Origin of the sequence: Collinsella sp. SGI.095, assembly GCF_050314535.1 — a bacterium.
In the GTDB taxonomy this organism is placed as follows: domain Bacteria; phylum Actinomycetota; class Coriobacteriia; order Coriobacteriales; family Coriobacteriaceae; genus Collinsella.
Map to the genome: position 1 here is coordinate 115,344 of NZ_JBNPNG010000003.1, position 57,671 is coordinate 173,014.

Genomic DNA, 57,671 nt, shown 5'->3' on the forward strand with positions numbered 1-57,671 from the left:
ATGCACTGCAGGGCGTGCTCATTGCCAACGTGCCCATGATTATCCTGACCATCGACCCCTGCATTAGTTGCACGGAAAGGTAGGCGCGGCATGAGTTTGCTGACATTTGCCAAGACGGCCTTGGGCTCTATGGTCAAGCAACCGGTCACGGTGTGCTATCCGCAGGAGGAGCTGACGGTGCCCGAGCGCCTGCGCGGGCATATCGTCAACGATATGGACGTGTGCATCTGCTGCGGTATGTGCGCGCGTCGCTGCCCGGCGGGCGCGCTTGCGGTCGATCGCAAGGGTGGTACCTGGTCGATCGACCCGTACGCCTGCGTGGTGTGTGGCGAGTGCATCGAGAGCTGCCCCAAGCACTGCCTGACTATGGACACCGCGCGCACTCCAGTCGCGGCGGACAAGACTCCCACGGTAGAAACCAAGCCGGAATAGCGCTGGAATAGAGCTGGAATAGGGGCCGGTGGGGCAAAAATGCCCCGCCGGCCCCGCGCGTGAACGCGCGGCTAAGCCTCTGCGAACAAAAACTATGCCGGATTACGGGGCTGAATTGCGAATCCCCAACCATATCGAAAACCACGAAGATAAAACCGCAGGTAGACAGCTCGCTTTTTTCAAAAATAGAGGGTATGGATGAGGGCCCCGACTTTAGCTCCGTAATCTGGCATAGTTTTGAAATGCCACCATATCAGTAACAGCGCTTGATCTCCCGCGGACGAAGGAAAACGGATCATTTTGGCCTTGCGAGGGCTGCCGCGCGACCCGTCTGCCACGAAATGGGCCCATCTACTACGTTTAAGCCGCTACCCTCAACCATGCCAAAAAGCGCGAAAACGAAACCGCAGGTAGAACGCCTGCGGTTTTTCATGAAACGCGGTTGTGGTCAGGGGCATCGGGTTAAACATAGTAGATAGGCCAGTTTCGTGGCGAGCACCACCAATTGATCCCCCGGGGACGGAGGAAAACGGGTTCTTTTGCCCCGTCCATCTTGAGTCGCACCCGTTTTCCTGCGAAAACGCTCGTGTCTCAACTATGGTGAGACATTTGTCTCACGCTCAAAACCGAATCTGGAACGTGTGTCACCTGCTCAAATTGTGTCTCATTCCGTAACTTGAGGCTGATGCAAGGCCTGAGTCTGCGAGAAGGGAGACGCGATGGGTAAGTACACGAGGGGTCTCTTGGCGGTGATGCTGGCCGTAGTGCTGGTATTGCCGGCTGCGGCATTTGCCATGCTGCCCGAGGCCAACGCCAGGTCCAGCACCGGAATGGATGGACCGACAATGACCGGAAAGGTCGTCGATCCCGATACCAGCGGCCGCTGGGAAATCTGGGCGGCTGGCCATAGCGGCAATAAAGTATCGACCCAACACGTCGGCCGAATCTGGACCGACAAGACGGTCAAGGCAACCGAGAAAAACGAGGAGTCGGATTTTCTGACTACGCTTTCGGCCATGTCCTCGACGTCCAATTCAACCGTGACGGTTACTACGCCGCTCGACATCGTGATGGTGCTGGATGCCTCTGGCTCGATGGATGGTGAGATGGGCGGTGGAGATTTCACCAAGCGTATCGATGCACTGGAGAGCGCTGCCAGCAGCTTCATCGACACCATTGCCAAACAAAACGAGGGTATCGAGGGCGTGGATAGGCAGCATAAGGTTGCAATCGTTAAGTTCGCGGGCAAGAAGTCCGACAATATCGGCAACGGGACGTATCGTGACGGAGAACACACCTACAATTACACGCAGGTAATGAAAGGCCTGACCGATTGCTCCGGCGGCAACGTGAAAGCTCTTAAGGATGGGATTGCCCAGATTACACCCGCTGGTGCAACGCGCGCCGACAATGGCCTGCAGCTGGCAGAGGGCATCACTTCTGGTCGCGCGGACGCTAAAAAGATCGTTGTGTTCTTTACCGACGGCACGCCAACGAGCTACAGCGAGTTTGATTCTTCGGTCGCCAACGCTGCCGTAACGGCCGCCAAGAGCATGAAGGACAGCAAGGCTACCGTTTATACTATCGGCATCTTTGATGGCGCGGACCCCAAAGCCAGCGTCCAAGATTCGAAGACAAGCCAAGAGAACAAGTTCATGCAGGCCGTTTCGAGCAACTACCCCAATGCCACGAAATGGAATACTCACGGAACGCGTGCGGAAAACTCCGACTACTACAAGTCGGCGACCAATGCCGAAGAGCTCAAGAAGGTCTTCGACGACATCTCGCAGGCCATCACATCGGAGGCGCCTTATCCGACCGAAATCCATAAGGGCTACGACGAGACCAAGTCCGGCTACATCACGTTTACCGACGAGCTGGGCGACTTTATGCAGGTTGATGGATTTACCGAAGTCGTCATTAACGGCACGCCGTTTACCAAGGCGAGCAAGACGGTCAATAAAGAAACCAATACCGACACCTACGAGTTCACCGGCAAGGCAAAAGACCTGCTCATTACCGTGCAGCGTGCCGGCGATGACAATCCCCAGAAGGGCGATATCGTAACGGTCAATATTCCTGCGTCGTTGATTCCGCTGAGTCACTTTAAGACCGTAGACGGCAAGCTTTCGGTCGACAACGTTAAGCCCATCCAGGTGAAGTATGCTTCGAGCGTGAAGAGTGTTGCGCTCGACAACCTATTTACGCCTGAGGAGGTCACGGGGCTCAAGGCTTACATCGAAAAGAATACGACCGTTGCCGACGATGGCACCAAGACCGTGAACTTCTACGCGAACAAGTGGGAGACCGGCGCGTTGGGTAATACGGTTGCGACCTTTGAGCCGGCCGACACCAACCGCTACTACTACTTCCAGAAACAGACCCCAATTTACACGGACAAGGACTGCACGCAGCCTGCAAAGAATTCGCTGGCAGATACCGGCACCTATTACTACAAGGATGAGTTTGAGGAGCAGGGCGAAAACGATGAGGCCAAGCCCGCCTCTGCCGTCATCGAGTTTATCGGCGGCGACGCTGCGAAGTTTGACGGCGCTATTGTTGCTGACGAGGACGGCAGCCTTTCGTTTAGCGTGGGAACCGCGCGCCTAGCCTTTATCGACGAGCTCCACACCACCAAGGAGAGTGTGGGCGGCAACAACACTGGTACCGCGACCGACGTTCTTAACCCCAAGTGGAACAACGTGTCCGCCAAGGCGACCGCGACGCATGTCAATTCCTACCTGGGCAACAACGGCAAGATCAGCTTTAACGTGACGCCGACAACGGTGGATACCAAGGCCAGCTTTGGCCTGACCAAGGTGCTCGAGGGCCGCGATTGGACGGATGCGGACGAGTTTAAGTTTGAACTCTCCGCAACGTCCGAGAATGACGCCCCGATGCCTGCACACGCGACCGCGACCGTGACCAATGACGACCTGGACGACAATGGCAAGGCAGCTATCGACTTCGGCGAGATCACCTGCAACAAGCCGGGCGAGTACACCTATGAGGTCCGCGAGGTCAAGGGCGGCGCCGGTGGCATCACCTACAGCGAGAACGTTGCCACGTTCAAGGTGACCGTGGCGGTTGAGGCCACGGGTGGGCTTAAGGCTGACGTTGAAAAGATCTCGGGCGAGACCGAGTTCAAGAACACCTATAGCGCCAAGACGGAAACCCCGCTGACTCTTGAGGCAACCAAGACGCTCACGGGGCGCCCGATGGCCGATGACGAATTTAAGTTTGCGCTGAGCTATGCGGGGCACGACGAGGTTCTGCTGGATGCAACCAACAAGAGTGGCAAGGTTGAGTTCGGGCCGCTGACGTACACGACCGAGTCGCTTGCCAAGCTGGTCGAGGAGGGCAAGGCGTCGGTTGATGCTAGCTCCGACAAGCCCACGTGGACCATTCGCTACATTGCTGCCGAGCAGACCGGAAAGCTGCCTGCGGGCGTGAGCGCCACCGTGTCGGCAATTGACGCATGTGTAACCGTTGTCGACAACGGTGATGGTACCCTGACGGCGACGGCTGTCTACGGCGATGCCGGCAACGAGTTTGTGAACACCTACACTGCCGCGCCTGTCGAGGCATCGCTTGTGGGCAAGAAGAATCTGCAGGTTCCTGATGGCTTGACCCCGGCTGACATTGCCGGCAAGTTCACCTTTGCCGTGACCGGTGAAGAGGGCGCACCCATGCCCGCGAACGCGAGCGTGACCAATGATGCCAAGGGCAAGGTCGACTTTGGCAAGATCACCTTTACGCTCGACGACCTTAACAAGGCTCTGGGCGAGAAGCCCGAGAAGCGCGAGCACACCTTTACCTACACCGTGACCGAGTCCGGTGAGGTCGCTGGCGTGACCAACGACGCCGAGACTTCGCGTACGGTTTCCTTCACCGTGACTGATGACGGCGAGGGTACTCTGAGGGTGTCCCGCAAGCCGGACGGCGATGCGGCATTTACGTTCACCAATACCTATAGCGTGACGCCCGTCGAGACGCGCGTCACCGACCAGATCACCGCGACCAAGGTCCTGGACGGCCGCGGCCTCAAGGCTGGCGAGTTCAGATTCGAGCTCGTCGAGGGCGAGGGCGAGGACGCCAAGGTCGTCGCCACCGGCACCAACAATGCCGAAGGCAAGATCACGATGAACGCCGTGAAGTACGACAAGCCCGGCAAGCATACCTACACACTGCGCGAGGTCAACGGCGGAACCACCAGCAAGGGCGTCACTTACAGCAACGCCAAGTACACCGTTGAGACTACCATCACCGACAACGGCGACGGTACCCTCAAGGCCGAGCATGTCCTGAAGGACGACGTCAAGGCTGCAACTTTCGAGAACGCTTACAGCGTGACCCCGCTCGACACAGAGCTCGACTTTGGCCTGAGCAAGGCCCTCGACGGTCGCGACTGGACGGATGCAGACAAGTTCAGCTTTACCATCACGGCCCCCGAAGGCGCCCCGCTTCCTGATTCCGCAACCGTAACCGTGAGCAAGAAGGACGCGGAGGATGGCATCGCCGCCATCAAGTTCGGCAAGATCCACTACACGGCTGCCGGAACCTACAAGTACGAGATCCGCGAGAACGCGGACAGCGCGGCCGGTATGACGTATGACGCGCATGTCGCAACCGCCGAAGTGACCGTGACCGAGAACGGCGACGGCACCCTGACCGCCAACGTCACCAAGAAGGAAAGCGGCCGCTTCACCAACACGTACCGCTCTGAGCTCGATTACGCCGCGGCCGGCGGTCTCAAGCTCAGCAAGACCCTCTCCGGACGTCCCATGACCGAGGGTCAGTTCACCCTTACCGTGACGCCTGCCGACGAGGCTTCGGCCATCGCGCTCGGCCTGCACGAGGGCGCCAACGTGTACAAGTCCCCTGCAACGGCAGAGGCAACGGTTGGCCTGATCGACATCCTGGCTGGCCATGAGGTCAAGTTTACGCAGGCTGACGCGGGCAAGACCTTTACATACACCGTTGCCGAGAAGAACGATGGCCAGCCCGGTTACACCTACGACGAGGCCGTGCGCACCGTGACGATCGCTATCGCCGACGATGGCGCTGGTACGCTCACCGCTACGACGACCGTTTCCGGCGGACCCGAGGGCACGCATGCGACGGTCTACAAGAGTGGCGAGAACAAGGTCGAGAGCGCCGTGGTCCCGTTCGCCAACAGCTACCACGCATCGACCGATAACCCGGGCGGCGAGCTTGCGCAGATTGTCGCCACCAAGACCCTGACCGGTCGTCCGATGGCCGACGGCGAGTTCTGCTTCGGTATTGCCTATGCAGGTGAGACGGAAGCCATCAACGGCACTACGGCGTGGAACGTTAACGGCCAGGTGAGCTTTGGCACGCTGCATTACACGACTGAGATGCTCGCCGATTTGGTGAGCGCCGGACGCGCCATCCGTACCGACACGGACGCCAAGCTTGCGTGGACTATCAACTACACGGCGTTTGAGTACACGTCCCCGCTCGCAGCAAAGGGTATTACTGCCGCGAAGTCGAGCTTTAGCTTTAAGGTCATCGTCGTCGACAACGGCGACGGCACTCTGACGGCGAAGCCTGACTACGGTGGCGTCGAGCCCGTGTTCGAGAACGTCTACGGCGCCGATGCCGTTGACGCCGCGCTCGCCGGCGCCAAGAAGCTCCAGGCTGCCGAGGGCCTGACCCCGGCCGATATCACGGGTAAGTTCACCTTTACCGTGACCGCCGATGAGGCGGGCGCCCCGATGCCCGAGCGCACGACCGCAACCAACGACGCGGCCGGCAACGTGGACTTTGGCAAGATCCACTTTACGCTCGAGGACCTCAACCGCGCCTTGGGCGTGACGGATGATGCGACCGATAAGGCCGAGGCAGACGAAGCTGACGAAGCCGAGGCCGACGAGGCAGAGGCTGAAGAGGCCGACGTCGACGCTGATGCCAATGCCGACGAGTCCGGCGGCGAGTCCGTGCCCGCAGCCCCCACCGCCCCGCGCTCGCACACCTTTACCTACACGGTGACCGAGTCCGGTAGCGCCCCTGGCGTGACTAACGACGCCAATGCCACGCGTAAGGTTTCCTACACCGTGACTGACGACGGTGCCGGACATCTGAAGGTCGTGCGCGAGGGTGACGACGGCGCTGCCTTCACGTTCACCAACACCTACAGCGTGACGCCTACCGATTCTGTGGTGACCGATCAGGTCAAGACGGTCAAGCGTCTGACCGGACGCGACCTTGCAGCAGGCGAGTTCACGTTTGAGCTGCTCGAGGACGGCGTGGTTGTCGCGACCGGCACCAACGACGCCAATGGCACCGTCGCGCTGAGCCCGATCCGCTACGAGGCGCCTGGCGCGCACACGTACATGCTGCGCGAGGCTTGCCCCAACGCGCTCGGCCTGTACAAGGGCGTCACCTATGACGGCACGACCTACACCGTCGTGACCACCGTCTCCGACAACGGCGACGGCACGCTGACCGCGACGCACAAGCTCGAGGGAACTACTGAGTCGGCTGGCTTTACCAACAAGTATCATGCCATGCCCACGCAGGTCTCCATCGGTGCCATCAAGGTGCTCGAGGGACGCGAGCTCAAGAAGGACGAGTTTAGCTTTAAGCTCTTTGGCGAGGACATTGAGTCTACGGTCACCAACGATGCCGATGGCAAGATCAACTTCGACAAGTTCGAGTACGACGAGCCCGGTACGTACGTCTACACCATCAGCGAGGTCAAGGGCGACGAGGCCGGTATGACCTATGACAAGTCCGTCTTTACCGCGACCGTCAACGTGGCCGATGACGGCGAGGGCAACCTCAAGGCGAATGTCGCCTTTACCAAGGGCGACAAGAGCGTCGAGGGCATCGTGTTCAACAACACGTACAAGAAGCCCGAGACGCCCGTGCCGACGCCCGATCCCGGCACGCCCAAGACCGTGACGAACATCGTCAAGATGGTCAAGGGTTTCCTGCCCACCACGGGTGACCAGCAGACCGCCGCACTGCTCATGGCATTTGTTATCGCCATGGCCGGCGTCGGAGCCCTGGTCTGGGGTATCCGTAAACGCTAGGCACGCTGGCGGCGCCCGGGGCCAAAAGGCCCCGGGCGGCCGGCGGGGAGCCAGAACATAGCCCCACCCCCCCACCCCCAGCCGCCACGGAGGTATCTCCCTCCTCCGTGGCGGCGCTTTTGTGCGTAGGCGAGGAGGGCTCGCCACGAAACCGGCCCATCTACTACGTTTAGTCCCTTACCCCCAACCATGTCAAAAAACGCGAAAACAAAACCGCAGGTAGAACGCCTGCGGTTTTGCTCAAAACGAAGGTGTGGTCAGGGGTATCGAGTTAAACGTAGTAGATGGGCCGATTTCGTGGAGCGGTTCCGGCTGATCCCTTGGGGACGGAGGAAAACGGATCATTTTTGGCTTGAAGCGGCTTGCGGAGACACTTGACGTGGCCGCTCGGACAAAACTAGGCCGGTTTACGGGGGTGAGTCACGAGTCCTCAACCATGCTGATATTCGTGAAAATAAAACCGCAGGTAGACGAGCCGTCATTTTACAGAAAACGCGGGTATGGATGGGGGTCCTGAGTTTGGCCCCGTAAACCGGCATAGTTTTGAAATGGCATTAAACCGGTAGCAGACATTTTGTTATGTCGGGGCGATCGGTCTTCGGGCAACTACCCTCGCAGGTAGGCGATGGCGATTTGGGTGCGGTTGCGAAGGCCCATTTTGGCCAGGATTGAGCTGATGTGGTTTCGCACGGTGCCTTCGCCCATATAGGCGGTGGCGGCAATCTCCTTGTTATCGAGGCCGCGGGCGATGAGCTCGGCGACTTCGAACTCGCGGTCAGTCAGGCTGACAAAGGCCGCGGGCCGGCGGGTTGCGCCGGCCTCGACGCCCGCCCCATCAAAGTTGATATCCTCGATCGCCTTACCCTCGAGCATGCGTTTACCATCTATGACCTGGGCCAACGCCGGCGGGATGGCAGCGACATCGGTTTTGATCAGGTAGCCGCGGGCACCCAGTTTGAGCGCCGACACAATGTACTCGTCATCCGAGAATGTCGTCAGAAACACCACGCGCGCCGCAGGGTCGCGCTCAAGGATCTCGCGGGCCGCCGAAAGCCCGTCGCGCCCCGGCATCTGAATGTCGAGCAGCGCAATATCGGGTGCGTGTTCGGCATAAAGAGCCACTGCGTCGTTGCCGTCGGCGCCGGTACCCACCACCTCGATCTGCGGCTGGGCGCCCAGGATTATCTTGAGCGAATCGACCACCAAGCGGTCGTCGTCGACAACGATGAGCCTCATCGGCCCTCATCTCCTTGCTGTTTGGGAACGGTGGCAAACACACGCCAGCCGCCGGCGCCGGCGCGCGGGCCGGCGGTGAAGGTGCCGCCAAGCGCCTCGACGCGCTCGCGCATGGAGCCGAGCCCCATGCCTCCTGTGACGTTGCGGCCGCTTGCTTGAGCCCCGCCTGCGCCATCGTCGGTAACGATGAGCTGGTAAAACGACGGATGCTCCATGCATCGTACGGTGACAGCATGGGCGCAAGCATGGCGTATGGCGTTGGAAAGCGCCTCGCGCAGGACCGCCGCAAAGCAGCTGGCGACATTTGCGGGCGCATGCTCGGCCAAAACCTCAAGTTCAATCTGCGGCCCGCCATCTGAGCGCGCGCCCTCCACGATGCGCTCGAGCTGTACGGAGAGATTCGCCGCGTTGTCGTTGAGCGCGTGGACGCTCGAGCGCACGAGCTGAAGCGCTTCGTCCACGGTGCGCTTGACGTCAGCGAAGTCGGCGGCGACGCCGGGCTCGTTGGCGTGGACCACGCGTAGGGCCTCGGTTTGCAGCGAGGCGCGCGTGAGCTGGTGTCCCACGTTATCGTGGATCTCGCGTGCGATGCGGGCGCGCTCGGCGAGCGTTGCGAGTTCGACCTCGTAGTCCTGGCGGTCGGCAAGGTCGCGGTTGCGCGCCTCGAGCGCGAGGGCTCGCTCCTGCAGCTCGTCGCGGGTGCGACGCATGCGCTCCTGCTCGCGCTCCAGCTGAGCGGTGCGCAGAGACAGCAAGGTGGCGGCGACTGAAAGGATGGCGGTCAACAGCAGCGCACGGGTGGGAAGCGCGCCGGCGTGGGCATATGCGACGAGTGCGCAGACAAAGATGGCGCCGGCGCCCAGCGCGACCCAGGCGTGCTCACGGCGCACGTATCGCGCGATGTCATAGAGGGCGAGGGGCGCAAACGGCACAAACGACGGCACAAAGACGGTCACCATAATGTAAGCGTAGCTCGCGGCCTCACCGGCGCGGCGGGCACGTTCGCCTTGCGCAATTTCCGTAAGCGAGGCGACTGCGACGCCAAGACAAAACGCCGCGACCAAGCAAGCATCCACAGCAAGGCCCAGAGCGGCCGCGATACAGCACGCCAGCATGATCGATTTGTCGAATAGCCTGTTCATACGGGTATTGTACGCGATGGTGCGCGCGACGATTGCTCAGGTGCCGCAACCGTGACATTCCTCCCGCCCGCCCCCGCCGCACTCGTGACAAAGCTCACTGGTGCGCGCCGCCCGCACCTGCGATGATGCAATCGTACCGGGCCGAAATCAACAGAAGGGCCGCCTCATGACAGACATCGTCCACGTCGAAAACCTCGTCAAGCGCTACGACGATCTTATTGCGCTCGACCACTTTAACCTGAGCATCGCCCCCGGCGAGATCTTTGGCCTGCTGGGCCCCAACGGCTCGGGCAAGACCACGTCCATCAACTGCATCCTGCAGCTGCTCGCCTACGATAAAGGCACCATCGAGTTGTTCGGCGAGCCCATGACGCCCACGCGTTACGACCTCAAGCGCCGCATCGGCGTGGTCCCGCAGCAAGTTGCGGTGTTTGACGAGCTTACCGTCCGCGAGAACATCGACTATTTCTGCAGCCTCTACGTCAACGACCGCAAGCGCCGTCGCGCGCTGGTCGACGAGGCCATCGACTTTGTCGGGCTGGGCGACTTTGCCAAGTTTCGCCCCGGCAAGCTCTCGGGCGGCCTGGCGCGTCGCCTCAACATCGCCTGCGGCATCGCGCACAAGCCCGAGCTCATCTTCTTCGACGAACCCACGGTGGCCGTCGACCCGCAGAGCCGCAATGCCATCCTGGAGGGCATCTGCCGCCTGCGCGACGAAGGCGCCACGGTGGTGTATACCAGCCATTACATGGAGGAAGTCGAGCAGATCTGCAGCCGCATCATGATCATGGACAGCGGGCGCGTGCTGGCGCAGGGCACCAACGACGAGCTCAAGCGCATGATTCAGATGGGCGAGCGCGTGACCGTCGAGGTCGGCGCCGTCGAGCTCGCCACGGTCGAGCGACTGCGCGCCCTCGAGCATGTGCTTTCGGTTGAGCTTTCCGGCGGCGAGCTCATCTGCACCTGCGAAGCGAGCCCGCACAACCTGGTTGACATCCTCGACACGCTGCGCACTGCCGATGTGGCGCTCGGCCGCGTGTGGAGCGAGCCGCCGACCCTCAACGACGTGTTCCTCGAGATCACCGGCCGCAAGCTGCGCGACTAGGGGGCGGCCATGTTCAACACCATTATCATTACGGTCAAGACGCTGTTGCGCCGGCCGAGCACGTGGGTTTGGGGCGCGATCTTTCCCGTCGCGCTTTCCACGATGTTCATGTTTATGTTTGCGAATCTGAGCTCCGACGGCACGGTCGACCCGGTGCCGGTGGCCGTCGTAGCGGATGAGGCCTGGGGCGCCTCGACCTTTAAGGACGTGGCGGCCTCGCTTGCCAAGGCAGGTGACGACCAACTGCTCGAGATCCACGAGTGCGACGACGCAGTCGATGCGAACCGTGCTCTTAAGGCCGGCGAGGTCGCGGGCATCTATACGGTCGATGCTGCGGGCACGCCCAAACTCACATTGCTTTCGAGCTATGACAGCTCACGTGCGTCGTCGGTGCTCACCGACCGCAGCATCCTGGAGACGGTGGCAAGCTCGTATACGCAAAATGCCGAGCTCATGCGCCAGATTGCCCAGGACAACCCGGCGGCGCTCGCCGACCCGGAGGCGGTTGCGCGCGCCCTGTCGCTCGAGGGCGGCACTCGCCGTGTGAGCCTGACGCGTGCCACGCCCGATGGCACGGTCATCTACTACTACGCGCTCTTTGGCCTGGTTGCGATGATGTCTGCCGAGTTTGCCGCCTTGAGCGTCGTCGACCTGCAGCCCAATCTGTCTGGCCTTGGTGCGCGTCGCTGCGTGGGTGGCCTTTCCAAGACGGCGTCGCTGGCCGGCATCTTTGTGGGCTCGTGGTTGGTTTCCTTTGCCTCGATGACGATCGCGATCGGCTACGTGCGCCTGGTCGTGGGCGTCGGCTTTGGCGGGCGCGAGGGGCTCTGCCTGGTGGGTGGCGCTGCCTCCGCGCTTGCCGCGACGGGTCTGGGCCTTTTTGTGGGCACGCTTCCCGTTAAGGGCGGCAAGGCGTCCAAGTCGGGCATCCTCACGGGCTTTGCCACCACGTGTGCCCTGTTCGCCGGGCTTTATGGCGAGCCGGCGATGGCGCTTGCCGACGACGTCGCCCGCGCCTGCCCGGCCGAGAGTTGGCTTAATCCCGTCAAGCTTATCTGCGACATGTTCAACCGCTTGTATTTCTTTGAGGACCTGGGCCCCTTTGCCGTTCGCGCTGGCGCGCTGGCCCTTATGGCGTTGCTGTTCGTTGCCGCCGCCACGCTGATCTTTGGAAGGAGCCGCTATGAGCACCTTTAAGACCGCGCTTCGCATGGCGCTGGCGCACCCGTTCTACCTGCTCATCTATACGGTGTTCATCTCACTCATGGGCGTATTCATCGCGGCATCGGTGAGCTGGAACTCGTCGCAGCTCACCGAGTACGAGCCCTACGACACCAACGTGATCGTGGTCGACCGCGACGACAGCGACCTTTCGCGTGCGCTTACCAAGCACCTGGGCTCGCGCTTTGATCTGGTCACGGGTATCGGCGAGGACACCTACGACCTTGCGGACGCGCTCTCCAAGAGCAACAGCGCCAAGGGCAGCGCCGACTGCGTGTTCTTTATCCCGGAGGGGTTTGAGGACGACCTCGTTGCAGCCGCCCGAGCGGGGGAGTCCCTGCCCAAGCTCGATGTGACCTACGGTGCCGGCACCATGGCGGCGGCGCTTTCGTCTGCCGAGGCCTCGCGCTGGATCTCGCTCGCGGGCGCTGCGGCCGCACTTGATCCTACTGTCTCCGACGGTGACGTCGCCAAGGCCGCCGAGCATGCCGCCGTCAAGCGCGCGGAGGTCGAGATTGAGCAGGTCAAGGTCGACTCGACAGCCGCCGCCACGCTTGAGTCGTACTTCAACTTTGGCACGTACGCGATTATCTCGTCGGTCATCGTATCGGTGGGGCTGGTGTTCTCGGGCATGAACGAGCCCGAGCGCGTGCGCCGCATGGAGGCCAGTCCGGTCTCCGAGCGTCAGCGCTCGCTTGCCGTGTTTGCGGCCGCCGCCGTGCTCGCCGTCTGCATCTGGTTTGTGTCGAGCATGATGGGCGTCGTGGGCTTTGCCGGCGCGGTCGCCGAGGTCGGCGTGGGTCGTGTATGCCTGGCACTGGCGGCAACGTTTGCCCTGGCGTGCACGCCGCTGGCCGTTGGCTTTGCGTTGTCGAGTCTGGGCGCGCGCGAGGAGCTGCTCAACGGTGTGGGCAACCTGCTTGGCATGCTCATGACGTTTTTGGGCGGCGCCTGGATGCCGCTGTCGCTGATGGGCCCGGCCGTGCAGACCGTAGCGCACTTTGTGCCGACGTATTGGGTGAACGACGCAATCGGCAAGGCGCTCTCGTCGGACCTGACGTCCACCGTGCTGGGCGACATCGTCTGCGATCTGGGCGTCACGGTGCTCTTTGCCATGGCCATCGCCGCCGTAGGCCTAGCCCTCACTCACGCCAAATCCCACGCCTAGCCACCTAGTCATTGGGTGCTCATTGGGGACAGACTTAAACGACCAAGGGTGGTCATTGGGGACAGACTTAAACGACTAGTCATCGGGGACAGTCTTTGCCGATTCGCCGGCTCGCCGGCAGGGTTGCCAAGGACTGTCCCCAGCTGCCGGCAGGAAAGGAACGTCCCTAACTGCCGGGTGGCGAGGCACTCATTTAAGTCCGTCCCCAATGAGTGGTTTCAGTCATTTAAGTCTGTCCCCAATAAGTCTGTCCCCAATGACTAGGCGCCGTACTTGACTTTGACCCCGCTTTAACGGGTACCATCCTCTATGCCTGTAACGCCATATAGACCGAGGGGATAGATCTATGACCGCAACTTCACCCGCAGCACCCGCTAAGGTGTACTTCACCAACTTGCGTACGCATGCTCGCGAGAGCCAGCTCGACAAGCTCAAGCGCCTCATCCGCCGCGCCGGTATTGAGCAGATCGACTTTGAGAACAAGTTCGTCGCTATCAAGATTCACTTTGGCGAGCTGGGCAACCTGAGCTTTTTGCGCCCCAACTACGCCCGCGCCGTCGCGGATGTCGTGAAGGAGCTGGGCGGCAAGCCCTTCCTCACCGACTGCAACACGCTCTATGTCGGTAGCCGCAAAAACGCGCTCGAGCACATCGATACCGCCTATCAGAACGGCTTTACCCCGTATGCCACGGGCTGCCAGGTCATCATCGCCGACGGCCTCAAGGGCACCGACGAGGCGCTCGTCCCGGTCGAGGGCGGAGAGTACGTGCGCGAGGCCAAGATCGGCCAGGCGCTCATGGATGCCGATATCGTGATTAGCCTCACCCACTTTAAGGGCCATGAGCAGGCCGGTTTTGGCGGTGCCATGAAGAACCTGGGCATGGGAGGCGGCAGCCGTGCCGGCAAGATGGAGCAGCATGCCGCCGGCAAGCCGAACGTCACGACCGAGCACTGCATTGGCTGCCGTGCCTGTGAAAAGATCTGCGCGCACAACGCTATCTCGTTCGATGACACCCGCGAGCGCGAGCTTGCCAGCGGCGCTACTCGCACGGTGCACGTGGCTGCCATCGACCACGATCGCTGCGTGGGCTGCGGACGCTGCATCGGCGTGTGCAACCAGGACGCCATCAAGCCCGTCTATGACGCCGCGGCCGACGTGCTCAACTGCAAGATCGCCGAGTACACCAAGGCCGTCGTCGACGGCCGCCCGAGCTTCCACATCTCGCTTGCCATGGATATCAGCCCCAACTGTGATTGCCATCCCGAAAACGATACGCCTATCGTCAACGATATCGGCATGTTCGCGAGCTTCGACCCGGTCGCCATCGACCAGGCCTGTGCCGATGCCGTCATGGCGTCCGAGCCGCTGCCCAACACCGAGCTCACCGATAGCGCGGCCAAGATGGAGCATAACCACGAGCATCTGGAGGGCGAGCAGGCGCGTGACCCCTTCTGCATCACGCATCCCGACACCGACTGGCGCGCGTGCATCGCGCACGCCGAGAAGATCGGCCTGGGCACGAGCAAGTACGAGCTTATCGAGGTCAAATAGCGCCTAGCTATTGGACAATATAAGCGCCTTTGTGGCGTAATTCGAGCAAAAGCCGCTCGCGAGCACAGCGCTCACGGGCGGCTTTTCGGAAGTGCGGGGAAAAGTCGAATACCGCCGACCACAAGGCGTTTTTGGCAACAAAACCCAGACGTTGCTTGTTGCCTAAAAATACTCGTCGAGGAAGTTGTTGACTGTGTTCCAGTAGAGCTCGGGGTTAACTTGCGCACTCTTGGCGTGGGCGGCGCCGTGGATAAACAACATGGAAGCCGTCGCGTGTTTGAGTTGCTCCACACTGCTTGCCTTATGAAAGTCGTAGCCTGCGCGCACGTTGCACACCAAGTTTGCTACATCGAGCAAGGGAAAGCTGGGCAGGCGCGAGCACGTTCATGCCGCGGTCATGGAATCGTTTGACGTATCGGGCCATACCGATGGGCTCATTGGTGTATCCGTGTAGGCAGATGGCGTAATTGTGAGTGGTCTCTGGGGCGGCAAAACACCAAGCGGCAAGCTCGGTTCCGTCATCTGCGGTGAGACTGCTGCTCTCGCGACTCTTTTTAAACCACGCCCGCGCCTCGGTTTCCTCGGCATCCGGTTGCTCACCTTTTTTGTCGTCTTTGCCATCCTGCATCATCTTCATGGTGTACGGCGCTTGGGGGTTCAGGGCAAAGTCAAACAAAAAGTTGGCGGCAAATCCGAGCAACGTGACAACGAGCGCCAGCGCAACAACGACGGTCATCTTAAGCTTTCGATGGGGGTGTGCGCTTTGAGACATTTACGGTTCTTCTTAAAGATGTTGATACGTCAACACTTAAAACAAGCGCATTATGGATGTTCGCCGTTGATGCGTCAACAAGAAAAGAATGGGTAAACAAGGGGTCACGTATGGTGCAAATTTCGCACGTACCCAGACGCTTTGATATAGTGTTGAGAACTCTTTACGTTGGAGGATGTAACCGGCATGTCCGATTCGAGCGACAGTTCCAAGCCGCGACCCAAGACCGCGGCCGTTCCACACTACACGGTGGGTGAGGAGATCATGAACTCCGTCACCCATGGTGTCGGTTGCCTGCTGGGCATCGCGGGCCTGGTGCTCCTGATCGTATTTGCCGCTCTTCGCGGCGGAGGCCCGGCTCACATGGCCGCGGCGATTGTCTATGGCGTCAGCATTATCCTCGAATACCTAGCCTCTACGCTCTACCACGCGATTCAGCCCGCACGCGCCAAGCGCGTGTTTCGCATCATCGACCACAGCTGCATCTACCTGCTCATAGCCGGCAGCTATACGCCGTTTTGCCTCATCACGCTCGCAAACGACGGCGGCCCTATGCTGTTCTTTGCCGTATGGGCCATCGCCATTATCGGCATCGCCCTCGAGTGCTTTATGCGCGAGCGTCAACCGCACTGGGTAAGCGGCCTGGTCTACCTGCTGATGGGCTGGCTCGTCGTCTTTAAGCTGCCCGAGCTCGTGTCGCTGCTCAACCCCGTGGCACTTGCCCTGCTCGCTGTCGGCGGCGTGTGCTACACCGTGGGCGTGCCGTTCTACATCGCTAAAAACGCGCGCTACCTGCACAGTGTGTTTCACTTGTGGGTGCTCGCCGGCAGTATCTTCCAGTTCATGGCGGTGATCCTCTTCGTAATCTAGCGATCACGTCTGTGCCTGCGGACCCATCCAAGCGCCGCCGGACGCAACTGCCCTATCCGTTATCTACGCTTACTACCTAACGTCCCGAATCTTGGAGGTTCGAGAAACTCCCGATGGACATAACCATCTCCCTTATCACCACCCTCGTTTTGACCCTCATCAACGGCTACTTCTCTATGTCCGAGATGGCGCTCACCACGGCAAAGCGCGCCGTGCTGGAGCACGAGGCCGAGGAAGGCGACAAACGCGCCGAGCGCGCCGTTAAGCTGGCTGCCGACTCCGACCAGCTGCTCGCCACCATCCAGGTCGCCATCACGCTCGTGGGCTTTGCCTCGTCCGCCGTTGCTTCGACGAGCCTGTCCGACCCGCTCGCCACGTGGCTCATGAGCTTTGGCATCGCGCCGCTCTCTGCTATCGCGCGCGGACTGGCGCCGGTCATCATCACCGTTGCGGTCGCCTTCGTGTCCATCGTGATTGGCGAGCTTGTGCCCAAGCGCATTGGTTTGGCCAATGCCGAAGGCGTGTCCAAGCAGGTGGTGGGGCCGTTGTCGTTTTTCCAAAAGGTCGCTCGTCCGCTCGTGTGGCTGACTGGCGCTTGCTCCGATGGCCTGGCCCGCATCCTGCGCATCAAGAGCGCCGACGATCGCCAAAACGTCTCGGAGGAAGAGATTAAGTACATGGTCTCGGAGCAGGACGACCTGCTCGACGAGGAAAAGCGTATGATCCACGAGATCTTCGACCTGGGCGATACCGTTGCCCGCGAGGTCATGGTGCCGCGCGTGGACACCACCATGTGCGAGGACGACGAGACGGTCGCCGACGTGCTGTCCACTATGCGCCAGACCGGCTTTAGCCGCATCCCCGTCTATCACGAAGATCCCGACAACGTGGCGGGCATCGCGCACATCAAGGACCTGATTCAGCCCTCGCTCGACGGCGAGGGCGACCAGCCCATCGCCGGTTATTTGCGCGACGCCACCTTTGTGCCCGACACCAAGGACATCCTGCCGCTGCTGTCCGAGATGCAGACTTCGCACGACCAGATCGTGGTGGTCGTGGACGAGTACGGCGGCACGGCTGGCATCATTACCATCGAGGACATCGTCGAGGAGATCGTGGGTGAGATCGAGGACGAGTTCGACCCCGACAACAAGTACCTCACGCGTCTTTCGCGCCGTGAGTGGCTCGTCGATGGGCGTTTTTCGTGCGATGATGCGATTGAGCTTGGTTGGCCGCTCGAGGAAAGCGATGATTATGAGACCATCGCCGGCTGGATTTTGGAACTTTGCGACTCGGTGCCCGACATCGGAGAGGTGTTTGAGGTTGCAGGGTACAAGTTCAAGGTGCAGTCGATGCGTGGCCAGCGCATCTCGCTTATTCGCGTGATCGCTCCGGCCGAAACCGATAAGAAGGATTCCGAGTCCTCGGCAGATAAGCCGGCGACGCCGGGCGCGGGCTCTGCGGGCCCGCACGACGGCGACGAGTAGGGCAAGGAAGAGTAGGGGAGAGTTATGGCAGGCCTGTTCAACATCCTTAAGGTCACCGTCAGCGAGGACAAGATCTGCGCGCATGTGCTGGTGAACCCCGGCATGCCGCTCATGACTTCGGAGGACATCGAGGCCACGGCGCGCGTGTACTACCTGGTGCCCGCGATTGCCAAGCACCTGTGCCTAGGCGATTCCGGTCGTGAATTCCAGGACTGCATGGGCCAGACCGAGCTTTGCCATCTGCTTGAGCACGTGACAGTGGAGCTCATGAACGAGACCGGTCTCGCCGGCAGCATTTCGTGCGGCCGTACCCGCGTAAGCGAGCACGATGAGCGTGTCTTTGAGGTTGAGCTTTCATGCCCCGATGACGCGCTGGCCATCGGCGCGCTGTCTTCGGCGACCTTTATGATGGACTGGGCTTATCTGCACGCCGACCAGCCTGCCCCTGACGTGGAGGGCACGGTCGCGGGCCTGCGCAACCTGGTGCTGGGTATGCGCGCCGAGGCCGAGGGCAAGGATCCGCACGAGGCCATCGCCGCCGCAAACGCCGAGGACGGGGCCGAAGGCGAGGCTCCTGCCGATTCCGAACCCGGCGTCGAGGCAGCTGCTGAGGAAGCTGTCGAGTCCGAGCCCGCGGAGCCCCAGGGTGTCCCGAGCTTTGACGATGAGCTGCAGGAGGCAATCGATACCGAGGGCGCGACCGCCGAGAGCCACGAGGCCCCCGCTGCCGTCTACGGTGGCGCGGCGACGGTTCCGGCAGGCCCCGCACAGGAAGGTGCGCTTCCGCTCGTTGATGGCGCCGGCGAGGACCCGGCCGCCACGGTGGCCATGCCTGCCATACCGCAGGAGTAGGCTCACTCGCTTATCACCATCATGTACCTGCGCTTTTACCGTACGCAGATGAGCGCGACGGCAAGTGTTGCGCTGCGGGTATAATGGACAGCATTCAAACGGTGGGCATTGAGGTGCCCGCAGGAGAGGAATGATCATGGGAAAGACTTTCAGCTTTGTTTCCGGTGCGCTCTTTGGCGCTGCCGCCGGCGCTATCATCGGCGTTGCTCTGGCCCCGCGCTCGGGTGCCGAGACCCGTGCCATGGCCGCCGATATCGCCAACGATGCCTGGGACAACATGCGCGACACCTACGAGCACGGTGCCGAGGAGGCTCGTGCCGCGGTCAACGACTTTGGTCCGATGGTCGACGCCAAGACCGACGACCTGCGCGCCAAGGTCGACCTGGCCCGCGAGCGCATGGACCAGCTTCGCGAGCAGCTCAACGACGCCATCTCGGGCGGCAACGTGACGCCCGCTGCCGACGTCGTGGTCGAGAACGTCACTGAGGCCGACACCGAGGCCACGGAGCCCTCGACCGAGGCATAATGCGCGCAGGGGATTTTGTCGGTGTCAAGGTTTATCGTAAGCCTGCCGAAGACAAGCGCACCAAAAAGGACGGCACGCCGCGCAGCCCCAAAAAGCTCGGCAAGATTCATTTTCCGGTCTTTACCCCGGGCGGTACGCGCGTGGTGGGCTTTATGGTTCGCCAGTCCGATATCGCGGGCATGATCGAGCGCCCCGATCGATTTGTGGCGCTCGATGCCATCGGCGTCTATGAGGGTGCTGTTGCGGTCGACGACGTCAAGGGCACCTACGATGCCGCCGCGGCCAAGCGCCTCGATATCAACCTGGACGATTGCATCATCTGGGTTGGCATGGACGTGCGCACGGAATCGGGCGATGTCGTGGGCTACTGCTCGGACGTTGAGTTCAAGCCGCGTTCGGGTATCGTGCAGACGTTCTACGTGACCGCCGGCACTGCCTCGAGTGTGCTGGTGGGCGACACACAGATGCCGCCGACGATGCTGCGCGGCTACGAGAACGGCGCGATGATTGTCTCGGACGAGGTCAAGTCGCTCGGGTATTCGGGTGGCGCGGCCGCCAAGGCTGCCGAGGCCAGTGTCGTGGTGGGCGATAAGGTCAAGAAGGGCGCCAAGGTGCTCGATGACAAGGGATCGGTCGCCGTGGACAAGGGCAGTCGCGCACTGGGCAAGCAGCTCGGCAAGACGCGCGGTATGTTCAAGGCCTTTAAGGACGAATATCAAAAGGCGAGCGGGGGCTCGTCAAAAGCTAGCAAATAGCGACGTACCAAATGACGGGGGGCGAGCCGGAGACATGTTGCTCCGGCTCGCTGTGTTTATGGGGGAGGGCACATGCGCCAAAACGGATCTAACTTAAACGGGCACTCGGGTGCGCGTCCGACGGCGCGACGCGACCTGGGGCAGCTGCCCAGCGGTCAGCGTCGACGTCGCCGTAAACCCGGCGCGATGTACCTCAACCATAGCCGTGGGTTTAGCGATCGCAGCGCGCGCATCGGCAACGGGCGCTCACCGCGCCGACCGTCCCGCCTGCCCTATGCGCTCATCGCTGTCGGCTGTGCGCTCGTGCTGTTTATCGCTGCCGTCGTGGGCTATGTCAATCGCAGCGTGGACATTGTGCTCAATGGGGAGCAGGCTTCGGTGCGCGTGGGCTCCACGTTGCAGAACCTTATCGATGATCAAGGCCTGACCGACACCTACGATGCCGGCGACTTGTTGGCTGTCGACGATAGCGTGCTTACCCGCCGTGGCGGCGAAAAGCTGTCGGTGAAGGTGGACGGCAAACGGGTGAAGCAGGGCAAGTGGAATAGCCGCGAGCTAACGGGCGGCGAGAAAGTGACGGTCAAAGACGGCCGCGACACGTACGAGAAGCACGAGGTCCAGGTCACGACCATTGAGCCCAAGTTGAAGGTCGAGGGCACGGGCGCTATCGAATACGTTAAAACCTGGGGCGTTCGGGGCCGCTCCGAGGTATGGGTCGGCGAGCAGTCGGGCAAGACGCAGGACCGCGGCGAGGTCGTGCCCGCCACCGACTGTGTAGTCGAGTGCGCGAGCGTAGCGCCCAAGGGCAACGAAAAGTACGTGGCCCTGACATTTGACGAGGGTCCGAGCGGCGCGACCAAGCAGGTCTTGCAGGTGCTCAAGGAAAAGGGCGTCACGGCGACGTTCTTCCTTTCGGGCGATGCTGCGGAAGCCTCGCCCGCTACTGCCAAAGCGATTGTCGATGCCGGATGCGAGATCGGCTCCAACAGCTACAGCGATGATTCGCTCAAGGGCAAGGATCGCGAGGCGGTGCGCAAGCAGATCACGAAGGGCACCGAGGCGATTAAGTCGGCGACCGGCGTCGAGACGATGTTGCTGCGTGCTCCCTACGCCGCGTTTGACGAGCAAAACTTGATCGATGCGATGGACCTGGTGTCTGCCGTGGTCTCGTGGAATGTCGATTCGGGCGACTGGCTGCTCAACGGCGCCGACGAACAGGTTTCGACAGTGCTCGAATCGGTGACTCCGGGCAACATTGTTTTGTTCACCGATAGCGACGAGTGCTCCGAACAGACGCTCGAAGCGCTGCCGCAGATCATCGATGGCCTTGTCGCCAAGGGCTACAAGATCGTGACGCTGAGCGATTTGGTTAAGACGGATACGTCGCTGAGCAAAAAACTCACCTCGCTAACGAAGACTTCCATGCCCAAGAACGCCGTGTTTCCCCAGCTCGTCGAAGATAACGACACCACAGACTAGTCACGGGGGACGTTTTTAAACGACTATGTCACGGATGCGTCAGCGTTTGGTATGCCTGCGATGTTTGGAGCATAAATTTGGCGTCACGGCGCGATGCTGATGCTATAGTTACTGCGGATAACAAGGGTCAAGAGAAAGGTTGCAGGTGAAATCCAAACCTCGACCATACAGTCGATGACCCCTTGCAGGTGCTTCTTGCGCATGCACGGGGTGTGAGCGCCGAGCGGTGTGCCGCCCGCGCATGCGTATACATATCTAAAAGTCCACGGATGGCGTGCCGGCATGGCCACGGTCCGAAGGAATAATGATGGGGAGCACCAGTGAATTATCTGAGTGAGATGCTCAAGCTGCCGGTCTTGGACGTCGATGGCGAAAAGCTCGGCGTTGTGAACGATTTTGGCATTGCTACCGGCGAAGTTTTTCCGCACGTGACGTCGCTCGCGTTCCGCGGTCCCGGCAAGACGCCGTTTATGATCAGCTGGCGAAAATGGGTCGACCGTATCGACGAGACGGGCGTATACCTTAAGACGTCGGCTACCGAAATCCGTTTTTCGTACCTGCAGCCGACCGAACTCCTGCTCGCGCGCGACGTGCTCAACAAACAAATCGTCGACACGCAGGGCATGAAGGTTGTGCGCGTAAACGACATCAAGTTTTCCATGTCAGGCGAAAATCAGCTGCGCCTGCTGGGTGCCGAAGTTGGTGCCCGTGGTCTGCTGCGCGCAATCAGCCCCGCTCTTGAACATGTCGTCGAGGGCTTTATGAAGCACCTGGGCAAACCGCTCGGCGAGGACATCATCGCCTGGTCCTACATGGACCTGCTCGATCGCTCGACTAAGAACATCCAGCTGTCGGTGTCGCATAAGACGCTCGGCGAGCTGCATCCTGCCGACATTGCCGACATTATCGAGCAGCTCGATCCTCGCCTGCGCGCGCAGGTGTTCGCGCAGCTCGACACCGCCCAGGCCGCCGAGGCCATCTCGGAGTTCGATGACGACGAGCTCATGACCGAGATGCTCGAGGGCCTGTCCGACACGGATGCGTCGTCGATGCTGGCCATGATGGACCCGGACGACGCCGCCGACCTGATCGACGAGCTCGATTACGAGAAGGCCGAGAAGCTCCTGCGCCTGATGGGCGTTCAGGAGGAGAAGGCGATTCGTAACCTGCTGGGCTATGAGGAAAACACTGCCGGCCGCATTATGACCTCGGAGTTTGTCTCCCTGCCTGCCACGGCGACGGTCGGTGACGCCATCGAGGCGATCCGCAAGCTCGACGAGGATTTCGAAAGCGTCTACTACGTCTATACCGAGGATCCGAGCGGTATGCTGACCGGCGTGCTCTCGCTGCGCACGTTGATCGTGGCCGACCGCGACGCCACGCTGGGCCAGCTGGCCTACCGCGACCTGGTTTATGTGTCGCCCGACGAGGACCAGGAAGACGTAACGGATGAGATGACCAAGTACGACCTGGTCGCCATCCCCGTCTGCGATGAGAACCGCCACATCTTGGGCATTGTGACCTTCGACGACGCCATGGACGTTATCGCCGAGGAGCACCAGGAGGACCTGCAGATCGCAGGCGTCGGCTCGGGCGATAGCGCGTCCGACGACTCGACGAATGTGCTCAGCTGGTTTGTGCATCGCCAGTACTGGGTTGTCGTGTGGGGCATTGCCTCGTGCATCATGGCGGCAGTGCTGGGGACGGCGCTGGGCTCCGCGCATCTGGTGGTGTTCCCCATGTGCGCCATGCCGCTCGTGCTGCTGGCTGCCTCGCGTATGGTGTCGTTCGTCAAGAACTACTTCCTGGAGTACGACGGCCATGACGATGAACCCAAGCCGTATCTGGGATTCTTCTTCCAGAGCACGGGCATGGGCCTGATCCTGTCGCTCGTGACCTACCTGTGCGCTCAGCTGGTGCGCACCACGGCGTTCCCCGACGCGCCCATGCTTGAGGAGCAGCTCTTTACCGGCTGCTTTAACATCGCGGCCATCGTCTGCCTGATTGGCAACATGAGCGCTGTGATTTACCTGATGGTGCTGTTCTGGCGCGACGAGCACGACCTCAATACGTCGGGTACCGCCATGAACGTCATTGCCGTCATGATCTCGTGCGTGGCGTACTGTGCCGCTGCGGTGCTGCTCACCATGTCGGTCATGGGTTAGGTGGTCGCGTGCAAAATAGCAAGCAAAAGCAGGGCACCAAGCAAAAGCTGACCATCGCGGCCATCTTTGGTGCCATGGGCCCTGGCCTTCTGGCGGCGCTTTCGGGCAATGACGCCGGCGGCATCGCCACGTATTCCAGCGCCGGTGCCAGCTATGGTTACAAGATGCTCTGGATGCTTCCCGTCATGACCGTGCTGCTCATCGTGACGCAGGAGACCGCGGCGCGTTGCGGCTGCGTGACGGGCAAGGGCCTGGCCTCGCTCATTCGCGAGCGCTTTGGCGTGCGCAGGAGTGTGTTGGCCATGGCGGCGCTACTGATTGCCAACACAGCCGTGACCATTTCGGAGTTTGCGGGTATCGCGAGCGGCCTTGCCCTCTTTGGCGTGCCGGCGAGCATCTCGGTGCCGCTTGTGGCGCTGATGGTTTGGATGCTTACCATGTCGGGTAGCTTCCAGCGCATCGAGAAGATTCTGTTGCTGGTGAGCTGCGTGTTTGTGACCTACATTGTCGCTGCAATTATGGCTGGTCCCAGTTGGGGCGAGGTGGCGGTCGATCTGGTTGTACCCAACATTCAAAATGACCCCAGCTACGTGTCGCTTGTGGTCGCGACGATCGGTACCACCATCGCGCCCTGGATGATTTTCCTGGCACAGAACAACGTGGTCGATAAGAATGCAGGCGAGGACGATATCATGTTGCAGCGCATCGATACCGTGAGCGGCTCGATTGCCGCCGATGTCATTGCCGGTTTTATTATCATCACGACCGGTACGGTATTGTTCCCCGCGGGCATTCAGATTAGCGACGCTGCAGACGCTGCCCGCGCGCTGGAGCCCATTGCGGGCCAGTGGTCCACGGTGCTGTTTGCCTCGGGCCTGGTCGCGGCGAGCTTCTTGGCCGCCTGTGTGCTGCCGGGCGTTACGTCCAGCGCTATCTGCGAGGCGTTTGGCTGGGAACGCGGTGCCGATCGCAGCTGGGACGAGGCCCCGGTCTATCGCGGCATCATTACGGCAATCATTGGCATTTCTGCCGTGCTGGTGCTCATGCCCGGCGTCGACCTGTTCCAGATTATGATGACCTCGCAGGTCATCAACGGCGTGTTGCTGCCCGTGGTTCTGGTGTTCCAGGTGGTTATTGCCGCCGATCGACACATTATGGGCGCCAACCGCAACGGCCGTGTGTGGAATGTGCTCACTTGGGCGACTATCGGCGTTATTACGGTGCTGACGGTCGTTATGTTTGTTCTGCAAGCGATGGGTTACAGCGCGTAGCACCTCTCTTGGACTCTAAACAGGCCGCCGCCATGGGCTGCGGCCTGTTTTTGTCTGCTATAGGGTGCTAGTTATATACCGATGTGCAGCTATAAAGCCGCCTCTGGGGTGAACTAACAGCCCAGAGGCGGCTTTGTAAGTCGCGGAAGTGGTCCAAAGTGCCGGATTGTAAGCAGATTTGGCTGTGCGTTACTTGTCGGTGCCTAGCTTGTGCGGTTTGTAGGCGAGGGCGTTGACGAGTGCCTCGGCAGCGGATTTGACAGCCGCCGGCTGCGGATCGTTAACGTGGTCCTCGGGGTGCACGGGTAGGTCCTTCTTGACGGCATCGTGGATGAGCTTAAGGTACTCGGTCACACCGGCGGTCGAAAGATGCGTGCCGTCGCCATCGAACAGGTCGTTGCGGTTGGCGCTGTGCCCGTACCAGTCGATAACGCGTACATTCTTGTAGCGCGTAGCGGCGTTGGCGATGGCCTTGTTCGTGGACCCGACCCACGGCTGCGGGCTGCGCGTGTTTACAAACACGACAATACGCTGATCACCGGCGTCGGCCATGATCGCGTCGACCTGGGCGTCCGTTACCAAACCGTTGGTGCCCAGGGCAAAGACCACGATCTTGCCGGCAAGGTTCTGCTGGATATAGCCCTCAAATGTCGCGCGGCCCGCATCAAACTGGCGGCCCTTTTCGGCATCGATGTGGCTGTGCGGGAACACGCCGTCAAAGGCATCGACGGCGCGCAGGGACACGGAGTCGCCAATCATTAGCAGGTCGTAGGCTCCGTCGGGGAAGCCGTCGTCATCTTTGTCGGTGTCATCGGCCGCCCGCTGATCTTGAGGCTTTGCATTTTTGGCTTCCTTGTTTAGGATTTCGGCGCCCTCGCCGCTCAGCGCGGATGTGTCGGGCACAAAGACCAGGCCGCCCAGCGCCACAACAAGCACGACGGCGCAAACGGCGCAGGTGGGGACATGTGCGCGCATCCAGCCGGCGGGCGTGGTGGTGCCGTCGCGGAGCTCGGAAACGGTGCGCCCAAAAGCGCCCTTCCTAAACGGCGTTTCGATAAAGCGATAGGAGCACTCGGCCACGGCGACCACCAACAACACCTGCAAAATGTACTGCCACCAGGGCGTATCGTTGATGTTGGCGACCGGGTTCATGAGGAGCAGCAGCGGATAATGCCACAGGTAGATGCTGTAGGAGCGCTTGCCGATCCATACGAGCGGCTCGGCGGCCAAGGCCCGTGCGACCATGCCCTGGGGCTGCACGCATGCCGCGATAACCATCAGTGTGAGGATGGAGCACAGCAGCGTGCCTCCGCGATACTGAAACGCGGTATAGCCGTTGGTGAGCGCGACCATGGCGGCGAGTCCGACCAGGCCAACGACGCCCATCAAATCGATGGATGCGGGGGAGGACCAAAAGCGTGCGAGCTCACTTGGCTTTGTCGTGGCGGCCTCGGCGGTGTCGCTCTTTGACTTGCCGTGCTTGGCGGCACCGGCCAGTCGGTCGAGCCCCAGATGGCGGACAAGGCGCGCAGGCGCCAGGTCGCGGTCGGGGATAAAGGCCATCCAGGCGCCCAGCAGCAACGAGAACACGCGGGTGTCGGTGCCGTAGTACACGCGGCTGGGGTCGGTGGCGGGGTTGTAGAGCACCATCATGGCGACGGCGGAGACGGCGGCGAGGCCCAGGACCACGCGGCGCGTGTTGGGCTTGCTCATGTGCACCGACACCATGGCGAGCAGCAGCGGCGGCCAAATAAGATAGAACTGTTCCTCGATGGCAAGCGACCAAAAGTGCGTGAGCGGCGAGGGGTCGCCCAGGGCGTTAAAGTACGAAACGTCCTGCATGATCTGCCACCAGTTATTAAAGAACAGCAGCGACGGCAGGATGTCGGGGCGCATCTTGGTGAGCATCACATGGTTAAAGACAGTGCACAGTGCGCAGGTCACCACCACGACGGTTACCACGGCGGGGAACAGGCGACGGATGCGGCGGATCCAGAAGCTCTTGAGATCGATACGACCGGTCTTTGCGATTTCGTTGAGGAGCAGGCGCGTGATCAAGTATCCCGAGAGCACAAAGAAGATCGTGACGCCGAGCAGGCCGCCCTGTGCCCACGTGAGGTTGAGGTGATAGAGCACCACCGCGACAACGGCGAGCGTGCGAAGGCCGTCGAGGGCGGGGATGTAGCGAGATTTGGGACGCGTGGGCGCCTGTTCTTTTGCGGCGCTGTCGGTGCAGGCGCCCTTGTTGGCGGGCGAGCGATGGGAGCCTGCAGCGCGACGCGGCTCGGTGGTTTGGCGGTTAGTGCGCGAACGTTCGTGCGGCGCTTGTTGATCGCTCGCATGGCGTGAGCTGCGCGAGCTCGATCGCGGGAATTGTTCCATAAAACATCATCCAATGACGAGAATAATCAGCACGCTTTCATTGTAGCCGCCTACTCCTGTGAATGCTTGCTGCTGGCGTAAGCTCAAGCGCGCGTCCACATCAAAGTGAACTAAAGTTATAGAGGTGCGAGAGTGCACGATTGACGGCCGACAGCGGGTGCAGAGCCCGCGGACGAGGAGGTTTCCATGGCAGATTGCGGCATCGTCGCGGTGTTTGGCAGCATGAACATGGACCTTTCGGTGGCGTGCGACCGCATGCCGCGTGCGGGCGAGACCGTCGGCGGCAGCGGGTTTATCACCAACGCCGGCGGCAAAGGCGCCAACCAGGCCGTAGCAGCTGCGCGCATGGGTGCGCGCACGCGCATGATCGGCGCGGTCGGCCGCGACGCGTTTGGCTCGTCGCTCGTGGCGGGGCTCCAAGATGCTGGCGTGGACTGTGACTTTGTGGCGCGCTGCGACGACGTGGAGACGGGAACGGCGACCATCATTCGCTGTGAGGGCGATAACCGCATCGTGCTGTCGCCGGGCGCCAACCATGCACTTGCGGGCGAGGACGTTGCCCGCGCGCTGAGGCGCCTGGTGGCCGATGAGCTCGACGGCGACGCCAGCGAGATTGCCCCGGCTGCCGGAAGCGTCTTTATCGCCCAGGGCGAATGTGACCTTGTGGCGACTGTCGAGGCGCTTTTCTGCGCTCACGAGCTGGGGTTCTATACGGTCTTTAATCCAGCGCCAGCCTGCGAAGTGCCTGCGGAGGTCTGGCCTGCAGTCGACTTGGTTTGTCCCAACGAGACTGAGTGCCAGGTACTGACGGGCATCTTGCCTGCAGACGATGCGAGCTGCGTCGCGGCGCTCAATGCCTTGCTCGCCAAGGGTGCCGGTGCTGCGGTCATCACGCTGGGCGGCGCCGGCTCGGTTACGCTCGGCGACGACGGCGAGCTGCTGCGTATGCCGGCGCTTTCGAGCACGGTGGTCGATACGACGGCTGCGGGCGATACGTTTATCGGTGCGCTTGCCGCGGCTCGTCTGGAGGGGCTGCCGCTCTTTGAGTGCATGGCCGCGGGTGCTCGCGCCTCGGCAGTGACGGTGTCGCGCTTGGGCGCGCAGCAGTCGATTCCCACGCGCACCGAAGTTGAGCGCGTGTTTGGTTTAGACGATTTAGTACAAGACGGAGAAGCGGAGTAGAACAATGGCAACCAAGAAGCTGATCCTTGATCTGGATATGGGTGTGGACGATGCGATGGCGCTTGCCTATGCCATCGCGAGCCCCGAGGTTGAGCTCGTGGGCATTACCACGTGTTTTGGCAACGTGCGCGTCGACCAGTCGGCGCGCAACTGCCTGGCGGTGCTTGACCTGTTGGGCCGTCCCGAGGTGCCGGTGTACCTGGGTGCCGACCGTCCTCTGCAGGCGACTGAGCCCTATACGCCGCCGGCGTCCACCGTACTCATTCACGGCAAGAATGGCATCGGCGGCGCGAGCGTGCCCGCGTCGCCCTACGAGCCGGTGGGGGCGACGTCGGCCGATGGCAACGCTGCAGTCGATTATCTGATCGATGCCGCGCGCACCTATGGTCCCGATCTGGTCTACGTAGCGACCGGCCCGCTCTCCAACCTGGCGCTTGCCCTGGAGCGCGATGCGGCGGCGGTGATGTCTATTGGCCGCGTGGTGGTGATGGGCGGCGCCCTGACCGTGCCCGGCAACGTGAGCGCGGGCGCCGAGGCCAACATGGCAAGCGATCCCGAGGCGGCCGATGCCGTGCTGCGCTCGGGCCGCAAGCTCACTATGGTGGGCCTGGATGTGACGCATCGCGTGGTGCTCACGCGTCGCGACATTGCCGGATGGACGGGCTTGGGCACCATGGCGGGCTGTGCGTTTGCGAGCATGGTCGAGCACTACATTGGCTCGTACGAGATGAACGCACCCTACCTGGGTGGTTGTGCGCTGCACGATCCGCTGGCCGTCGCCGTGGCGATCGACCCCACGCTCGTGGGTGCGCTCGGCTGCAATCTGCGTGTTGATCTGCTGGGCGAGTATCGCGGCCGCACCATTTGCGACGAGCATCGCCTGTCCGATCCGGACAAGAGCGCGCTTGTGGCGCTGACCGTGGATGCCCCGCGCTTCCTTTCCGAGTTCAAGACGCGCATGGCCCGCGTCCTGGGCTAGATGATTTCCGTGCCCCGCCCCATGTAGTCAATTTGGGACGGGGCTTTTTTAGCTACCGAGTAAATGTGCCCGTTGGGGGAATAGTCGTGCCACTTCGCTTGACAACAGGCTAAACTAGCTCATAAACATTTACTACTCTGTTTAGATTGAATTTGCGGTCGTTTAGTTGTCGAGTCATCAAGTTGCGATGCTCCGCCACGGCCGTTGCTAGGGGGAACAATGGCCAAAGCAAGTGTTCGCGAGATCAGCCGCATCACCGGTTTTTCGCCTGCGACCGTGTCCAACGCGCTCAACCGCAAGCGCAGCGTGAGTGAAGAGACCGCCAAGGTCATCCTGGAGTGCGCGCAATCGCTTGGCTATCAGCAGTCGACGCAGCTCGAGAGCATTCAGTTTGTGCTCGCGCGCAAGACGGGCGCCATTCTGGACGAGAGCACCTTCCATCCCGCGGTTATCGAGGGCGTGGAGCGCCAGGCGCGTCGTCACGGCATGAGCACGAGCTTTGTCTCGCTCGACTTTAGCGACTTGGACGCCGTGCGTCCGCAGGTCGAGGGCCTGATCGCCGATCCGTCCGCCGCTATCGTGCTGATGGGCACCGAGCTGGGCGAGGAAGACTACGCCCTGTTTGCCAACGCTGCCGCCCACCTGATCGTGCTCGATGGCTGGAGCGATCGTCAGTACTTCGATGCCGTGGTCATTGCCAACACCGACTCGGTGCTGCGCGCCGTGGATCACCTCATCGAGAAAGGTCACAGGCAGATCGGCTATCTGGCAGGCGACCTTCGCATCCGCAACTTTAAGGATCGCGAGCGCGGCTATCGCCAAGCGCTTGAGGACGCAGACCTTGAGGCCAACCCGACATGGCGCGTTGCGCTGGGCACCACGCTCGAGGGCGCCTATCGCGACATGGGCGCATGGCTCGACAGCGTCTCGCGCGACGACCTGCCGACGGCTTTCTTTGCCGAAAACGACGTGCTCGCCGTGGGTGCCATGCGCGCGCTCAACGAGCACGGTATTCGCGTGCCCGAGGATGTCTCGATCATCGGCTTTGACGACCTATCTCTGGGCGCCTTCTCCAACCCGCCGCTCACCACGGTGCACGTTCCCAAGCACGAGGTGGGCGAGATCGCGGTGCGCCGCCTGGTGGGCAACATCCGCAATCCCAAGAGCTATACCTGCAAGACAGCCGTATCGACCTATTTTGTCGAGCGTCAGAGCGTGCGTGAGATCTAGGCAAAGGCAACGCCGGGCCGCAGGGCGGCAAAGCTCGCTAAGGCAGAAAAATAACGTCATCCATAAGGGGTCCTTCGGGGCCCTCTTTTTGTTGCCCTTGTATGTTCAGTTTGTTTACATACCGTTTAGGCTGATTTCTCTACCGCCCACGGGTATTTCGCGTTAAACTTCTAAACACTGGAGTAAAAATTTAGTAAACAGAACAAAACGAAACATGCGTCTGTTTACTGAACATGTGATTAGGGGAGGACGTACATGGACAAGATCAAGCTCGGTTTTGTGCCCACGCGCCGCAGTATCTTTAGCGCGCCGGACGCAATTAAGTATCGCGGCCTGACGGCTGATCGCCTGCGCGAGATCGGCGTCGACATCGTGGATATCGACGACATCAATGACGAGGGCCTGCTGTTCGACGACAGCCACATTGAGCCTATCGTCAAGAAGTTCCGCGCCGAGGGCGTCGATGGCATTATGCTGTGCCACGCCAACTTTGGCACCGAGTACGTTTGCGCTCGCCTTGCCCGCGAGCTCGGCCTACCCGTGCTGCTGTGGGGCCCGCGCGACGAGCGCCCCGAGCCCGACGGCACCCGCCTGCGCGATAGCCAGTGCGGCCTGTTCGCCACCGGCAAGGTCCTGCGCCGCTTCCAGGTTCCCTTCACCTACATGACCAACTGCCGCCTGACCGATCCCGAGTTCGAGCGCGGCGTTTGGGACTTCTTGGCCGTGTGCAACGTGGTCAAGACCTTCAAGCACACCCGCATCCTGCAGATGGCCACCCGTCCGTTCGACTTCTGGTCGACCATGTGCAACGAGGGCGAGCTGCTCGAGAAGTTCAACATCCAGCTTTCGCCCATTCCCATGACCGAGCTTGTCCAGGCCGTGCGCGACGCCCAGGCCGACGAGCAGGCCATGGCTACCATGCTTGCCCACATCAACGACAGCTTTGAGATCTGCATCCCCGAGGATAAGGTTCCCGCGGTCGCCGGTCTTGCCATCGCCATGAAGCGCCTGGTCGATAAGTACGGTTGCAACGCCGGCGCCATTCAGTGCTGGAACGCTCTGCAGGACGAGCTGGGCATTATGCCCTGCTCCGCCAACGCCATCCTCAACGAGATGGGCATTCCTATCGTATGCGAGACCGATATCCACGGCGCCATCACCGCGTTGATGGTCGAGGCCGCCGACCTGGGCCGTCACCGCGGCATGTTCGCCGACTGGACCGTGCGCCATCCCGATAACGAGAACGGCGAGCTGCTGCAGCACTGCGGCCCCTGGCCCTGCAGCTGCGCGGCCGTCAAGCCCAAGCTCACCTATCCGCTGGCTTTCGATCACCCCGGCGCGCTGACGGCCGAGGCCAAGCATGGCGACCTCACCCTTGCCCGCTTTGACGGCGACAACGGCGAGTACTCGCTGCTGCTGGGTAACGCCCGCGGCATCGACGGCCCGGCCGGCATGGGCACCTACCTATGGGTCGAGGTCGACAACCTCAAGCGCCTCGAGGCCAAGATCGTCGAGGGTCCCTACATCCACCACTGCGTCGCTATTCACGCCAACGTGGTGCCGGTGCTCTACGAGGCGTGCAAGTATATCGGCATCCAACCCGACCTGTACGACCCCATCGAAGAAGACGTTAAAGCCTACCTGCGAGGAGAGTAGAAATGGCAACTATCGAAGAGCTTGAGTCCCTGCGTTGGGACCTTCGCCGCGATTGCGTCGATATCATCATGGCTGGCGCTGGCGGCCACATCGGCGGTGACATGTCGGTGATCGACGCCCTCATGACCCTCTATGCCAACCACCTCAACATCTCGCCCGAGACCGTCGACGATCCCAACCGCGACCGCTTCGTGCTCTCCAAGGGCCACGCCATGGAAGCCTACTACGCGGTGCTCTGCCACGAGGGCTATCTTGACCTCGATGACGTCAAGGCCCGCTTCTCCAAGTTCGGCAGCCCCTACATCGGCCACCCCAACAACAAGCTCAAGGGCATCGAGATGAACTCGGGCTCGCTGGGTCACGGCCTGCCGGTGGCCGTGGGCATGGCGCTCGCCGGCAAGATGGACGGCCGCGACTACCGCGTCTACACCATCATGGGCGACGGGGAACTTGCCGAGGGATCGGTCTGGGAGGGCGCCATGAGCGGCGGCAACTACCAGCTCGATAACCTGTGCGCACTCGTGGACCGCAACCGCCTGCAGATCAGCGGCAGCACCGAGGATGTTATGAAGCAGGACTCGCAGGAGGAGCGCTGGGCCGCCTTCGGTTGGAACGTGCTCTCCATTCCGGGCAACGACGTCCGGGCCATCGACGCCGCGCTGACGCTTGCGGCCGAGACCTGCGGCAAGCCCACGGTCATCATCCTCAACACGGTGAAGGGCTATGGCTCGCCCGTCATGGAGGACAAGGCCGCCTGGCACCATCACCTGCCCAATGATGAGGAATATGCTCAGATCATCGCCGATTTCGCTGCCCATAAGGAGGCCGTCAATGGCTAACAAGATCGCCAATCGCAAGGTTATCTGCGACACGCTGCTCGAGGCCGCGAAGACCGATAAGGACATCGTCGTCCTATGCTCCGACTCCCGCGGCTCCGCATCGCTCACGCCGTTCTTTGATCAGTATCCCCAACAGTCCGTCGAGGTCGGCATTGCCGAGCAGGACCTGGTGAGCATCGCCGCCGGCATGGCTTCGTGCGGCAAGAAGGCCTGGGCCGCCTCGCCGGCGTCCTTTGTGACCACGCGCTCGTATGAGCAGTGCAAGGTTGATGTCTCGTACTCCAACACCAACGTCAAGCTCATCGGCATCTCTGGCGGCGTGTCCTATGGCGCCTTGGGCATGAGCCATCACTCCGCGCAGGATATCGCCGCCATGAGTGCGATTCCCAACATGCGCGTGTATCTGCCGAGCGACCGCTTCCAGACCGCCGAGCTCGTGCGGGCCCTGGTCGCCGACAACAAGCCGGCCTACATTCGCGTGGGCCGCAACCCGGTCGAGGACGTGTACACCGAGGACGAGTGCCCGTTCCAGATGGATCGCGCCACCTGGGTGCGTCGCGGCACCGATGTGACGCTCGTCGCCACCGGCGAGATGGTCCGCCATGCCGTGGACGCTGCCGACCTGCTGGCCGAGCAGGGCATCTCGGCAACGGTGCTCGACATGTATTGCGTCAAGCCGCTTGACGCCGAGGCCGTGATTGAGGCTGCCGGTGCCACGCGCGCCGTCGTGACGGTCGAGGAGCACAGCCCCTTCGGCGGCCTGGGCTCTATGGTCGCGCAGGTGGTGGGCGAGCATTGCCCCCGTCCGGTCAAGTGCCTCTCCCTGCCCGACGCACCGGTCATCACCGGCACGAGCCCCGAGGTCTTTGCACACTACGGCCTGACGGGTGCCGGAATTGCGCAGACCGTCGCCGAGTTCCTCGGCAACTAGTAGATACAGACGCTGCGCGGCCGCCAGTCGTCTTTGATTTGGCGGAAGGAATGGGAGAGTACATGAGCAAATACATCATCGGAATCGATCAATCCACGCAGGGCACCAAGGCACTGCTGGTGGACGAGGGCGGCCATTTGATTCATCGTGCCGATCGCTCGCATCGCCAGATTGTCAACGAGGCCGGCTGGGTGAGCCATGATCCGGTCGAGATCGCCGCCAATGTGTTGGCCGTGGCGCGTGCCGTGGTGGAGGAGACCGGGGTCGATCCGGCCGACGTTGCCGGCATTGGCATCTCCAACCAGCGCGAGACCACCGTTGCCTGGAACCGCGCGACGGGCGAGCCGCTGTGCGACGCCGTAGTGTGGCAGTGCGCCCGCGCCCGCGAGCTGTGCGACAAGCTGGCCGCGCGCGGGGGTGTGGCCGAGCTGGTGCGCGACACGACGGGTCTGGTGCTCTCGCCCTACTACCCGGCGGGCAAGATGGCCTGGATCCTCGCGAACGTTCCCGCTGCTGCCGAGGCTGCGGCGGCAGGCGAGCTGTGCCTGGGCACCATCGATGCCTGGGTGGTCTGGACGCTCACGGGCGGCACGGAGTTTCGCTGCGACTGGTCCAACGCCAGCCGCACGCAGCTCTTTGACCTGCGCCGTGGCTGCTGGAGCGAGCCGGTGTGCGAGGCCTTTGGCGTCGATGTGGCCTGCCTGCCGCAGGTGACCGATTCCGATGGCCTGTTCGGCATGACGGACCTGGGCGGCTTTTTGCCGGCACCCGTGCCCATTCACGGCGTGCTCGGCGACAGCCACGCGGCCTTGTTTGCGCAGGGCTGCCACAGCCGCGGTATGGCCAAGGCGACCTATGGCACCGGCAGCTCGGTCATGATGAACGTCGGCGACGAGTTCGTTGCCAGCTCGCACGGGCTTTCGAGCTCGCTCGCATGGCGTATGGACGGCGTGGCCGAGTACGTGCTCGAGGGCAACGTGAGCTACGCCGGCGCCGTCAAGACGTGGCTGCGCGACGATCTGGAACTCATCAATAACCCCGAGGAAGTTACCGACCTGTGTTACGCCGCCAATCCGGCGAGCCGCGTCTACTTTGTGCCGGCGTTTACCGGTTTGGGCGCGCCGCACTGGGCGAGTGACGCCGAGGGCTGCGTCTTTGGCATGACGCGCACCACGGGTCGCGCGGAGTTCGTGAAGGCCGCCGACGAGTCGATCGCCTATCAGATCTTTGACGTGATCGATGCGATGGTCGAGGATTCGGGTGCAACGTTGGCCGAGCTTCGTGTTGACGGCGGTCCCACGCGCGACGCGTACCTGATGCAGTTTGAGAGCGACTTGGTTGGCTCGCCCATCCGCATCGCGAGCAACGACGAGATGAGCGGCCTGGGTGCGGCCTGGGCCTGCGGCATCGCGCTGGGCACGTACACGCGCGATGTCGTCGATGTCTACGGCGCCCGCGGCATCGTGGAGCCGTCGATGCCCGCTGACGAACGCGCCAAAAAGATCGCCGGCTGGCGCCATGCCGTCGAGGCGACGATTGCGTACGAGTGACGCCTTGGGGCGATGTTACGGAGCGCTATTCGTGCCGATAGGTGAAGATGCGAACGAGAGAGTGATGTGATGCGGTAGAGTCCAACGCGTCGAATGATGGTCTACGTATGTGGGATTCTATTCCTGAGCTGCGGCGTTGTAATGAATGCACGCACGGGACTTGGTGTAGCGCCCATGAGTACGGTGCCGTACCTGATGTATATCATCGAGGGTTTGAGCCTCGGTACGGCATCGTTTATCGTGTATTGCGTATTCGTGGTTGCCCAGCTTCTCCTGGTGCGCTACCCGGATGTCAAGATTCTCTTGCAGATACCCGTCAGTCTGCTGTTTAGCGTTTTCATCGACGTGCTGGATATCTGGCTGTTTCCATTTACCGTAACGGGACTCATCGATGGCCTGGTCATGCTGGTCATCGCCGTATCGTTCACAGCGCTCGGCGTGACGCCGATCGTCTCCGCGCGGCTCGTTCCCGTTGCGCCCGACGGCATGGTGCAGACGCTCTCCCAGGTGTTTCACTGTGAATTTGGTAAGGCGAAGTATTTCTTTGACGGGAGCTGTGTGGGCATCTCACTGGTCTACGGGCTTGTGCGTACGGGTGCTGCGGTGGGCATCGGTATCGGCACCGTAGCCGCCGCGCTCCTGGCGGGCGGTATCTGCACGTTTTGGGGTCGTCTGCTCAACCGCAGGCTCATGGCCTTTATGGAAGAGCCTGCGAGCATGTAGACGCATTGAGCGAGAGGGGAGCGGCCATGAGGCAGCTGTTTGGAATTGATATCGGCGGAACGAGCGTCAAATGGGCGATTGTGAATGAGAACTACGAGTTTGGTGACCGTGGTTCGATTCCGACGGCGTTCGTCTCGGCCGATCAGCTGGTCGACGCGCTCGCGGCACTCGTAGGGCCGTATCGCGGACAGGTTGTAGGCGTGGGCATCTCGGCCCCAGGTGGCATCTTCGGTTACGAGGTCGATCCAGACGGGACGATCCATCGCGGTGGTGCGCTGCCGTACATGGACGGGTTTCCGCTTGGCCGAGCGCTGCGCGAACGGCTGGGGCTGCCCGTGACCGTTGTCAACGACGGCAAAAGCTGTGCGCTTGGCGAGTACGCTGCCGGCGCGTTGCGCGGCGTGGACGTGGGTTGCGTGGCGGTAATCGGTACGGGCATCGGCGGAGGCATCGTGGTTGACGGCCGGGTGCTGACAGGTGCGGGCGGCTTCGCGGGCGAGTTCAGCTTCCTGTCCAACAACGTAAGCGAACCGCTTGATCATCGTGATACGTTCGCGACTTCGAGCGGATGGCACGGCCTGCAGAATCTCGTGGCAGTCGAACTTGGCATTTCGGATGAAGCTGAACTGGAGGCCCTCGATGGCCGACGGATCTTCGAGCTACTGGAGCATGGGAGCGCGTCCGAAGTCGCCGCCGTGCAGCGCGGATTGGATGCCTATGCTGAGCTGTTTGATCGTGTGCTTGTGAATCTGCAGTGCGTCATCGACCTGGCAGTCTTCGCGATTGGTGGTGGCATCAGCTGCCATCCCGCGCTGTTCGAGGCGCTCGACCGTAAGATGGATGACGTCATGGCGCACTACACTGGTTTTCTGAAAGATATGCCTCGTCCGCACGTGGTCCCGGCGCAGCTGGGTAACGACGCCAATATCTACGGTGCCGTCGCAACTTGTTTGCAGGTGCTGTAAGTGCAGGCCATCTATTGGTCTGGTGGCGATTACAGTCGCTGCCGGGTTTTTGGCTGTTGAGCTGCTCGCACGCTCTGCATTGCGGACGACGCAGCATCAATAGGTGAGGGGTCAGAAAACTAGATGCTGAACGGTCGATATTATCGGCTGCGCGGCGCCCCGTCCCAAAGTAGTCATTTGGGACGGGGCTTTTTTGACTGCTATGATGGGTGGGATTGTTGCGACCAGCTAAAAGAGCCCTGTCCCAAATTGACTACCGAGAGGATCTGCCATGGAGCGCATCGCGAGTTTTTCCGTTGACCATCTGCTGCTTGAGCCCGGCGTGTATGTGAGCCGCGTCGACCGCGATCCGGCGACCGGTGCCGCCGTCACCACCTTTGACCTGCGCTTGACCACGCCCAACAAAGAACCGGTTATGAACACGGCCGAGTGCCACACCATCGAGCATCTGGGCGCGACGTTCCTTCGCAACCATGCCGAGTGGTCGAGCCGTATTGTCTACTTTGGCCCTATGGGCTGCCGCACGGGCTTTTACCTGGTTGTGTTTGGCGAGGTGACGAGTGAGGAGATCTTGCCGCTCGTGCGCGAGTTGTTCGAGTTTGTTGCTGGCTTCGAGGGCGATGTCCCCGGTGCCGCTCCCGAAGAGTGCGGTAACTACCTGGACCAGAATCTCCCTATGGCAAATTGGCTCGCGCGTCGCTATCTCGACCGCGATCTGATCGATATCGATGAGGCACACCTGCACTATCAGCAGGCGTAAAGGTTTCGTCGCTCAAAATGAGTTCACTGGGCGCCTTCGCTTATGCGGGGGTGCCTTTTTGTTGAGCGGACATGGCGGACGTTTAAAACCGCGCGTGATTGTTCTAGAATGTTCGTAATATCACACAAACGAACAGGAGCGAACATGCATATCTACTCTGTTACCGACCCCGAATTCAAACCCTATGGCCGCGTGTGGGATGACGTCCCGTCCAGCCTGACCGCCCCGCTCGTCGAGGCGCTCTCCGCAACGCCCATCCCCGAGGGCAGCAAGTACGTGGCCTCCGCGCCTGAGCTGGAGCAGGTCGAGGGCGCCGATGCGCTCGGCCTGCTCATGTATGGCGGCCGTCCGTTCCAGCTGGGCTGGTGCAACGGCCACAACACGAAGCTCAACTGCTTGGAGTATCACCGTGCGAGCGAGTTCAACCTGGGTGCTCGCGACTTTATTCTGCTGCTCGCCAAGCGTGAGCAGATTGTCGACGGCAAGCTCGACACCGCGCAGGTCAAGGCGTTCCGCGCGCCCGCCGGCACGCTCGTCGAGGTCTACGCCACCACGTTGCACTACACGCCGTGCATGGTCGACGACGGTGGCTTCCAGGTGATGGTTGCGCTGCCCGCCGGCACCAACGGTCCGCGCCCCGAGGCTGCGGCCGACATGCCCGCGGCCGGTGATAGCTACTGCTACTGGAAGGCCGACAAGTGGGTTCTCTGCCACGCAGATAGTCCCAAGGCTGCCGAGGGCGGCTACGTAGGTCTCGTCGGCAAGAACCTCGACATCACCGTGGACTAGGGTCTTCCGTCTCAATCTGTAACAGTTGGCGCGCTAAATCGTCTCTATCTGTTACAGATCAAGACGAACCACGGGGGCCGCCCGAACAATCTCAATCTGTAACGCCAAGCCCGGTTTTGACGGCCTAACTGTTACAGATCGAGACAAGCGGGCCCAACCCACCACAAAGGTGCCTGTCCCCTTTGCGGTGGTTGCCTAGAGCTGGCTGCGCAGGTAATCGGCCATATAGGGGACGGCGAAGCGCACGTAGCCGCGGCGCGCCTGCTCGATAACGCCGGCGTCGATGAGGCGCCGGCGATACTTTTGCGCATAGTCGGGTGTGACTGACATGCGCTTCGCAACATCAGAAATGCGAGACACAGCGTCTTCGTCATCAGTCATTGCGGAGAGAAACGCGACGTCTTGGTCTGACAGCGCGGCGAGCGTCGTTTCGCACACATCGTTTTCGAAATCGACTTTCGACGCCTCGATGGCTCCGTCGATTAACCCTTGCGTCGCACGTTCGCCTGTCCTGCAGCGATTGGCGATGTTATAGCCGATGAGTTGCAGCATATAGGGCGAGCCTTGGGTTGCGCGAGCGGCACGGAGGCGAAGATCGCTTGGAATATCAAGGCCGAGCTCATCGAAAGCCCGCTGGTAATAGGTATCGACATCTCCGACCGAAAGTGGCTCGAGCGTGACCTTTCGAGCGCGGTTGAGAAATGTCAGCACACGGTCATTGAGTGTTGCGCAGACGGCTCCCGGAAGGCCCGCCATGACGAGCGCGACGTTGAGTCGTTCGCCGACCAGCTCTTGATAGGCGGTGACGAGCTGTCTGATCTCGGGTGAATTTGCTTGGAGCTCGTCGATGAGGATGAGGATGCCGTGCCCCTGCTCGGTCAGTTTGCGCGCGAGCTGCGTGAGCTTGAACTGAAAGCTCTTGGTCTCCTGCACGTCTCGTGTGAACTCGAGGCCTGCCGAGAGCCCGAAAACACTTAGGCTGCCGCTCGCGAGTTTGGGAAGGCGGCGTTTGTTGACGTAAGGTTTGCCTGCTTCTTGGATTTTCTCGACAATGCGCTCGAGCATATCCTCGGAGGCTACGGTAGGCGTGGCGACAACAAAGCCGAGCTTGCGTGCGCGGTCGGCAAGTTCCCACAGAAGAACTGTCTTGCCGCTGCCTCGCTGTCCAAGCATGAGCATGGCTCGGTCGCGATTGCCCGGTTCCTGCTCAAGGCCGGATATGAATGTCGAAATTACAGTTTCGCGCCCGACGAGATAGGATGGGCGATTTCCAAATGAGGGGGAGAAGATGGTTTCAGTCATAAGTCTCCTTTCCTTTCTTTCCTATTTTTTCCTTTCTTTCCTATTCAGTCAAATGGTCTGCCACCCGAGGGCGCCTTCGCTGTTGTGGAGGCGCCCTTTTTTGCAAGTGAGTAGACTTTTTGGCTTAGTCTGACCACGCCGGAACATGCCAGGTAAGCTACCTGCGGTTTTGATGGCGTCAAAGGCGGGTCTGGTTGAGTTTTGCCAAAAAGTCTACTCACTTGACGTTCGCGGCGTGTGGGCGGGTGCTTTTTCGTGCACGCGAGGTATCAAAAAGTGTCAGGAGCGCACCGTCTGCCGATATGCGGGAGCGAAAAGAAGTGTCGACCTGCGCCGTTGCCGTTGAGCGACGTGCCGTTTATAGAGATACTGAGCCTATGACAACAGCGTGCGAAAGGATTGATACATGGCTTTCCGTAATGACTTCCTGTGGGGCGGCGCAACGGCTGCCAACCAGTGCGAGGGTGCCTACGACGTGGACGGCCGCGGCCTGGCCAACGTGGACGTGGCTCCGCACGGCCCCGAGCGCTATGCGGTGGTCTCCGGCCAGCGTAAAATGCTCGACTTCGAGGACGGCTATTACTATCCCGCGCAGACCGGCATCGATTTCTATCACCACTACAAAGAGGACATCGCTCTCTTTGCCGAGATGGGCTTTAAGACCTTCCGTATGAGCCTGGCTTGGACCCGCATCTTCCCCAACGGCGACGAGACCGAGCCCAACGAGGCTGGCCTGGCCTTCTACGAGGACGTATTCCGCGAGTGTCAGGCGCACGGCATCGAGCCGCTCGTGACCATCACGCACTTCGATTGCCCGATTCACCTCATCAAGGAGTACGGCGGCTGGCGCAACCGCAAGCTCATCGACTTCTACAAGAACCTCGCGACCACGATCTTTACCCGCTACAAGGGGCTGGTGAAGTACTGGCTCACCTTCAACGAGATCAATATGATCTTGCACCTGCCGTTTATGGGTGCCGGTCTGGTCTTTGAGGAGGGCGAGAACAAGGAGGCCGTCGAGTACCTGGCCGCCCACAACGAGCTCGTCGCCAGCGCTTGGGCAACCAAGATCGCCCACGAGATCGACCCCGAGATCAAGATCGGCTGCATGCTCGCCGCGGGTAGCTACTACCCCTACAGCTGCCGTCCGGGCGACGTGCGCCAGGCGCAGCTCGATAACCAGGACAACTACTTCTTCGTCGACGTCCAGAGCCGCGGCTACTACCCGGCATATGCCGTCAAGAAGCTCGAGCGTCTAGGCATCGATGTGGGCATGACGGACGAGGACCGCGAGATCCTGGCCGCTAACACCGTCGACTTCATCAGCTTTAGCTATTACAGCACCCGCTGCTCTGCCGGTGCCGATAACCCCGATGTCGAGCGCACCCAGGGTAACGCCTTCGCCGGCGCCAAGAACCCCTATCTGCAGGAGAGCCAGTGGGGCTGGGCCATCGATCCGCTGGGCTTCCGCATCACCCTCAACGACCTGTACGACCGTTATCAGAAGCCGCTGTTTGTGGTCGAGAACGGTCTGGGCGCCAAGGATGTTGTCGAGGAGGATGGCTCCATCAACGACGACTACCGTATCGACTACCTGCGCCAGCATATCGCCGCGATGCGCGATGCGGTGACCGAGGACGGCGTTGACCTGCTGGGCTACACCACCTGGGGCCCGATCGACCTGGTGTCTGCCGGCACGGGTGAGATGTCCAAGCGCTACGGCTTTATCTATGTGGACCGCGACGACGCCGGCAACGGTACCCTCAAGCGTTCCAAAAAGAAGAGCTTCGACTGGTACAAGAAGGTTATTGCTTCTAATGGTGAGGACCTGTCCTAAGGAAGCTGAGACACTCAACTTCATAGCCTTCTAACCAAGGCGCCCGGCGAGTAGTTATTGCTCGCCGGGCGTCTTGCCGTCTGCGGATTTTGGGACATGCGGCCCGCTTTTTGGGCCCGCCTGTCGGTACACTAAAGGGACTATGAGTACCCGCGAGCGACATATCGGCCACGCGGCCGCCCGGACCGTTCCGGTTGCGGATCCCAGGGGCGGCAGGCTCTTCGCCATGCCGCGATTCCTTGTTGGCATAACGCATCAGGTGTACCGTCACCGCGTCTTTGCTATCGCCGGCGCCATCACCGCGCTGTTCCTCATGCTTTTGGCGATCTTGCCGGTGCTGTTCGCCTTCGACCCCAAACTTTCTAACGCCGTGCCCGCCTATAGCGAGGTGTCCGAAGAGGTCGTGGATGGGCTCACCCATTCGAGCCCTCTCCCGCTGCTTGTCGCCGCAATTGTATTTTCGATTTGGGGCGTGTTGGTCTATCTGCGTTGTTTGGACTATGTGTTGCGCCGCCGCCTTGTTGCCATCGCCAGCATCTGTGCCCTGTGGATGATCGAGGTCATTCTCAAGTACAAGTCGTACACGCCGTTCTATGCCACCTTGCTGTGGTACCTGTACTACGTGCCCATGACGCTCATTCCGCTGCTCTACCAGCTCTGCGGCCTGCGCCTTGCGGGCCTGGAGCAACGCCGCCTGGGTCGCCGCTACCGTGCTGCGCTGTGGATTGTGGCCATCCTGCTTATCGGATTTGTGCTCACCAACGATTTTCACCAGCAGGTCTTCCGCTTTGACCGTACAAGCGACACCTGGAGCAACGATTACACGTACGGCCGGGGTTATTTCGCCTTCCTCGTGTGGACGGCCTTTAACTTCGTGGCCTTTTTTATCCTGGTTGGTCGGTCCTCGTCCTTTCGCATCCAACGTTTCTCGGGCATGGCGGCGCTCGTGCTGCTGGGCGGCGCATTCTTTGCCATCTCATATGCTCTGCGCGTGCCCTGGGCATGGAGGCTCAACTTTTCGCTCGTCTATTGCATCATGTGCGTGGTGGCGATGGAAATCTGTCTCGATTGCGGTGTCATTCCGTCGTACCACGATATCGCCGGCATCTTCGACACCTTGCCGCTTGACCTCAAAGTTCTAACGCGCGACCTGCAGGAGGTCTATGCCACGCCGGTGTCAAAGCCAATGCCGGTAGGCGTGCGCGAGGAGTTGCGGAACCAGGAGCACGCCCGCGCCCATGCCTTTACCGTGGCGTCCGATCCCGATGTGATGTATCGTGCTTTTCCGCTGCTGGGGGGATCGGCCCTGCTTGCCCAAGACGTATCGGAGCTCAACGAGCTCAATCGCGAACTGGCACATCGTCGCATGGAGCTGCAACGCCAAAACGAGCTGCTTGCCGCCGACTACGACCTTAAGACACATTTGGCAGATCAAGAGGCCGAGACCTTGCTAGTCCAAGACGTGGACCAGGCGCTTGCCCGCGCGCTCGAAGAGATGTACGACTTGTTGAGCTCGCTGCCGCCGTTGACTGACGAGGAATCTTCGCGCGAGCGTTACCGCATGCTGCAGCGCGCCAAGATGCTCGTTGCCTATTGCAAACGGAAGGGGTCGCTCACGTTGGCACGGCACGGGGAGAGCGGTTTTGACCGCGACCGCATTCAGCTCATTGCCAACGAGCTCGCAAGCGACCTGCGCACGATCGATGTCGATTGCGCCTCGATTATTGCCATACGGCGCCCGATGCACGCCAGTACGGTAAGCGCGCTGTACGACTGCGTGTATGACTTTGCGTTTTTTGCCTACACCACCGATCATCCGGCACTTATGTATCACTTGGGCGACCATGACCGATGCAGCGTCGAGCTGCGCGCCACACTTTTTTCCAACGATGATGAAGATCTTTCGCAGACGCCCGCTGCGCAAGAGCTCGAAAGCGCTTTGCAAGGGCGCAACGTGGCATACCGCCTTGAGGGCGAGTCCGGTCAGCTGCGCATGATCGTCTTGATGCCGAGGGCGGGTGAGTAACGATGCAGATTTCGCTCATACTTCCCCAAATCGTTGCGCTCGATGTTGTCTTTGCCCTGGCTGCGTGTCTGCAGACGATCCACGTCCCGCTCATCGCATCGCGCCGCTCGTCCTATAACCGCAAGGTGATTTGCGCCTACGAGGCGAGTCTTGTGCTTCACCTGATGATTTCGGCGCTCATCTTGTTCACGTCGTCTGGCTCGTATCTGGTGGCGCCGCTTGACGTTTGCGCCAGGGCAATGGGCGGAGCGTTGTGGCTCAATGCCGCAATCTTTGCCTATGGCGTGGTGCTTATGGTGCACTATCGTCGTCCCGTCATGCTGGTCGAGCTGTTGCTTGTTGTCGCCGTTACACCACCGGTGGTTTTTGCCATGGGCTCGGCGTGGACCGTTGTCCTTATCGCAGAGGGAGCGTTCTTCCTGTTCCGTTCCATCGCGGCGCTCTTGATGGACGTCCGTAACCGCCAAGAGGATATCACCTTGTTCTCGACGATCGAGACCATCAACGTGATTCCCGTGGGCATCCTGTATCTAGACCCGAGGGGCCGTCCGCTGCTCATGAACCGCTGCATGCGCAAAAACCTCGTAGAGCTCCATATGCCCACCGACCTGGGCGACATGAGCAGCACATGGAACGACCTGCGCAAACTGAGCATGCAAATGCCCGAAAGCAGCGCTAATCGCGCCCATATCGACCTTGATCGCTTTGGTAGGGATCGCGCCGTGGTCGAGATCTCTCCTTCCGAGATTCGTCTGTTCGTGCGTGACTCCGTTACGGTCTCGAGCCGTCCGTTCGAGCGCGTCGTCGGCCTGGACGTGACGGAATACGCACACGCCTACGACCGTCTGGCGCAAGCCAACCACCTGCTTGAGCGTGCTGGCCAAGAGCTCCAGGCCCAGATCGAAGAAGCCAAAAAGGTTGCCGACAATGCGGCCTACCTACGTATGCGTGCCCGCGTTCACGATGTGATCGGCCAGCGCCTGTCCATTCTTCATCGCTATTTGGAGGAGGGACGTCTGGATGATGAGTCGCTCGAGCAGATTGACCCGTTACTGCGCTCAATCGCCGCCGATTTGCGCAGTGGCGGTGCCAGCGAGCCTGCAGAGCAGCTGAGCGATATCGTCCACGCCTTTGGCTTGGTGAGTGTGCAGATCGATGTTGAGGGTGCGCTGCCTGAGGACGCGTGTGTCGCCGCCGCATTTTTGCAGATTATCCGCGAGGCCTCGACCAATGCTACCAGGCATGCGCAGGCGCATCAGGTCCACGTGCGCCTGTGGCAGGAGGGGACGAATGCTAGCGCCGTCGCGCGCATGACGATTTCTAACGACGGGCCCCCGGCCCCCGTATCGTATCGCGAGGGAACGGGTATCCCAGGTATGAGGCATGTCGCGCAAGATTTGGGCGGCGGCCTGGAAGTCCACGCCGCCCAGCCCTTTACGCTTGCGGTGTCCATCCCGCTGAGCCCCAACGCCACGGTCCAAAGGAGAAGTTCATGATCCGCGTGTTAATTGTCGAAGATCAGGCCATTCTGCGTGAAAGCCTGGCGCGCTCCGTTGGCGACCAGCCCGATATGACCGTCGTCGCCGCGATCGCCGATGCCTCCGAGGCCTTGGGTGTCGCGCTCAAGGAGCGCCCGGACATGATATTGATGGACGTGTGCACCGAACACGATTCAAACGGCATCGTGGCGGCGGCGCGCATCAAGGAGCAGCTGCCCGAGTGCCGCGTCATCATCATGACAGGCATGCCCGAGATCACCTTTGTCGATCAGGCTCGCGAGGCGGGCGTCGATAGCTTTGTGTACAAGAACGTCGGTATCGACGAGCTGTTCGCCGTGATGCGCTCCACGCTGGCGGGCTACTGCACGTTTCCCAAGCCGCCCGAAAGCATTTTTTCGGGCACGGCGGCACTCGACGATGTCGAGCTGTCGATTTTGCGCCTTGCCTGCGAGGGCAAAAGCCGCCGCGAGATCGCGGCCGAGCTGTTTATGAGTGAGGGTACCATCAAGCGTCGCATCTCGGAGATTCTGAGCAAGACCGGCTACGACAACATCATGCGTCTTGCCGTGCGCGCGGTAACGGAGGGCAGCATCGTCCCCAACATGGAGCGCCCGTAATCGACGCGCTCGCCGTGTTCCGGCGCCGTAAAGATAGGCCGCCCGCCGTTTTGCATCAGAAAACGACGGTCGGCCTGCTTGTGCGGCTGTGCTGTCGGCATAAAAACGACGGGGCCGCAGGATCAACTCCTGCGGCCCCGCCTGGCAAGTGCGCGGATGCGTCCGCCAATCCGCGGCTGATGTTACGTGCCGCTACGCGATGGTTGCGGTGTAGGAGGCGACGTCCTCGTAGGAATCGGTCAGGTAGGCGTCGATGCCGATGGTCGTGTTGACCAGGTCGTCAAGGCTGTCAAGCTCGCCGCTCGAGAACGTGAATTCCTCGGTGGCGTTGGTGCCGGGCATCAGGTTAGCCGAGAACCAGGGTTCCTTCATGGTGCCGTTGACGTTGGTCTTGCCGGAGGGAGCGTAGAAGGTCAGGTCCTTGTCGCTCTTGTTGGTGATGTTGACGACAAAGCCGATGTCGCCCCATTCGTCCTTGAACTTCTCGGTGATGGTGATGGTGCACAGATCGTCATCGGCGACGGTGACGGCGGGGGAGATTTCGACGCTCTGGACGTCGTCGTCTTCGACGGCCTCATCGATCTCCTCTTCCTTCTCGGCCGCCTCGCGATCCTTTTTTATCGTACCGGACAGATCCTTGTCGGACTTCGTAAAGATAAGCTTGTCGCCTTCCACCTCGAGGACGAGCTTGCCGTCCTTGAGTTTCATGTCCTGCGAATCGCCGTCGGCGGTGATGGTTGCAGTGGTGGCGTCCTTGGCCTCCCATTTCAGGTCGGCGACCTCAAGGAACATGTCGAGGACGCCCGTGCCGTCTTCGTCGAGGATCAGGATACAGTTGAGGCCCCACTCCTTGAGCATATCCATGTACTCATCGGTGAGCTCTTCGCCCTCCAGGGTTCCACCCGAGAGTTCCCAGCTGCCGACGAAGTTGGCCTTGGGGTCCTTGCCGCCGCCGCTGCAGCCCGTCAGGGCAAAGGCGAGCGCCAGGACGCATGTCAGAAATGCGAGTACGGACTTTTTGAACGTTGTCTTCATGGTGTCCTCCTTTATCGAACGAAACCCATAGAAGCAAATGCGGGGGTGGCGGACCCCCCGCCAATTACCAGATAGAGGGGTTAGGGCCTAGGCGTTCCGCAGTTGCTGCAGAACTTGCCGCCGTTTTCGCTGCCGCAGTTGGGGCAGAACCACTTGGTCGGTGCCGGGGCGGGTGCGGGACTGCCGCATTCGGGGCAGAACTTGCCGGTGTTGGTGGCACCGCAGCTGCAGGTCCATGCGCCGGCCGCGGGGGCAGCGGCAGGAGTCGGTGCGGGGGCGGGTGCCGGAGCCGGCTGTGGGGCGGCCTGCTGCTGTGCCTGGCCGGCGGCGAACAGCTGGCTGGCGTTCATGCCGCCCATGCCGCCCGCCATGCCCATGCCCATAAAGCCGGCCATCGCGCCGTTGGGGTTGGCGGCTGCCGCGCGCATCGCATCGCTCTGGGCGCTGGCGATGTTGGCGGCTGCCATGGTGGGATCGCGCATGACTGCGGCCTTCTGCAGGTCCTTGATCATTTGCTCATCTTCTTGCGAGGCGGCGATGGAGTTGACGCCAAAGCTCACGATCTCGACGCCGCGCAGGTCGCGCCAGTCGGCGGAGAGAACCTCGTTGAGCGCGCGGGCGAGCTCGGTGGTGTGGCCGGGGATAGCGCTGTAGCGGATGCCCATCTCCGAGATCTTGGCAAAGGCGGGTTGCAGAGCGGTGAGCAGCTCGGACTTAAGCTGGCTGTCGATCTTATCGCGCGTGTAGCTATCGGTCACGTTGCCGCACACGTTGGTGTAGAACAGCAGCGGGTTGGTGATGCGGTACGAATACTCGCCGTTGCAGCGAACGGAGATGTCGACATCCAGGCCAATGTTGTTATCGACCACGCGGAAGGGCACAGGCGAGGCGGTGCCGTACTTGTTGCCGATGATCTCCTTGGTGTTGATGAAGTAGACGCGCTGGTCTTTGCCCGCGTCGCCGCCAAAGGTAAAACGGCTGCCGATATTGGCGAACGTCTCCTTGATGGAGTCGCCCAGGTTGCCGCCAAAGACGCTCGGCTCGCTGCCGGTGTCAAAGACAAACTCGCCGGGCTCCAGCGCGACCTCGATGATCTTGCCGTTTTGCACCACGAGCATGCCCTGGCCGTCGTTGACGGCGATGACGGAGCCGTTGGAGATGACGTTGTCCTCGCCGCGCGTGTTGGAGCTGCGGCCGCCGGTGCGCTTGCTGCCCTTGCAGGCCAAGACGTCAGCGGGCATCGATTCGCAATAGATATATTCCTTCCACTGGTCGGCCATGACGCCGCCGGCAGCACCCAATCCAGCTTTCAAGAGTCCCATGGTGATCTTCCTTTCTCGTCAAAGGCCGGGTGGTATTGGTCAGAATGGCTAATCGTCCTTGTTGTCCTTCATGACAACGGTGGTCTCGGTGTGGCTGAAGGTGTCGTGCTTCTCGGTCAAGTCGAGCTCGCCGCAGTAGCAATCGGCGTGGGTGGCCTCGTTGGCCGTCTTGAGCTGGCCTACCAGCAGCACGTCTCCGATGATTACGATGATCAGCGGCGCGACGATGTTGATGAGGATGCCCTCGACATCAAAGGTGAGGTAGTCCGGATTGAAGGCGTTCTCGCCCATAAAGAGAATCTGGGAGAGGACAAACCCGATCACAAAGAACAGCACCGAGGCGATGGCGAGCTTGGGCTTGGAGCAGGGAAGCTCGCCGACCATGCGGCCGGTTTGGCCGTTCATGGCAAACAGGTAGCTCTTGCCGTTCCACGAGGTGGAAAGCATCCACACGGGGAACAGAGCGTAGTTGCTGTCTTCCCAGGTGTAGTCGAGCTGCTTGCTTTCGACCGTGGCATCGTCATATTCGTCGACGACGGTCTCGCGCAGGGCCGAAATCGTACTTTCTTCCATACGACGCTCGGCGCGCGCCTTGCAGGTCTCGCAATCCTCATCGTAGCGGTTGGCGATGTAGCCGGGCATATACGCGACCGAGAACGGGCGCAGCGCATCGTAGTCAAACGGCTCGATGGCATCCATATGGCCGTCGGGCATCTTGGACGATCCGTCGACGGGCACGCGCTCAAACGAGATTTTGCCCTTACGGTAGGCGTCGTAGTGGTCGGTGGTCGTGACGGTGCGGTCGGATTCCTCGGTCACGGTCTCGTTGGTCGCATCGAAGTGCACTTCGCCGCCCACGCGGGCGCCGTAGAGCCAAAACGGCACGTAAACGCCTTGGACCTCGTCGATGTGGTTGCCGGTGACAAAGCTCTTGGGCAGCAGGATTTTGCCCTTGTAATGCTCTTTGAGTGCTGCCATGACATCATCGCGCCCGAGCTTAAACGGAATCACCAGGTCGGGTGAGAAGTCGCCCGAGAGCTGGCCGGGCGCCACGGCGGAGTTGCCGCAGTATGGGCAGGTGGTAACGGCGACGGTGCCGTCCGAGACCAGCTCGGCGCCGCACGACGAGCAGATGTAGCCGGCGTTTTGGGCCAGATCCTGCACGGCATCGTCGACAGCAGGTTTGGGGACCGCGGCTGCGGCATCGGCTTTGGCATCTGCCTTGTCCTGGCGCTCGCGATAGAGGGCCTCGACTTCTTCGACTTCAAAACGCGAATCGCAGTAGTCGCAGACAAGCTTTTGTTCGGCACTGGCAAAGTGAAGGGGGCCGCCACACGCGGGGCACTGATAATTGACACTCTCGAAGGCCATGATCGGTCCTTTCCGTGCCGGAGGCTATGCGCCGATGGCGCCGCCGCAGTATTCGCAGCGTCCACTGGCATCGGGAATGGTGGTTGCACCGCAGAAGGGGCAGGTGACCGCGGTCTTGGGGGCCTTGGCGGCCACGACGCTGTCGCGTGCCTCCTGACGCAGCTGTACCAGCGCATCGCGGACTTCGGTTGCCTGGCGCTTGGCCTCGCGATATTCGATGGAGCCACGCTGATCGATGGTGGAGTCGTTCACGCGCAGGTTGATCTCGGTAAAGTACGGCGTGTTGACGTGGATGGTCAGGTTAAAGTCGTAATCCAGGTCGTAGCGCGGCGGGTTGTAGCTCTCGCGCTCGCCGTCCTTGGTCTCGCGATAGATCTCGGTGCGATGCTCGTCGATATCCATATCGCAGCCGAGTACCTGTGAGAACTCGATGATGTCGGGATTGGCGTCGCGCCAGCGGCTCTGCGAAGTGATGATCAGCAGACCCGCGTCTTCGTCGAGCATGATGTTGGTGCGCCCGGCAGAGAGCGTGCGCGTGGGGTTGAACGAGGCCAGGCGCTCGGCGTTGGCCTCGCGGTAGGCGAGTTGCTCGCGGATATCGTCCGCGGTGCTGGAGCGCCAACCACTAAAGAAGGGGGAGAGCTTGCCTGCGCACTCTTTGCACAGGTAGCCTTCGTTGATTTTGGTCTTTCCCAAAAGCCCCAGTTCGGTACCGCAAATCGCGCACTCTTTCTTCTCGAACATCTTGTCAAAGAAGCCCATGGCTGCCTCCCATCAACAGGTAGCGTGTGTCACTTTTGATGATGGGTGAGCGCGCGATCTTTCACGATACCCAGACGGCTCAAGGAGTCTCCACAACTGGGACACATGGCCCATTTTTGACTGGACGCCGGGGACACTCTTCGGCCACTCATTGGGGACGTACTTAAATGAGTGGCAGCTGGGGACAGTCCATGCCGAATGTGGCGGCTGCCGAATGTGGGCGCCGTCCCTGCTATGCCACGGTCACGGCAACCTGGGCGTAGCGGCTGCAGGGGCGCTCGGCGCGCGTCTGCACGGTAAGGGTGAGCACGAAGCGGTCGCCGGGCTGCGCGTCGGCGGGCACGATAAAAGCGGTGTTCACCGTGCATTCCTGCCACAGCGAAAGATCCTGCGTGCCTGCATAGCTCGACGGGTCCACGGCGACATCCCAATGTGCATCAAAGCCCTTGCCGTCGGGGTCGACGACGGTCGCTGCAAGGGTGACGCGCTCGCCGGCTGTAGCGCTGCGGTCGGCCGTGACCTCGACAACATATGCCGGATGCGAGCAGGCTGCCGGATCATGGGCGCACCATTGCGCGCGGGCGGCAAAGTCTTCCTGATAGGCGCGCAGGTAGGGATTGGGGTTGCCGTCTACGGGCGTGCCGATGGCGGCAAAACCGGCGGGTGCGTCCGTATCGGGATGTCCATCAAGAAACATGCGGCCGAGCAGTGTGTCGAAGCCGCGGTCGTCGATACCGCGCAGGCCAAACGGCAGCAGCGGAATATAGGTCATGCTGTCGCCTTCGGCCATAAAGTCGCCGCGCTCAAACTGCATCGCGGGCATGCCTTCTAGACCCCAATCCAGACGGGCATGCTTGCCAAACTGAAAGCGCTCGGGCTCATTTTCGTAGACCTTGCCGTCGCCATAGAGCATGTAGCGTGCCATGAGGGGGCCGTTGCCCTGCGTGAGATTCTGCTCAGGCCAAGGTGCCTTAAACAGCGGCAGCGTATCGGGTTGAGCCATCTTGGCATCGACATAGCCGCCATACATATAGGGCACACACCAAAAGATGAGCTCGGGAAAGAGCTCGCGTCCATGGTCGAGCCATGAGTTGTCCTGCCCCACGCCATCGGCAACGCCCATCACGCGCACCTTCTGATAGACCCGCTGCTGCACGGCAGGCCATTCGGGCGTGGCGCGATAACGCTCGGCAATACTCATGAGGGCGCGAACGATGGTGTTCATGCCACCCCAGCTGAGCAGCCATAACGTACGCGGATCATCATCCAAGATTGCCTGCGCAATTACACGAGATCCCTCAGTTTCCTCAGTCACATCACCCTCAAAGGCAACATTTCCCACAAAGGTGCGCTCGATCATCTGGGCGGGCGTGGGAAACGGCGGCTCACCGGCAGCGCCCGCATTCGCCTGCAACTGCGGCCAAGCCTGGGCATATTCATTACTCCAGAGACTCTCAATCCAATGCTCGGGAAACGGACGATACTCACGAAGCTCGCCCGCCAGCGGATCGGGCTCATGAGGCACAACATCCCACTCATAAGAGCGACGCCCTTTGGTCCGCCAATGCGAATTCACCTCGCCCAGCGTATGAACCCCATCCCCAAGAAAGTGATACTGCGAAGCCGTATACACCACAGCCTGAACATCAAGCACATTAAGATACAGAGCCAAATGAACGAGCGAGTTCATATCGTCGACTTCCATATCGGTAGTAACAATCACCCGAGTTAACTCTTGGGACATAGGAGCAGCTCCAATCAAAATCAATTCAGCCAGTTACGCGCAAGGCAAGACGGGACCCCGTCCCCATCGCCGCCGACCCGGCGTGCTGCCGGAAGCGGCCGGCCAGCGTTTCGAACAACGTTAACTTAGGGGCCCTGACCTTTAGTTTTGTAAACATTCCGCAGCGCGGGCCCCGCTTATCCGATGCTCCGAAGGAGCAGGAAAAGCGGGGCTCATGCGCGAGGACGTTTACAAAACTAAAGGTCAGGGACCCCGATGGGATGGCTACCTCGAAACTCTGGCCGACCACTCCCAGCAGCCCACCGGCTCGCCGTCGATGAGCACGCTGCCCCCGTCGAAGTCTTGATAACACAGGTCGTTGAATTGGTGGATCCACACGCCGTGGTTGAACGTCTTCTTGGGCGAGCCATCGGCCTCGCGATAGCGACCGGTTAGGTCCTCGACATGGCTAAAGTAGGTAAGGTGCACGTTGGCTCCGGCGTCACGCAGGCGTGCCGTGAGCGGCAGCACGGTCTGCTGCGGCGACACGAGCTCGTCGCCCTTGGAGTGCGTAAACCACAGCGGCGTCTTGGCGAGCGCGGCTACGTCCTCGTCCGTGGCGTTGTACCACGGGGCACAGCAGGGAAGGCCGGCGGCGAAGAAATCGGGGTAGTCGGCGCACAGGCGCAGGGTCATAAAGCCGCCGTTGGAAAGGCCGGCGACCACGATGCGGTCGGTGTCGATGCGCTCGGCATGCTCGGCGACAAACTCGTCGATGAGCGCCTTGAGTACGGGGGAGTAGATGCTCTGGTTGGAGCGGCCGAGCTGCTCGACGCCGTTATCCATCCAAAACGTGGGAGACTGCGGCACGAGCACCCAGGCAAAGCCGCCAAAGTAGCGCTGGATTTGCGCCTGGCTAATGGCTGTCACGCGGTTGCCGATATAGGCGCGCGTGGCGCCTTCGCCCTGCGTGGCACCCCTGCCTTCGCCAGCGCCGTGTAGGTACACCACGAGCGGGGCCTTTTGGGGCACGGCTGTGGCCTCGGGCGCGAAGGGATTGAAGCAGGCCGAGTCCTCGGCTTTAAAGCTGGGCTCAAAGAAGCCGTACTCGAGCGCGATGCCATTGACGGCGGTCTTTTGCACGGCATTGCTCCAGCCCTTGAGCGCGGGGCAGATGTCGCCGCGATGGGTATCGAAGACCAGGCCGCAGATGGGTTCGCCGTCGTCGCCGGGAAGGGCCGCGAGCTGCGTGACGTGCAGCTGGTTGTCGAGCATGCGCGAGCCCATGACGCCGCCTTCGATCTTTTTGGTCAGGCGCTGCTCGGCGACCTCGAGTGCCACATGGGTGCCCACGGCGAGCTTGCGGCCGTTCTCGTCACTCGGATACGCGGCGAGAACGTCGATGTAACCCACGGAGGGCGTGGCATGGTCGGCGCCGTGCTCCTTGCGCATCAGGACCTCGCCCGTGCGCTCGTGACGCTCTACATATATATGGAAAGTGTTCGCATCGACATCGTTGGCGCGCACGGTGCAGGGTAGGTCGAGAACGACCTTGCTGATCCAGGGGCCAAAGTCGCCCAAGGTGCTGACGGTTGCGTAGGTGCACGATTTGAGTTCCATGAGCTGCCTCCCTTGTGCCGCGCGTGCTAAACAATCGCGGCAATACAATCTAAACATGTTTAGTGTAAAGCAGAATTTGAGAATAAGCGGATGAACTCGGTAAACGGTAGCATCAAACGTTCAATGAACTACTAAACACTCGTTTACTACTATCTAGCAGGGCTTTTGTTGATGAGTCAACAAGGCATTGAGGTGCCAGATTATATAAAATCCCACGTAAAAGACCATTTATAAATAAAGGGCACTATATGTAATGCCTCTGCATTCAATTACGTTCACCCCCGATTTCCTACCGTTCACCGGACTGCAAACGGCAAAACTGCCACAAATTCAACGCTGAGTGTAAACTAAGCGCTGTAAACGTTCAGTAAACAGATTGTTTACGACAGCGTATCCAAGGGTTCGGTAACCGTAAGGGGTTATAGTCACCGGGCCAAAGGCGTGCCTGCGCCCAGGCGATTAGGCACACGACGATATGGGGAGGGGTCCCATGGCAGTAGATAACAAGCAGATTGCCACCGATGTCCTCGAGCTCGTGGGCGGTGCGGAAAACGTCACCGTCGCCACCAACTGCATGACGCGCCTGCGTCTGACGCTCAAGGATAACAGCAAGGCCGACGTGGAGAAGATCAAGAAGGTCAAGGGTGTTCTGGGCTGCCAGTTCGCCGGCAGCCAGCTCCAGGTCATCATCGGCCAGAACGTGCCCAAGGTGCTCGCCGAGTTCGTCGCCATGTCCGGCGTCAAGCAGGGTGCCGCGGTCGACGAGAACCTCGACGCTCCTAAGGAGAAGTTCGAGCTCAAGAACCTGCCCAACATCATCCTCGACTACCTGTCGGGTTCCATGACCCAGCTGATTCCGCTGCTCATGGCCGGCGGTCTGTTCCGCACCATCGCTGCGGTTCTTGGTCCCACCATGCTCGGCGTTATCTCCGATACCGATCCGACCTACACGTTCCTCTACACCACCCTGTACGAGGCCACGTTTACCTTTATCCCCATCTACTTGGGCTATGCCGCTGCTAAGAAGCTCGGCGCCTCTCCGGTTCTGGGCATGCTCCTCGGCGGCGCTCTCATGGCCCCGTCCGTCGTGAGTGTCGCGACTCAGGAGGGTGGCGGAATCATCTCCGTCTATGGCATCCAGATCACCGCTGCCAACTACCAGCAGTCCGTCCTGCCGATTATCCTCTCGGTGCCGGTCCTCTACTTTGTTGAGAAGTTCTTTAAGAAGGTCATGCCCGACGTGCTGTCCACGGTCTTCACGCCGTTCTGCACCATGATCGTCACCATCCCCATCGCCTTCATCGTCCTTGCCCCGATCGGCAACGAGCTCGGTACGCTGATTGCCAACGCCCTCTTTGGTCTCGCCGACCTTGGCGGTATCGGCATCCTGATCGTCATGGCCGTCCTCGGCGCCTTCTGGCAGCTCTTCGTGGTCTGCGGCATGCACATGCCCGTCATCTTGCTCGCTCAGGTTCAGATCATCGCCGCCGGCTACGATCCCTTCGTCTTCGTTTCCACCAACTGCGCTATGGCCGCCGTCTGGGGCTGCGCTTTCGGTGCCTTCCTCAAGATGAAGAACCCCGACGAGAAGGGTCTTGCCCTGGGTTACGTCATCTCCGCCATCGCCGGCGGCGTCACCGAGCCCGCGCTCTTCGGTATCCTCATGCGCTTCCGCCGCACCATGCTCGGTATGTTCATCGGCGGTGCCATCGGCGCCGTGTTCTCCGGCCTCATGGGTGTTACCTACTACCTGGCCGGTGGTGCCTCCAACTTCCTGGTCTTCACCAACTACCTGCAGGGTGGCCAGATGAACACCGTCTGGGCTATCGTCGGTATGGCAATCTCCTTTGTCATCGCCGCTGCCGTCGTCTTTGCCACTGGCTTCTCCAAAGAGGAGCTCGCCGAGATGGAGGCCTAAGGCCAAGCCATTCGGTCACATACGACCTTACCTACACGACAGGGCCCCGTCAGGCGCAAGCCCGGCGGGGCCCTTCTTACAAGGTAGACTGATTGAGGGCGCGTGGTGCCTGCTCGCCGGGGCTTGCTAAGCGCCAGGGGCTTTCGCGCGGGGTTACCGCGAAAGAATCTGCCGGTTCGCAATTCCTTTATCAAACGAAAGGACATGCAGATGAGTTTGGGAAAGCTGACCGTCAACGGTCGCCAGGACGGCTTTTTGTGCGAGGGCAAGCCGTTCTTTTGGTTTGCCGATACGTGCTGGAGCGCGTTTACGAGCATTACCGAGGCCGATTGGGACTACTATCTGACCCGCCGCGCCGAGCAGGGCATGAACGTGCTGCAGATCAACACGCTGCCGCAGTGGGATCGCTGCTGCCCCGATCTGGGCATTTGGCCCTATGCCAGCGAGGACGGCGTGCATTTTGATTGGTCCCGTCCCAACCAGGCGTACTGGGATCGCGCCGCCGCCATGTGTCGCGCTGCCGTCGAGCACGGCATTCGTCCGGCACTTGTGCTTATGTGGTGCAACTACGTGCCCGGAACCTGGGGCGCCAAGATCGCTGAGCATTGCGGTGCCGAGGTTATGCCGCGCGAGGAGGTTCGTGCCCACGTTGCCCGCGTCGTCGAGAACCTGGGCGAGTTCGACCCCGTCTACGTGGTGACGGGCGATACCGACTTTACCAGCGACGAGGCGATCGCCTACTACGAGGATGCTCTCGACGAAGTCGTCAAACGCGCGCCCGAGGCGTTGCGCACTATGCATATCAACCGCGGCAACCGCACCATTCCGGCACAGTACCTGGACCGTCTGGACTTTTACATGTTCCAGCCCGGCCACAACTACGAGGGCCAGCCCGAGGCCTGGCACCTGCCGCAGGACTTTACCGCCAACTACCCCAAAAAGCCGATGGTCAACTCCGAGCCCTGTTACGAGCAGATGGGCGCGTCACGCAACGTGTACTGGCGCTTCACCGCGCAGGACTGCCGCGCGAGCGTGTGGTCGTCGATCCTTGCCGGTGCGAGCGCGGGTGTGACCTATGGCGCGCACGGCGTTTGGAACTGGCAGACCAGCAAGAGCCAGGGCTCGGTGCTGGGCGAGGGCTTCGACATGCCGTTCCGCTGGCAGGAGTGCCTGCAGTTTGCGGGCGTTTGGGACTTTGGCGCGATCGAGCATGTGCTTGCCGGTCTGGGCGCTACGGCTGGCGACGACGCACTTGCCGTGGTTCCGGCGCAGGAGCTGCTCGATGACGCGCGCGAGGCCATTCGTGTGGCGCGCGTTGGCGATCACGTCGTCACGTACCTGCCGCGCACTACGGCGCTCAAGTTTAAGCTCGACGGCGCGTGCGGCTGGACGGCGACGGTCCTCGACATGGAGGACAAGCGCATCGCCAAGCTGCCCGTTCGCGACAACGGTGACGGTACCGTGCGCGTGGCTCAGCATCCCTTTGAGCACGACGCACTGGTGATCTTGACTCCCGGGCGCTAACGGCTCTTCTCCAACATTTACAATCCAGTTCCTTTCAT

The 57,671-nt window shown here is 61.1% G+C and carries 44 protein-coding genes (1 of these 44 only partly in view); 33 read left to right on the forward strand and 11 right to left on the reverse strand.

The window, feature by feature from the left end:
• From ACQRCA_RS02100 to ACQRCA_RS02110, 3 genes are all read left to right on the forward strand, one after another.
• Positions 1-83, forward strand: partial view of a nickel-dependent hydrogenase large subunit gene (locus tag ACQRCA_RS02100; RefSeq protein ID WP_427718044.1) — the final stretch only. 1,006 nt of this gene lie to the left of the window's left edge; only the last 83 of its 1,089 coding nucleotides appear in the window; the start codon falls outside the window, past its left edge; the stop codon is at positions 81-83.
• A 7-nt stretch (positions 84-90) separates the two neighbouring features.
• A complete protein-coding gene (locus tag ACQRCA_RS02105) occupies positions 91-432 on the forward strand; it encodes a 4Fe-4S dicluster domain-containing protein (protein ID WP_427718046.1) in 342 nt (113 codons plus the stop codon).
• A 719-nt stretch (positions 433-1,151) separates the two neighbouring features.
• Entirely contained in the window at positions 1,152-7,490 is a 6,339-nt protein-coding gene (locus ACQRCA_RS02110) for a Spy0128 family protein (protein ID WP_427718049.1), read from the forward strand.
• Positions 7,491-8,096: 606 nt separating this feature from the next.
• Here ACQRCA_RS02110 and ACQRCA_RS02115 read toward each other — a convergent pair.
• Together ACQRCA_RS02115 and ACQRCA_RS02120 are read right to left on the reverse strand one after the other, a co-directional pair.
• The gene (locus tag ACQRCA_RS02115; protein ID WP_427718052.1) at positions 8,097-8,726 is read right to left on the reverse strand and encodes a response regulator; all 630 of its coding nucleotides are present in this window, start codon (positions 8,724-8,726) and stop codon (positions 8,097-8,099) included.
• Complete coding sequence (locus ACQRCA_RS02120; RefSeq protein WP_427718054.1) at positions 8,723-9,868, reverse strand: sensor histidine kinase; 1,146 nt, start codon at positions 9,866-9,868, stop codon at positions 8,723-8,725. The genes ACQRCA_RS02115 and ACQRCA_RS02120 overlap by 4 nt, the downstream gene beginning before the upstream one ends.
• A gap of 166 nt (positions 9,869-10,034) precedes the next feature.
• Here ACQRCA_RS02120 and ACQRCA_RS02125 point away from each other — a divergent pair, with 166 nt between their 5' ends.
• The 4 genes from ACQRCA_RS02125 (at position 10,035) to ACQRCA_RS02140 (ending at position 14,914) form a co-directional block, all read left to right on the forward strand.
• On the forward strand, positions 10,035-10,973 hold the full coding sequence (locus ACQRCA_RS02125; RefSeq protein ID WP_427718056.1) for an ATP-binding cassette domain-containing protein: 939 nt from the start codon (positions 10,035-10,037) through the stop codon (positions 10,971-10,973).
• Positions 10,974-10,982: 9 nt separating this feature from the next.
• Positions 10,983-12,170 carry an ABC transporter permease gene (locus tag ACQRCA_RS02130; RefSeq protein WP_427718058.1) on the forward strand — a complete coding sequence of 396 codons (1,188 nt, stop codon included), beginning with the start codon at positions 10,983-10,985 and terminating at the stop codon, positions 12,168-12,170.
• Complete coding sequence (locus tag ACQRCA_RS02135) at positions 12,157-13,362, forward strand: ABC transporter permease (RefSeq protein ID WP_427718061.1); 1,206 nt, start codon at positions 12,157-12,159, stop codon at positions 13,360-13,362. The genes ACQRCA_RS02130 and ACQRCA_RS02135 overlap by 14 nt, the downstream gene beginning before the upstream one ends.
• Positions 13,363-13,708: 346 nt before the next feature.
• Positions 13,709-14,914 carry a DUF362 domain-containing protein gene (locus ACQRCA_RS02140; protein ID WP_427718064.1) on the forward strand — a complete coding sequence of 402 codons (1,206 nt, stop codon included), beginning with the start codon at positions 13,709-13,711 and terminating at the stop codon, positions 14,912-14,914.
• 162 nt (positions 14,915-15,076) lie between these two features.
• Here ACQRCA_RS02140 and ACQRCA_RS02145 read toward each other — a convergent pair whose 3' ends face one another.
• The gene (locus tag ACQRCA_RS02145; RefSeq protein ID WP_427718066.1) at positions 15,077-15,205 is read right to left on the reverse strand and encodes a hypothetical protein; all 129 of its coding nucleotides are present in this window, start codon (positions 15,203-15,205) and stop codon (positions 15,077-15,079) included.
• A 178-nt stretch (positions 15,206-15,383) separates the two neighbouring features.
• On the opposite strand from ACQRCA_RS02145, the gene ACQRCA_RS02150 reads away from it, so the two are divergent.
• The 9 genes from ACQRCA_RS02150 (at position 15,384) to ACQRCA_RS02190 (ending at position 25,091) form a co-directional block, all read left to right on the forward strand.
• Positions 15,384-15,782 carry a hypothetical protein gene (locus ACQRCA_RS02150; protein ID WP_427718069.1) on the forward strand — a complete coding sequence of 133 codons (399 nt, stop codon included), beginning with the start codon at positions 15,384-15,386 and terminating at the stop codon, positions 15,780-15,782.
• Positions 15,783-15,872: 90 nt separating this feature from the next.
• Positions 15,873-16,556, forward strand: coding sequence for a PAQR family membrane homeostasis protein TrhA (gene trhA / locus ACQRCA_RS02155; RefSeq protein ID WP_427718071.1), 684 nt, complete (start codon positions 15,873-15,875; stop codon positions 16,554-16,556).
• Between the two features lie 113 nt (positions 16,557-16,669).
• Positions 16,670-18,043 (forward strand): hemolysin family protein, encoded by a 1,374-nt coding sequence (locus tag ACQRCA_RS02160; RefSeq protein WP_427718073.1) that lies wholly within the window; start codon positions 16,670-16,672, stop codon positions 18,041-18,043.
• A 24-nt stretch (positions 18,044-18,067) separates the two neighbouring features.
• On the forward strand, positions 18,068-18,895 hold the full coding sequence (locus tag ACQRCA_RS02165) for a cyanophycin synthetase family protein (RefSeq protein ID WP_427718075.1): 828 nt from the start codon (positions 18,068-18,070) through the stop codon (positions 18,893-18,895).
• 136 nt (positions 18,896-19,031) lie between these two features.
• A complete protein-coding gene (locus ACQRCA_RS02170) occupies positions 19,032-19,421 on the forward strand; it encodes a YtxH domain-containing protein (RefSeq protein WP_154516595.1) in 390 nt (129 codons plus the stop codon).
• A complete protein-coding gene (locus ACQRCA_RS02175; RefSeq protein ID WP_427718078.1) occupies positions 19,421-20,176 on the forward strand; it encodes a PRC-barrel domain containing protein in 756 nt (251 codons plus the stop codon). The genes ACQRCA_RS02170 and ACQRCA_RS02175 overlap by 1 nt, the downstream gene beginning before the upstream one ends.
• Before the next feature lie 72 nt (positions 20,177-20,248).
• Entirely contained in the window at positions 20,249-21,655 is a 1,407-nt protein-coding gene (locus tag ACQRCA_RS02180) for a polysaccharide deacetylase family protein (RefSeq protein ID WP_427718080.1), read from the forward strand.
• 320 nt (positions 21,656-21,975) lie between these two features.
• On the forward strand, positions 21,976-23,820 hold the full coding sequence (locus ACQRCA_RS02185) for a magnesium transporter (RefSeq protein ID WP_427718082.1): 1,845 nt from the start codon (positions 21,976-21,978) through the stop codon (positions 23,818-23,820).
• A 74-nt stretch (positions 23,821-23,894) separates the two neighbouring features.
• Positions 23,895-25,091, forward strand: a complete 1,197-nt coding sequence (locus tag ACQRCA_RS02190; protein WP_427718160.1) for an Nramp family divalent metal transporter — start codon at positions 23,895-23,897, stop codon at positions 25,089-25,091.
• Between the two features lie 189 nt (positions 25,092-25,280).
• Here ACQRCA_RS02190 and ACQRCA_RS02195 read toward each other — a convergent pair whose 3' ends face one another.
• Positions 25,281-27,473, reverse strand: coding sequence for an acyltransferase family protein (locus tag ACQRCA_RS02195; RefSeq protein ID WP_427718084.1), 2,193 nt, complete (start codon positions 27,471-27,473; stop codon positions 25,281-25,283).
• Between the two features lie 186 nt (positions 27,474-27,659).
• On the opposite strand from ACQRCA_RS02195, the gene ACQRCA_RS02200 reads away from it, so the two are divergent.
• The 11 genes from ACQRCA_RS02200 (at position 27,660) to ACQRCA_RS02250 (ending at position 39,077) form a co-directional block, all read left to right on the forward strand.
• Positions 27,660-28,655: a ribokinase gene (locus ACQRCA_RS02200; RefSeq protein WP_427718086.1), complete on the forward strand. Its 996-nt coding sequence runs from the start codon at positions 27,660-27,662 to the stop codon at positions 28,653-28,655.
• A 4-nt stretch (positions 28,656-28,659) separates the two neighbouring features.
• Positions 28,660-29,634, forward strand: coding sequence for a nucleoside hydrolase (locus tag ACQRCA_RS02205; RefSeq protein ID WP_427718089.1), 975 nt, complete (start codon positions 28,660-28,662; stop codon positions 29,632-29,634).
• Between the two features lie 219 nt (positions 29,635-29,853).
• Complete coding sequence (locus ACQRCA_RS02210; RefSeq protein ID WP_427718091.1) at positions 29,854-30,864, forward strand: LacI family DNA-binding transcriptional regulator; 1,011 nt, start codon at positions 29,854-29,856, stop codon at positions 30,862-30,864.
• Positions 30,865-31,119: 255 nt separating this feature from the next.
• Positions 31,120-32,520 carry an L-fucose/L-arabinose isomerase family protein gene (locus tag ACQRCA_RS02215; protein WP_427718093.1) on the forward strand — a complete coding sequence of 467 codons (1,401 nt, stop codon included), beginning with the start codon at positions 31,120-31,122 and terminating at the stop codon, positions 32,518-32,520.
• A gap of 2 nt (positions 32,521-32,522) precedes the next feature.
• Positions 32,523-33,359, forward strand: a complete 837-nt coding sequence (locus ACQRCA_RS02220; protein WP_427718096.1) for a transketolase — start codon at positions 32,523-32,525, stop codon at positions 33,357-33,359.
• Positions 33,352-34,290 carry a transketolase family protein gene (locus ACQRCA_RS02225; protein ID WP_427718099.1) on the forward strand — a complete coding sequence of 313 codons (939 nt, stop codon included), beginning with the start codon at positions 33,352-33,354 and terminating at the stop codon, positions 34,288-34,290. Before ACQRCA_RS02220 ends, ACQRCA_RS02225 begins: the two co-directional genes overlap by 8 nt.
• A 62-nt stretch (positions 34,291-34,352) precedes the next feature.
• A complete protein-coding gene (locus ACQRCA_RS02230; protein WP_427718101.1) occupies positions 34,353-35,840 on the forward strand; it encodes an FGGY family carbohydrate kinase in 1,488 nt (495 codons plus the stop codon).
• 96 nt (positions 35,841-35,936) lie between these two features.
• The gene (locus ACQRCA_RS02235) at positions 35,937-36,563 is read left to right on the forward strand and encodes a YczE/YyaS/YitT family protein (protein WP_427718104.1); all 627 of its coding nucleotides are present in this window, start codon (positions 35,937-35,939) and stop codon (positions 36,561-36,563) included.
• Between the two features lie 5 nt (positions 36,564-36,568).
• On the forward strand, positions 36,569-37,528 hold the full coding sequence (locus ACQRCA_RS02240) for an ROK family protein (protein ID WP_427718107.1): 960 nt from the start codon (positions 36,569-36,571) through the stop codon (positions 37,526-37,528).
• Positions 37,529-37,799: 271 nt separating this feature from the next.
• Positions 37,800-38,288 carry an S-ribosylhomocysteine lyase gene (locus tag ACQRCA_RS02245; protein WP_118652431.1) on the forward strand — a complete coding sequence of 163 codons (489 nt, stop codon included), beginning with the start codon at positions 37,800-37,802 and terminating at the stop codon, positions 38,286-38,288.
• A gap of 144 nt (positions 38,289-38,432) precedes the next feature.
• The gene (locus ACQRCA_RS02250; protein WP_346963377.1) at positions 38,433-39,077 is read left to right on the forward strand and encodes a DUF4867 family protein; all 645 of its coding nucleotides are present in this window, start codon (positions 38,433-38,435) and stop codon (positions 39,075-39,077) included.
• A 195-nt stretch (positions 39,078-39,272) separates the two neighbouring features.
• Here ACQRCA_RS02250 and ACQRCA_RS02255 read toward each other — a convergent pair whose 3' ends face one another.
• Entirely contained in the window at positions 39,273-40,379 is a 1,107-nt protein-coding gene (locus ACQRCA_RS02255; protein ID WP_117747030.1) for an ATP-binding protein, read from the reverse strand.
• Positions 40,380-40,785: 406 nt separating this feature from the next.
• Between ACQRCA_RS02255 and ACQRCA_RS02260 the strand changes: the two genes are divergently transcribed.
• The 4 genes from ACQRCA_RS02260 (at position 40,786) to ACQRCA_RS02275 (ending at position 46,358) form a co-directional block, all read left to right on the forward strand.
• Positions 40,786-42,216, forward strand: coding sequence for a 6-phospho-beta-glucosidase (locus ACQRCA_RS02260; protein WP_427718111.1), 1,431 nt, complete (start codon positions 40,786-40,788; stop codon positions 42,214-42,216).
• Between the two features lie 142 nt (positions 42,217-42,358).
• The gene (locus ACQRCA_RS02265; protein ID WP_427718114.1) at positions 42,359-44,242 is read left to right on the forward strand and encodes a histidine kinase N-terminal 7TM domain-containing protein; all 1,884 of its coding nucleotides are present in this window, start codon (positions 42,359-42,361) and stop codon (positions 44,240-44,242) included.
• A 2-nt stretch (positions 44,243-44,244) separates the two neighbouring features.
• Positions 44,245-45,738: a sensor histidine kinase gene (locus ACQRCA_RS02270; protein ID WP_427718116.1), complete on the forward strand. Its 1,494-nt coding sequence runs from the start codon at positions 44,245-44,247 to the stop codon at positions 45,736-45,738.
• Positions 45,735-46,358 (forward strand): response regulator transcription factor, encoded by a 624-nt coding sequence (locus ACQRCA_RS02275; RefSeq protein ID WP_418825693.1) that lies wholly within the window; start codon positions 45,735-45,737, stop codon positions 46,356-46,358. The genes ACQRCA_RS02270 and ACQRCA_RS02275 overlap by 4 nt, the downstream gene beginning before the upstream one ends.
• A gap of 192 nt (positions 46,359-46,550) precedes the next feature.
• Here ACQRCA_RS02275 and ACQRCA_RS02280 read toward each other — a convergent pair whose 3' ends face one another.
• From ACQRCA_RS02280 to ACQRCA_RS02305, 6 genes are all read right to left on the reverse strand, one after another.
• Positions 46,551-47,393 (reverse strand): hypothetical protein, encoded by an 843-nt coding sequence (locus ACQRCA_RS02280; protein ID WP_427718120.1) that lies wholly within the window; start codon positions 47,391-47,393, stop codon positions 46,551-46,553.
• Between the two features lie 80 nt (positions 47,394-47,473).
• A complete protein-coding gene (locus ACQRCA_RS02285) occupies positions 47,474-48,715 on the reverse strand; it encodes an SPFH domain-containing protein (RefSeq protein WP_427718122.1) in 1,242 nt (413 codons plus the stop codon).
• Positions 48,716-48,763: 48 nt separating this feature from the next.
• Entirely contained in the window at positions 48,764-50,086 is a 1,323-nt protein-coding gene (locus ACQRCA_RS02290; RefSeq protein ID WP_427718124.1) for a hypothetical protein, read from the reverse strand.
• A 24-nt stretch (positions 50,087-50,110) separates the two neighbouring features.
• Positions 50,111-50,848, reverse strand: coding sequence for a DUF4428 domain-containing protein (locus ACQRCA_RS02295; protein ID WP_427718127.1), 738 nt, complete (start codon positions 50,846-50,848; stop codon positions 50,111-50,113).
• Between the two features lie 232 nt (positions 50,849-51,080).
• Positions 51,081-52,592, reverse strand: coding sequence for a nucleoside hydrolase-like domain-containing protein (locus ACQRCA_RS02300; protein ID WP_427718129.1), 1,512 nt, complete (start codon positions 52,590-52,592; stop codon positions 51,081-51,083).
• A gap of 264 nt (positions 52,593-52,856) precedes the next feature.
• Positions 52,857-54,191 (reverse strand): prolyl oligopeptidase family serine peptidase, encoded by a 1,335-nt coding sequence (locus ACQRCA_RS02305; protein ID WP_427718131.1) that lies wholly within the window; start codon positions 54,189-54,191, stop codon positions 52,857-52,859.
• A 490-nt stretch (positions 54,192-54,681) separates the two neighbouring features.
• Here ACQRCA_RS02305 and ACQRCA_RS02310 point away from each other — a divergent pair, with 490 nt between their 5' ends.
• Together ACQRCA_RS02310 and ACQRCA_RS02315 are read left to right on the forward strand one after the other, a co-directional pair.
• The gene (locus ACQRCA_RS02310; RefSeq protein WP_427718134.1) at positions 54,682-56,109 is read left to right on the forward strand and encodes a PTS transporter subunit EIIC; all 1,428 of its coding nucleotides are present in this window, start codon (positions 54,682-54,684) and stop codon (positions 56,107-56,109) included.
• A 210-nt stretch (positions 56,110-56,319) separates the two neighbouring features.
• Positions 56,320-57,633 (forward strand): DUF4038 domain-containing protein, encoded by a 1,314-nt coding sequence (locus tag ACQRCA_RS02315; RefSeq protein ID WP_427718137.1) that lies wholly within the window; start codon positions 56,320-56,322, stop codon positions 57,631-57,633.
• Positions 57,634-57,671: the final 38 nt, after the last annotated feature.

Bases quoted from the DNA above. Each gene is read 5' to 3' on its own strand.
- ACQRCA_RS02105 (WP_427718046.1), top strand. From the start codon at position 91: ATGAGTTTGCTGACATTTGCCAAGACGGCCTTGGGCTCTATGGTCAAG.
- ACQRCA_RS02110 (WP_427718049.1), top strand. From the start codon at position 1,152: ATGGGTAAGTACACGAGGGGTCTCTTGGCGGTGATGCTGGCCGTAGTG.
- ACQRCA_RS02115 (WP_427718052.1), bottom strand. From the start codon at position 8,726: ATGAGGCTCATCGTTGTCGACGACGACCGCTTGGTGGTCGATTCGCTC.
- ACQRCA_RS02120 (WP_427718054.1), bottom strand. From the start codon at position 9,868: ATGAACAGGCTATTCGACAAATCGATCATGCTGGCGTGCTGTATCGCG.
- ACQRCA_RS02125 (WP_427718056.1), top strand. From the start codon at position 10,035: ATGACAGACATCGTCCACGTCGAAAACCTCGTCAAGCGCTACGACGAT.
- ACQRCA_RS02130 (WP_427718058.1), top strand. From the start codon at position 10,983: ATGTTCAACACCATTATCATTACGGTCAAGACGCTGTTGCGCCGGCCG.
- ACQRCA_RS02135 (WP_427718061.1), top strand. From the start codon at position 12,157: ATGAGCACCTTTAAGACCGCGCTTCGCATGGCGCTGGCGCACCCGTTC.
- ACQRCA_RS02140 (WP_427718064.1), top strand. From the start codon at position 13,709: ATGACCGCAACTTCACCCGCAGCACCCGCTAAGGTGTACTTCACCAAC.
- trhA (WP_427718071.1), top strand. From the start codon at position 15,873: ATGTCCGATTCGAGCGACAGTTCCAAGCCGCGACCCAAGACCGCGGCC.
- ACQRCA_RS02160 (WP_427718073.1), top strand. From the start codon at position 16,670: ATGGACATAACCATCTCCCTTATCACCACCCTCGTTTTGACCCTCATC.
- ACQRCA_RS02165 (WP_427718075.1), top strand. From the start codon at position 18,068: ATGGCAGGCCTGTTCAACATCCTTAAGGTCACCGTCAGCGAGGACAAG.
- ACQRCA_RS02170 (WP_154516595.1), top strand. From the start codon at position 19,032: ATGGGAAAGACTTTCAGCTTTGTTTCCGGTGCGCTCTTTGGCGCTGCC.
- ACQRCA_RS02175 (WP_427718078.1), top strand. From the start codon at position 19,421: ATGCGCGCAGGGGATTTTGTCGGTGTCAAGGTTTATCGTAAGCCTGCC.
- ACQRCA_RS02180 (WP_427718080.1), top strand. From the start codon at position 20,249: ATGCGCCAAAACGGATCTAACTTAAACGGGCACTCGGGTGCGCGTCCG.
- ACQRCA_RS02190 (WP_427718160.1), top strand. From the start codon at position 23,895: ATGGGCCCTGGCCTTCTGGCGGCGCTTTCGGGCAATGACGCCGGCGGC.
- ACQRCA_RS02195 (WP_427718084.1), bottom strand. From the start codon at position 27,473: ATGGAACAATTCCCGCGATCGAGCTCGCGCAGCTCACGCCATGCGAGC.
- ACQRCA_RS02200 (WP_427718086.1), top strand. From the start codon at position 27,660: ATGGCAGATTGCGGCATCGTCGCGGTGTTTGGCAGCATGAACATGGAC.
- ACQRCA_RS02205 (WP_427718089.1), top strand. From the start codon at position 28,660: ATGGCAACCAAGAAGCTGATCCTTGATCTGGATATGGGTGTGGACGAT.
- ACQRCA_RS02210 (WP_427718091.1), top strand. From the start codon at position 29,854: ATGGCCAAAGCAAGTGTTCGCGAGATCAGCCGCATCACCGGTTTTTCG.
- ACQRCA_RS02215 (WP_427718093.1), top strand. From the start codon at position 31,120: ATGGACAAGATCAAGCTCGGTTTTGTGCCCACGCGCCGCAGTATCTTT.
- ACQRCA_RS02220 (WP_427718096.1), top strand. From the start codon at position 32,523: ATGGCAACTATCGAAGAGCTTGAGTCCCTGCGTTGGGACCTTCGCCGC.
- ACQRCA_RS02225 (WP_427718099.1), top strand. From the start codon at position 33,352: ATGGCTAACAAGATCGCCAATCGCAAGGTTATCTGCGACACGCTGCTC.
- ACQRCA_RS02230 (WP_427718101.1), top strand. From the start codon at position 34,353: ATGAGCAAATACATCATCGGAATCGATCAATCCACGCAGGGCACCAAG.
- ACQRCA_RS02235 (WP_427718104.1), top strand. From the start codon at position 35,937: ATGGTCTACGTATGTGGGATTCTATTCCTGAGCTGCGGCGTTGTAATG.
- ACQRCA_RS02245 (WP_118652431.1), top strand. From the start codon at position 37,800: ATGGAGCGCATCGCGAGTTTTTCCGTTGACCATCTGCTGCTTGAGCCC.
- ACQRCA_RS02250 (WP_346963377.1), top strand. From the start codon at position 38,433: ATGCATATCTACTCTGTTACCGACCCCGAATTCAAACCCTATGGCCGC.
- ACQRCA_RS02255 (WP_117747030.1), bottom strand. From the start codon at position 40,379: ATGACTGAAACCATCTTCTCCCCCTCATTTGGAAATCGCCCATCCTAT.
- ACQRCA_RS02260 (WP_427718111.1), top strand. From the start codon at position 40,786: ATGGCTTTCCGTAATGACTTCCTGTGGGGCGGCGCAACGGCTGCCAAC.
- ACQRCA_RS02265 (WP_427718114.1), top strand. From the start codon at position 42,359: ATGAGTACCCGCGAGCGACATATCGGCCACGCGGCCGCCCGGACCGTT.
- ACQRCA_RS02270 (WP_427718116.1), top strand. From the start codon at position 44,245: ATGCAGATTTCGCTCATACTTCCCCAAATCGTTGCGCTCGATGTTGTC.
- ACQRCA_RS02275 (WP_418825693.1), top strand. From the start codon at position 45,735: ATGATCCGCGTGTTAATTGTCGAAGATCAGGCCATTCTGCGTGAAAGC.
- ACQRCA_RS02280 (WP_427718120.1), bottom strand. From the start codon at position 47,393: ATGAAGACAACGTTCAAAAAGTCCGTACTCGCATTTCTGACATGCGTC.
- ACQRCA_RS02285 (WP_427718122.1), bottom strand. From the start codon at position 48,715: ATGGGACTCTTGAAAGCTGGATTGGGTGCTGCCGGCGGCGTCATGGCC.
- ACQRCA_RS02290 (WP_427718124.1), bottom strand. From the start codon at position 50,086: ATGGCCTTCGAGAGTGTCAATTATCAGTGCCCCGCGTGTGGCGGCCCC.
- ACQRCA_RS02295 (WP_427718127.1), bottom strand. From the start codon at position 50,848: ATGGGCTTCTTTGACAAGATGTTCGAGAAGAAAGAGTGCGCGATTTGC.
- ACQRCA_RS02300 (WP_427718129.1), bottom strand. From the start codon at position 52,592: ATGTCCCAAGAGTTAACTCGGGTGATTGTTACTACCGATATGGAAGTC.
- ACQRCA_RS02305 (WP_427718131.1), bottom strand. From the start codon at position 54,191: ATGGAACTCAAATCGTGCACCTACGCAACCGTCAGCACCTTGGGCGAC.
- ACQRCA_RS02310 (WP_427718134.1), top strand. From the start codon at position 54,682: ATGGCAGTAGATAACAAGCAGATTGCCACCGATGTCCTCGAGCTCGTG.
- ACQRCA_RS02315 (WP_427718137.1), top strand. From the start codon at position 56,320: ATGAGTTTGGGAAAGCTGACCGTCAACGGTCGCCAGGACGGCTTTTTG.